Source organism: Micromonospora sp. WMMD1155 (assembly GCF_029581275.1).
Classification (GTDB): Bacteria; Actinomycetota; Actinomycetes; order Mycobacteriales; family Micromonosporaceae; genus Micromonospora.
This window is the reverse complement of the sequence record NZ_CP120742.1, coordinates 561,692-619,032: the sequence shown is the minus strand read 5'-3', so window position 1 is coordinate 619,032 and position 57,341 is coordinate 561,692. Positions and strand designations below refer to the sequence as shown.

General features: G+C 72.4%; 51 protein-coding genes, 1 pseudogene and 1 riboswitch (2 of these 53 running past the window's edge). Of the genes and pseudogenes, 24 read left to right on the top strand and 28 right to left on the bottom strand.

Features of this window, described 5'->3' with window-relative positions; translation table 11 throughout:
- Nucleotides 1-403, bottom strand: the 5' portion of a protein-coding gene (locus O7617_RS02545) for a hypothetical protein (RefSeq protein ID WP_282261225.1). It extends 227 nt beyond the left edge of the window; 403 of the gene's 630 nt are visible here — the first part of the coding sequence; it begins with the start codon at nt 401-403; the stop codon falls past the left edge of the window.
- A 197-nt stretch (nt 404-600) separates the two neighbouring features.
- On the opposite strand from O7617_RS02545, the gene O7617_RS02540 reads away from it, so the two are divergent.
- The gene (locus tag O7617_RS02540) at nt 601-771 is read left to right on the top strand and encodes a hypothetical protein (RefSeq protein ID WP_282261224.1); all 171 of its coding nucleotides are present in this window, start codon (nt 601-603) and stop codon (nt 769-771) included.
- Between the two features lie 28 nt (nt 772-799).
- Here the strand turns inward: O7617_RS02540 and O7617_RS02535 are convergent, their stop codons facing one another.
- From O7617_RS02535 to O7617_RS02525, 3 genes are all read right to left on the bottom strand, one after another.
- Entirely contained in the window at nt 800-1,663 is an 864-nt protein-coding gene (locus O7617_RS02535) for an alpha/beta fold hydrolase (RefSeq protein WP_282261223.1), read from the bottom strand.
- Between the two features lie 102 nt (nt 1,664-1,765).
- A complete protein-coding gene (locus tag O7617_RS02530) occupies nt 1,766-3,022 on the bottom strand; it encodes a hypothetical protein (RefSeq protein ID WP_282261222.1) in 1,257 nt (418 codons plus the stop codon).
- A gap of 169 nt (nt 3,023-3,191) precedes the next feature.
- Nucleotides 3,192-3,920, bottom strand: a complete 729-nt coding sequence (locus O7617_RS02525) for a hypothetical protein (protein ID WP_282261221.1) — start codon at nt 3,918-3,920, stop codon at nt 3,192-3,194.
- A gap of 252 nt (nt 3,921-4,172) precedes the next feature.
- Between O7617_RS02525 and O7617_RS02520 the strand changes: the two genes are divergently transcribed.
- The 3 genes from O7617_RS02520 to O7617_RS02510 all read left to right on the top strand — a co-directional run bounded on the left by O7617_RS02520 (nt 4,173) and on the right by O7617_RS02510 (nt 9,520).
- Nucleotides 4,173-6,230 (top strand): DNA topoisomerase IV subunit B, encoded by a 2,058-nt coding sequence (locus O7617_RS02520; RefSeq protein ID WP_282261220.1) that lies wholly within the window; start codon nt 4,173-4,175, stop codon nt 6,228-6,230.
- Nucleotides 6,231-6,262: 32 nt separating this feature from the next.
- Complete coding sequence (locus tag O7617_RS02515; RefSeq protein ID WP_282261219.1) at nt 6,263-8,746, top strand: DNA topoisomerase IV subunit A; 2,484 nt, start codon at nt 6,263-6,265, stop codon at nt 8,744-8,746.
- A 255-nt stretch (nt 8,747-9,001) separates the two neighbouring features.
- A complete protein-coding gene (locus O7617_RS02510; protein ID WP_282261218.1) occupies nt 9,002-9,520 on the top strand; it encodes a TrmH family RNA methyltransferase in 519 nt (172 codons plus the stop codon).
- A 25-nt stretch (nt 9,521-9,545) separates the two neighbouring features.
- On the opposite strand, the gene O7617_RS02505 is transcribed toward O7617_RS02510, so the two are convergent.
- From O7617_RS02505 to pseB, 7 genes are all read right to left on the bottom strand, one after another.
- Nucleotides 9,546-10,181 carry an alpha-ketoglutarate-dependent dioxygenase AlkB gene (locus O7617_RS02505; protein ID WP_282261217.1) on the bottom strand — a complete coding sequence of 212 codons (636 nt, stop codon included), beginning with the start codon at nt 10,179-10,181 and terminating at the stop codon, nt 9,546-9,548.
- Nucleotides 10,182-10,369: 188 nt separating this feature from the next.
- Nucleotides 10,370-11,431: a spore coat protein gene (locus O7617_RS02500; protein ID WP_282264615.1), complete on the bottom strand. Its 1,062-nt coding sequence runs from the start codon at nt 11,429-11,431 to the stop codon at nt 10,370-10,372.
- Entirely contained in the window at nt 11,428-12,195 is a 768-nt protein-coding gene (locus tag O7617_RS02495; protein WP_282261216.1) for a glycosyltransferase family protein, read from the bottom strand. Before O7617_RS02495 ends, O7617_RS02500 begins: the two co-directional genes overlap by 4 nt.
- A complete protein-coding gene (locus O7617_RS02490) occupies nt 12,192-14,015 on the bottom strand; it encodes a class I SAM-dependent methyltransferase (protein ID WP_282261215.1) in 1,824 nt (607 codons plus the stop codon). Before O7617_RS02490 ends, O7617_RS02495 begins: the two co-directional genes overlap by 4 nt.
- Nucleotides 14,005-14,853: a hypothetical protein gene (locus tag O7617_RS02485; RefSeq protein WP_282261214.1), complete on the bottom strand. Its 849-nt coding sequence runs from the start codon at nt 14,851-14,853 to the stop codon at nt 14,005-14,007. The genes O7617_RS02490 and O7617_RS02485 overlap by 11 nt, the downstream gene beginning before the upstream one ends.
- Before the next feature lie 10 nt (nt 14,854-14,863).
- On the bottom strand, nt 14,864-16,021 hold the full coding sequence (locus tag O7617_RS02480; RefSeq protein ID WP_282261211.1) for an aminotransferase class I/II-fold pyridoxal phosphate-dependent enzyme: 1,158 nt from the start codon (nt 16,019-16,021) through the stop codon (nt 14,864-14,866).
- A complete protein-coding gene (gene pseB / locus O7617_RS02475) occupies nt 16,018-17,001 on the bottom strand; it encodes a UDP-N-acetylglucosamine 4,6-dehydratase (inverting) (RefSeq protein ID WP_145784310.1) in 984 nt (327 codons plus the stop codon). Before pseB ends, O7617_RS02480 begins: the two co-directional genes overlap by 4 nt.
- 364 nt (nt 17,002-17,365) lie before the next feature.
- Here pseB and O7617_RS02470 point away from each other — a divergent pair, with 364 nt between their 5' ends.
- Nucleotides 17,366-19,102 carry a hypothetical protein gene (locus tag O7617_RS02470; RefSeq protein ID WP_282261209.1) on the top strand — a complete coding sequence of 579 codons (1,737 nt, stop codon included), beginning with the start codon at nt 17,366-17,368 and terminating at the stop codon, nt 19,100-19,102.
- Nucleotides 19,103-19,206: 104 nt separating this feature from the next.
- Here the strand turns inward: O7617_RS02470 and O7617_RS02465 are convergent, their stop codons facing one another.
- A complete protein-coding gene (locus tag O7617_RS02465; protein WP_282261208.1) occupies nt 19,207-19,743 on the bottom strand; it encodes a GNAT family N-acetyltransferase in 537 nt (178 codons plus the stop codon).
- Nucleotides 19,744-19,816: 73 nt separating this feature from the next.
- Between O7617_RS02465 and O7617_RS02460 the strand changes: the two genes are divergently transcribed.
- From O7617_RS02460 to O7617_RS02445, 4 genes are read left to right on the top strand one after another with little or no spacing between them, the layout of a single operon-like run.
- Nucleotides 19,817-20,068: an acyl carrier protein gene (locus tag O7617_RS02460; RefSeq protein WP_091401397.1), complete on the top strand. Its 252-nt coding sequence runs from the start codon at nt 19,817-19,819 to the stop codon at nt 20,066-20,068.
- Complete coding sequence (locus tag O7617_RS02455; RefSeq protein WP_282261207.1) at nt 20,065-21,330, top strand: AMP-binding protein; 1,266 nt, start codon at nt 20,065-20,067, stop codon at nt 21,328-21,330. The genes O7617_RS02460 and O7617_RS02455 overlap by 4 nt, the downstream gene beginning before the upstream one ends.
- Nucleotides 21,323-22,069, top strand: a complete 747-nt coding sequence (locus O7617_RS02450) for an SDR family NAD(P)-dependent oxidoreductase (RefSeq protein WP_282261205.1) — start codon at nt 21,323-21,325, stop codon at nt 22,067-22,069. Before O7617_RS02455 ends, O7617_RS02450 begins: the two co-directional genes overlap by 8 nt.
- Nucleotides 22,053-22,484 (top strand): hypothetical protein, encoded by a 432-nt coding sequence (locus O7617_RS02445; RefSeq protein ID WP_282261204.1) that lies wholly within the window; start codon nt 22,053-22,055, stop codon nt 22,482-22,484. Before O7617_RS02450 ends, O7617_RS02445 begins: the two co-directional genes overlap by 17 nt.
- Before the next feature lie 281 nt (nt 22,485-22,765).
- On the opposite strand, the gene pseI is transcribed toward O7617_RS02445, so the two are convergent.
- Both pseI and O7617_RS02435 read right to left on the bottom strand, forming a co-directional pair.
- A complete protein-coding gene (pseI, locus tag O7617_RS02440; RefSeq protein WP_282261203.1) occupies nt 22,766-23,818 on the bottom strand; it encodes a pseudaminic acid synthase in 1,053 nt (350 codons plus the stop codon).
- Nucleotides 23,819-23,951: 133 nt separating this feature from the next.
- Nucleotides 23,952-25,124, bottom strand: a complete 1,173-nt coding sequence (locus tag O7617_RS02435) for a glycosyltransferase (RefSeq protein WP_282261201.1) — start codon at nt 25,122-25,124, stop codon at nt 23,952-23,954.
- Between the two features lie 301 nt (nt 25,125-25,425).
- On the opposite strand from O7617_RS02435, the gene O7617_RS02430 reads away from it, so the two are divergent.
- From O7617_RS02430 to O7617_RS02410, 5 genes are all read left to right on the top strand, one after another.
- A complete protein-coding gene (locus O7617_RS02430; protein WP_282261199.1) occupies nt 25,426-26,607 on the top strand; it encodes an acyltransferase in 1,182 nt (393 codons plus the stop codon).
- Nucleotides 26,608-26,701: 94 nt separating this feature from the next.
- Entirely contained in the window at nt 26,702-27,088 is a 387-nt protein-coding gene (locus O7617_RS02425; RefSeq protein ID WP_282261197.1) for a hypothetical protein, read from the top strand.
- Between the two features lie 132 nt (nt 27,089-27,220).
- A complete protein-coding gene (locus O7617_RS02420) occupies nt 27,221-27,991 on the top strand; it encodes a hypothetical protein (protein ID WP_282261195.1) in 771 nt (256 codons plus the stop codon).
- 285 nt (nt 27,992-28,276) lie between these two features.
- Nucleotides 28,277-28,418, top strand: a riboswitch (cyclic di-AMP (ydaO/yuaA leader).
- A gap of 244 nt (nt 28,419-28,662) precedes the next feature.
- Nucleotides 28,663-29,499, top strand: coding sequence for a C39 family peptidase (locus O7617_RS02415; RefSeq protein WP_282261193.1), 837 nt, complete (start codon nt 28,663-28,665; stop codon nt 29,497-29,499).
- A gap of 134 nt (nt 29,500-29,633) precedes the next feature.
- On the top strand, nt 29,634-30,380 hold the full coding sequence (locus tag O7617_RS02410; protein WP_282261192.1) for an alpha/beta hydrolase: 747 nt from the start codon (nt 29,634-29,636) through the stop codon (nt 30,378-30,380).
- Between the two features lie 4 nt (nt 30,381-30,384).
- Here O7617_RS02410 and O7617_RS02405 read toward each other — a convergent pair whose 3' ends face one another.
- The 4 genes from O7617_RS02405 to O7617_RS02390 form a co-directional block, all read right to left on the bottom strand.
- Nucleotides 30,385-32,055, bottom strand: a complete 1,671-nt coding sequence (locus O7617_RS02405; protein ID WP_282261191.1) for a CDP-glycerol glycerophosphotransferase family protein — start codon at nt 32,053-32,055, stop codon at nt 30,385-30,387.
- Between the two features lie 33 nt (nt 32,056-32,088).
- Entirely contained in the window at nt 32,089-33,606 is a 1,518-nt protein-coding gene (locus tag O7617_RS02400; RefSeq protein ID WP_282261189.1) for a bifunctional cytidylyltransferase/SDR family oxidoreductase, read from the bottom strand.
- 135 nt (nt 33,607-33,741) lie between these two features.
- The gene (locus tag O7617_RS02395; RefSeq protein ID WP_282264614.1) at nt 33,742-34,518 is read right to left on the bottom strand and encodes an ABC transporter ATP-binding protein; all 777 of its coding nucleotides are present in this window, start codon (nt 34,516-34,518) and stop codon (nt 33,742-33,744) included.
- Between the two features lie 34 nt (nt 34,519-34,552).
- A complete protein-coding gene (locus O7617_RS02390; RefSeq protein ID WP_282261187.1) occupies nt 34,553-35,446 on the bottom strand; it encodes an ABC transporter permease in 894 nt (297 codons plus the stop codon).
- A gap of 178 nt (nt 35,447-35,624) precedes the next feature.
- Between O7617_RS02390 and O7617_RS02385 the strand changes: the two genes are divergently transcribed.
- The 3 genes from O7617_RS02385 (at nt 35,625) to O7617_RS02375 (ending at nt 40,506) form a co-directional block, all read left to right on the top strand.
- Complete coding sequence (locus tag O7617_RS02385; RefSeq protein ID WP_282261185.1) at nt 35,625-36,263, top strand: TetR/AcrR family transcriptional regulator; 639 nt, start codon at nt 35,625-35,627, stop codon at nt 36,261-36,263.
- 139 nt (nt 36,264-36,402) lie between these two features.
- Nucleotides 36,403-38,538 carry a DUF6077 domain-containing protein gene (locus O7617_RS02380; RefSeq protein ID WP_282261183.1) on the top strand — a complete coding sequence of 712 codons (2,136 nt, stop codon included), beginning with the start codon at nt 36,403-36,405 and terminating at the stop codon, nt 38,536-38,538.
- 210 nt (nt 38,539-38,748) lie between these two features.
- The gene (locus O7617_RS02375) at nt 38,749-40,506 is read left to right on the top strand and encodes a CDP-glycerol glycerophosphotransferase family protein (RefSeq protein ID WP_282261181.1); all 1,758 of its coding nucleotides are present in this window, start codon (nt 38,749-38,751) and stop codon (nt 40,504-40,506) included.
- A 57-nt stretch (nt 40,507-40,563) separates the two neighbouring features.
- On the opposite strand, the gene O7617_RS02370 is transcribed toward O7617_RS02375, so the two are convergent.
- Nucleotides 40,564-40,902: a DUF952 domain-containing protein gene (locus tag O7617_RS02370; RefSeq protein ID WP_282261179.1), complete on the bottom strand. Its 339-nt coding sequence runs from the start codon at nt 40,900-40,902 to the stop codon at nt 40,564-40,566.
- Nucleotides 40,903-41,014: 112 nt separating this feature from the next.
- Between O7617_RS02370 and O7617_RS02365 the strand changes: the two genes are divergently transcribed.
- The 3 genes from O7617_RS02365 (at nt 41,015) to O7617_RS02355 (ending at nt 43,513) form a co-directional block, all read left to right on the top strand.
- Entirely contained in the window at nt 41,015-41,326 is a 312-nt protein-coding gene (locus tag O7617_RS02365; protein ID WP_282261177.1) for a hypothetical protein, read from the top strand.
- Nucleotides 41,327-41,413: 87 nt separating this feature from the next.
- Entirely contained in the window at nt 41,414-42,070 is a 657-nt protein-coding gene (locus O7617_RS02360; RefSeq protein ID WP_282261176.1) for a response regulator transcription factor, read from the top strand.
- 9 nt (nt 42,071-42,079) lie between these two features.
- The gene (locus tag O7617_RS02355) at nt 42,080-43,513 is read left to right on the top strand and encodes a HAMP domain-containing sensor histidine kinase (RefSeq protein ID WP_282261174.1); all 1,434 of its coding nucleotides are present in this window, start codon (nt 42,080-42,082) and stop codon (nt 43,511-43,513) included.
- Between the two features lie 10 nt (nt 43,514-43,523).
- Here the strand turns inward: O7617_RS02355 and O7617_RS02350 are convergent, their stop codons facing one another.
- The 4 genes from O7617_RS02350 to O7617_RS02335 form a co-directional block, all read right to left on the bottom strand.
- Nucleotides 43,524-44,483 carry a TAXI family TRAP transporter solute-binding subunit gene (locus O7617_RS02350; RefSeq protein ID WP_282261173.1) on the bottom strand — a complete coding sequence of 320 codons (960 nt, stop codon included), beginning with the start codon at nt 44,481-44,483 and terminating at the stop codon, nt 43,524-43,526.
- A gap of 80 nt (nt 44,484-44,563) precedes the next feature.
- A complete protein-coding gene (locus O7617_RS02345; RefSeq protein WP_282261172.1) occupies nt 44,564-45,274 on the bottom strand; it encodes a hypothetical protein in 711 nt (236 codons plus the stop codon).
- 106 nt (nt 45,275-45,380) lie between these two features.
- The gene (gene yaaA, locus O7617_RS02340; protein ID WP_282261171.1) at nt 45,381-46,178 is read right to left on the bottom strand and encodes a peroxide stress protein YaaA; all 798 of its coding nucleotides are present in this window, start codon (nt 46,176-46,178) and stop codon (nt 45,381-45,383) included.
- A gap of 53 nt (nt 46,179-46,231) precedes the next feature.
- Nucleotides 46,232-47,848: a hypothetical protein gene (locus O7617_RS02335; protein ID WP_282261170.1), complete on the bottom strand. Its 1,617-nt coding sequence runs from the start codon at nt 47,846-47,848 to the stop codon at nt 46,232-46,234.
- Nucleotides 47,849-47,972: 124 nt separating this feature from the next.
- Here O7617_RS02335 and O7617_RS02330 point away from each other — a divergent pair, with 124 nt between their 5' ends.
- Entirely contained in the window at nt 47,973-49,013 is a 1,041-nt protein-coding gene (locus tag O7617_RS02330; RefSeq protein WP_282261169.1) for a phosphatase domain-containing protein, read from the top strand.
- 17 nt (nt 49,014-49,030) lie between these two features.
- Here the strand turns inward: O7617_RS02330 and O7617_RS02325 are convergent, their stop codons facing one another.
- The 4 genes from O7617_RS02325 to O7617_RS02310 form a co-directional block, all read right to left on the bottom strand.
- On the bottom strand, nt 49,031-49,477 hold the full coding sequence (locus tag O7617_RS02325) for a DUF6036 family nucleotidyltransferase (protein WP_348774166.1): 447 nt from the start codon (nt 49,475-49,477) through the stop codon (nt 49,031-49,033).
- Nucleotides 49,478-49,557: 80 nt separating this feature from the next.
- Nucleotides 49,558-49,950, bottom strand: a complete 393-nt coding sequence (locus tag O7617_RS02320; protein WP_282261167.1) for a hypothetical protein — start codon at nt 49,948-49,950, stop codon at nt 49,558-49,560.
- Between the two features lie 78 nt (nt 49,951-50,028).
- Nucleotides 50,029-52,131, bottom strand: a complete 2,103-nt coding sequence (gene glgB / locus O7617_RS02315; RefSeq protein WP_282261166.1) for a 1,4-alpha-glucan branching protein GlgB — start codon at nt 52,129-52,131, stop codon at nt 50,029-50,031.
- Nucleotides 52,119-54,314, bottom strand: a complete 2,196-nt coding sequence (locus O7617_RS02310) for an alpha-1,4-glucan--maltose-1-phosphate maltosyltransferase (protein ID WP_282261165.1) — start codon at nt 54,312-54,314, stop codon at nt 52,119-52,121. The genes glgB and O7617_RS02310 overlap by 13 nt, the downstream gene beginning before the upstream one ends.
- 269 nt (nt 54,315-54,583) lie before the next feature.
- Between O7617_RS02310 and O7617_RS02305 the strand changes: the two genes are divergently transcribed.
- From O7617_RS02305 to O7617_RS02295, 3 genes and pseudogenes are all read left to right on the top strand, one after another.
- Nucleotides 54,584-54,802 (top strand): AbrB/MazE/SpoVT family DNA-binding domain-containing protein, encoded by a 219-nt coding sequence (locus O7617_RS02305; RefSeq protein ID WP_282261164.1) that lies wholly within the window; start codon nt 54,584-54,586, stop codon nt 54,800-54,802.
- A 439-nt stretch (nt 54,803-55,241) separates the two neighbouring features.
- Nucleotides 55,242-55,439 carry a hypothetical protein gene (locus O7617_RS02300; protein ID WP_282261163.1) on the top strand — a complete coding sequence of 66 codons (198 nt, stop codon included), beginning with the start codon at nt 55,242-55,244 and terminating at the stop codon, nt 55,437-55,439.
- A gap of 70 nt (nt 55,440-55,509) precedes the next feature.
- Nucleotides 55,510-55,587, top strand: a pseudogene (locus O7617_RS02295) (helix-turn-helix transcriptional regulator); the annotation flags it as partial.
- Between the two features lie 1,033 nt (nt 55,588-56,620).
- Here O7617_RS02295 and glgA read toward each other — a convergent pair.
- On the bottom strand, nt 56,621-57,341 hold the 3' portion of the coding sequence (gene glgA, locus O7617_RS02290; protein WP_282261162.1) for a glycogen synthase. Its footprint extends 485 nt past the window's final position; only the last 721 of its 1,206 coding nucleotides appear in the window; its start codon lies beyond the right edge, outside the window; the stop codon is at nt 56,621-56,623.

The window sequence follows — 57,341 nt, the reverse complement described above, 5'->3', positions numbered from 1 at the left end:
CGGCCGGCGTCTGGTGGTTCGGCTCAGTGGCGCCGCTCACCGACGGGCCGCCGGCCTTCTCCAATCGCATGCCGACCAGTCGGCTGTAGCCGGTCACCGCCAGCGCGCCGATCGTCAACGCGGTCTTGATGGCGCTGGCGCGGCCGACGCCGGACTGTGCCGCCACCCGTGGGCTCTCCGTCACCAGTTCGCCGACCGCGCCGGCCAGGTGGGCGCCGATCGCCGCCGCGTTGACCGGGGTCCACTTGGACCATCCCGCCGACGCGACCGGGAGTCGCTGGGTCGAGTCGCTGATCTTCGCCGCTGCGCCGTTGACGCCGAAGGCACCCATGAGGGAGCCGCCGAACCAGGCCGCCAGGCCCAGATCGTGCATCGAACGCAGTGCGGTGTGCCGTTCGGACATGTGATCCCCTTCCGCCGTGTCGGGCGGTGCGGCTTACCCGCCGCTCGGGCGGCTAACCCCGCCCCGCACGGGCCGATCCGCTGCCGTACCGGCAGGTGGGGGACGTTGCGGGCGTCGTGGGTCGGGTCGCCCCCGGCAGGAGTCCTTCGCGCGATGGCGGGTACCTCCGCAAGCGACGCCGACGAGAGGGGAACGCGATGTCGCAGCCGGACGAGAGCCGGGAGAAGACCCCCAAAACAGACGCCGTGCTCATGCACCCCGACAACGACCCGCACCGGAACACGGCTGAGGTCGCGCCGCGCAGGGACCACGCCGCGATCCAGGTGGAACGCGACGACGAGCTGGTGCCGCTGGACCAGGACGAGTGAGCCGCCCGGCCGGATCGGCCGGTACGTCTCAGCGGGGCGGCAGGTCGTCGACGAACTCGGCGATCCGCCGCGCCAGCCGCGTGCTCGCCCGGACCCAGGTGAAGTGGTCCAGTGGCGCACCGGCCTGCTCCCGGGTGTAGCGCTCCCGGGTCACCGGGGCGCCGGTGAGCTTCGCGCAGAGATGGTCCATCGTCTCGTGCGGGGTGAACTGGTCGGCGTCCACGCTGACGGCGAGCACCGGGGTTCGCACCGCGCGTACCGCCGCTTCGGTGTCCGCGCCGTCGAGGCGCGGGAAACGGCCGGTCCGCGCGGTGTGGGCCCAGTCGCGGATGACGCCGCGCGCCTGCCGGCCGCCGAAGCCCCAGCCCGGCCAGACCCGCAGCAGCGCCGCGGTGGCGGCGATCCCCTGGGTGTACGGCAGCACGCCGAGGCCCCGCCGACCCGGATAGCTTCGCCAGTACGGGATGCCGACCGCGATCAGCGCCAGCCCGTCCACCTCGTCTTCGCCGCGCAGGGCGAGATGCAGCAGCGCGGCCTGCCCGCCGAGGGAGTGCCCGAGCAGGAGCCGGCGGCGTCCGTCGAGTCGGGGCTTGAGCGCCGCCAGGACGGCGCCGATGTCGCCGGCCAGCTCCGAGTAGCCGTACCGGTCGGCCCGGCTCGGCGCGGGGGTGCTCGTGCCGGTGCCACGGAGGTCGGCCACGACGACGGCCAGGCCGGCGGCGCGTAGTTCGGCGGCGAAGGGCCGGTAGTAGCGGGCGCGGACCCCCATGGCGGGCCAGATCACCACCACCGGGGCGTCCGTCGTGCCGGGCGGCTCCGGATAGACGTGCAGACCCAACCGGCCACCGTCGACGTCGACGAACTCCTGCGCGTACTCCGGCTCCCCGTTCATCGGCTCAGCTTACGACCCGACGTTACCGGCGGGTAGCCGCAGCCGGTGGGACGCGACGGAGGGCCCCGCCCGGCGGCGGAGCCCTCCGGCTGACGAGCCGGTTCAGGAGACGGAGATCGTTCCGTTGCCGGCGCGTACGCAGGCCACCGACCGGGCGCTGGTGGTGGCAGCGCCGCTCAGGCACGCACCGAGCACCTGGTGCCCGGTGGCGTTCGGGTGCCACGACTCCTGGCAGGTCTGGAAGTAGCTCACGCAGGTGTTGGCGATCCGCTGGATGGCGATCTTGTCCTTGCCGGCGAGGCTGGTGACGAAGGTGCCGGTCGCGCCGTCCTGAAGCCGGATCGGGGTCGCCAGCGCGCCCGACGGGCTGCTCGTCTGCTCACACAGCCGGGCGCCGTTGAAGGCCTGCTGCACGTTCAGGTACACCAGGTCGTCGGCCGGGAACTCGGCGGCCAGAGTGTCCCGGGTGGACTTCACGATGGTGCCCAGGCCCTGCGAGAAGCGGTGACCGGGGGCGAGGCTGGCCCGGTGGATCGGGCAGCCGCCCGCGTACCGCTCGGCGCCCAGGTCACGGAACTTGTCCCGGGTGTCGTCGCGGCCGTCCTCCTCGTGGAACTGTGGGTTCAGGTCCAGCGGCAGCGGGTTCGTGTAGTCCTGGAACACCACCCGGTGCTGCCCGTCCGCGTCCACCTGGTCCAGGGTGGTCAGGATCTGGCGTACCGCCGCGGTGGTCTCCGCGGTCGCGGCGCTGAGCTGCGCGGCGGTGGCCAGGTCGGCGTCGCTGCACGGCTTCTGCTCGACCGGGCCGCCCAGGTAGGCCCAGAACTCCCACCAGCCGGTCCACGCGTCGGCGATGAAGCGGTTGGCGCACTTCTCCGCGACGCTGCCGAAGGTGAACGAGCTGTTGTTGGACCCGAGGCCGATCAGCACCAGGTCGATGTCCTGGGTCTGCGCGACGGCGCGGAGCTGGTCGAGCTGCGCCGCCACGGTGCGACCGTTGGTGCGCGCCTGCGACGCGTTGGCGATGTCGTGTGGCTGGCCGCCGGAGCAGGCCAGGTTGAACCGGTTCTGGATGCCCGGCAGGTTGGCCTGGTGCAGCGAGGCGTTCGCCGAGCGGTGGCAGAAGAACGCGTTGTTGTTCGCCGCCGTCCAGCCGGGGAAGCCCTGCGTGACCCCGTTGGCGTCGACCACCGGGGTGTACGCCCCGGCGCCCTCGCCGCTGATGAAGCTGTCCCCGAGGGCCACCGCGGCGGTGGGTAGCGCGGCGGACGCGGGTGCGGGCAGCGCGACGGCTGTCGACAGCGCTGCCATGGCGATCGTCAGTCCCGCGGCGAGCGCGGTACGCCGGAACCTGGGCATGGGGCCCCCATCCATCGAAAGATGAAAGATTCTCTGAGAGCGAGATCACATCACCCCCGTGCAACGGGCGTCAATGGCCCGTAACAGATTCGTTCGATGAAGGACACGCACGCGAACGCGGGCCCGCCTCGCCGAGACGGACCCGTGTCAGCCGGGTGGAAACGCCGGGCTAGCCGCCGGCCGGGCCGCCGCGGCGCTTCAGCACCATCGCTCCGGCGATGTTCAGACCGACACCCCAGAGCAGCAGTACGCACAACCACTGCGCCCACCGCAGCAGGCTCATGTCCCCGGAGAGCAGGTTGCGCACGCTGCCGAACGGGGTCAGCCACGGCTGCGCGGCCTCCACGCCGCCCAGCAGCGCGAACAGGCCCAACGGCAGGACGATCGTGGCGAGGAACGCGACCACAGTCGACCGCAGCAGCAGACCCAGCCCGGTGCCGACCAAACCGGCGACGATCTGCACCAGCACGCTGCCCACCGCCACCGTCCCGGCGTGCCGCCACGGCTCGTCGGCGACGGCGGCCGGGGTGAGGGCCAGCGTCGCGGCGCAGATCAGCACTCCGGCGACGGCGACGGCGACGGCCGGCAACCCCACCGCGAGCACACTGGGCAGGACCCGGACCGGGCCGGGCTGGGCCGGCGACCCCGCTCGGCGGCCGAGGTCGGCCCGCGCCCCGCGCAGGTCGCGGACGAGCAGGATGCCGAAGAGCGGCGTCACGACCGACATCAGGCTCTGCACCGTCTCCGACAGTGCGGCGAACGTCCGGTCGGCGGGAGCCGCCGCCGCGACCAGCGCCACGGCGGCCAGCAGACCGGCGAGCACTGTGCCGGCGAGCAGCCAACGCCGGGCACGCGTGCCGAGGGAACGCCGCAGAGCCGCACGTGTCGTCTCGTCCACCCCGACCGCCTCCTGACTCGTGCACTCGATCGGCCGCGATCGTCGTGAGCGTACCGGCGACTGTCTCTCTGCGTGGTCCCGTGATCACCCGGAGGCTGTTTCCTGGCTCACGTCTGCGCACCGACGCGCGGCGGGTCGCGCGGGGCCTCCGACACTTGTCCTAGCCTCGGGCTAGGCTCGCTGCGGCGCGCCACGCCGGCTGATGTCGCCGGTGACCGGCTGCACACCGCCGAGACCGGGGAGTACGACCAGTTGACCGCAGAGCCTGACACCCTGTATGGGGCCGATGACCTCACCCACCTCGAGGGGCTGGACGCCGTCCGCAAGCGGCCCGGCATGTACATCGGTTCCACCGACAGCCGTGGCGTGGGTCACCTCGTCAACGAGATCCTCGACAACTCCACCGACGAGGGTGTCGCCGGTCACGCCAGCACGGTCGAGGTGATCCTGCACGCCGACGGCTCGGTGCAGGTCGACGACGACGGTCGGGGCATCCCCACCGACGTGCACGCCAAGTCCGGCATCTCCGGCGTCGAGCTGGTGCTCACCCGGCTGCACGCCGGCGGCAAGTTCGGCGGCTCCGGCTACAAGACCTCCGGCGGCCTGCACGGCGTGGGCGCCTCGGCGGTCAACGCGCTGTCGCGCCGGTTCGACGTGACCGTCCGCCGCGCCGGCAAGATCCACGCGATGTCCTTCCGGCACGGCGTGCCAGGGGTCTTCGACGGCGACGGGCCGGACGCGCCCTTCACCGCCGGCCCCGGGCTCCAGGTCGTCGGCGCGGTTAAGCGCGGGCAGCGCACCGGCACGTCGATCCGCTGGTGGCACGACGCCCGCTACTTCGAGACCGGCGCCGCACTCGACGTCGACGCGGTCCGGATGAAGCTGCGCAACACGGCGTTCCTGGTGCCCGGCGTGACGTACGTGCTGCGCGACCTGACCGGCGAGACGCCCGCCGAGGAGCGGTTCCACTACCCCAACGGGCTGAGCGACATGGTGGAGTTCCTCGCCCCGGCCGGCGACCGGCCGGTCTCCGGCACCCTGCTGGTCAACGGCGAGGGCACCTACCGGGAGAACGCCGCCGACGCCAACGGCGTCATGCAGTCCAACGTGCAGCGCCGCGCCGAGGTCGAGGTGGCGTTCCGCTGGGGCACCGGCTACGAGCGCACCGTCGAGTGCTTCACCAACACCATCCGCAACGCGCACGGCGGCACCCACCGCAAGGGCTTCGAGCGGGCCCTCGTCCGCTCCCTCGCCGACGCGGTCCGCAACACCCGCGGCCTGCTAAAGGCCAAGGAGGAGCCGCCCACCCTGGACGACGTCCTGGAGGGGATGACCGCCGTGGTGCACGTGCGGATCCCGGAGCCGCAGTTCACCTCGCAGACCAAGGACGAGCTGTCCACCACCGGCATCACCAAGGTCATCCAGAGTCTGGTCGACGCGCACGTCAAGGCGTGGCTGGAGGACCGGCGCACCAAGGCCGAGGCGCGCACCGTCCTGCAGAAGATCGTCGACGCGGCCCGGGTCCGGCTCACTCAGAAGCAACAGAAGGACGCCGCCCGGCGCAAGACCGCCCTGGAGGGCGCGTCCATGCCGCCGAAGCTCGTCGACTGTCGCGCGACGGGCATCGACCGCAGCGAGTTGTTCATCGTGGAGGGTGACAGCGCCCTCGGGACGAGCCGCATGGCGCGCTCGTCGGAATACCAGGCGCTGCTGCCCATCCGGGGCAAGATCCTCAACGTGCAGAAGGCCAACCTCCAGCAGGTGTTGGACAATGCCGAGTGCGCGGCCATCGTCCAGGTCCTCGGGGCCGGCTCGGGGCGCACGTTCGACCTCTCCGCGCTCCGCTACGGCCGCGTGCTGATCATGGCCGACGCCGATGTGGACGGCGCCCACATCCGTACGCTGCTGATCACGCTCTTCGCCCGCTACATGCGCCCGTTGATCGAGGCCGGTCGGCTCTACGCCGCGATGCCGCCCCTGCACAAGATCACCACCAAGGGGCGCAACCCGCAGACCGTCTACACCTACACCCAGGTCGAGATGGAGACGACGGTCCGCAAGCTGGAGAAGGCCGGCAAGCAGATCGTCACGCCCATCCCACGGTTCAAGGGTCTCGGTGAGATGGACGCCGACGAGTTGTGGGACACCACGATGAACCCGGCCACCCGCGCCGTCCGCCGGATCACCCTCGACGACGTCGACGCCGCCGAGCGGATCCTCGAACTCCTGATGGGCGAGAAGGTCGAGCCGCGCCGCAACTGGCTGATCGACTCCGCCGACCGGGTCGACCGGGAAGCGATCGACGCATGATCACCTGTTGTGTTCTGGGGGAGAGCTGAGTCATGGCACGCCGCAAGGAAAACAAGGTCGACCTCTCCTCGTTCGACCAGGCCGGCGCGCGGGTCTTCGACAATCCGCTGGTCACCGAGGTCTCCGACTCCTACCTGGAGTACGCGTTCTCGGTCATCCACTCCCGCGCCCTGCCCGACGCCCGCGACGGGCTCAAGCCCGTGCACCGGCGCATCCTCTGGTCGATGTACGAGCAGGGCTACCGCCCCGACCGAGGGCACGTGAAGTCTGCCCGAATTGTCGGGGATGCGATGGGAAAGTACCATCCGCACGGCGACACCGCGATCTACGACGCGATGGTCCGCCTCGCACAGGACTTCTCGCTCAACGTGCCCCTCATCGACGGGCACGGCAACTTCGGATCTCCAGACGACGGCCCGGCTGCCAGCCGATACACGGAAGCCCGGATGTCCCGCGAGGCCATGCTGCTCGTCGGTGAGCTGGGCGAGGACACCGTCGACGTCGAGCCCAACTACGACGGCTCGCTGACCCAGCCGACAGTGCTGCCGGCGGCCTTCCCCAACCTGCTGGTCAACGGTGCGTCCGGGATCGCGGTCGGGATGGCCACCAACATGATCCCGCACAACCTCGCCGAGGTCGTCCAGGCCGCCCGCTGGCTGATCAACCACCCGGACGCCACCCTGGACAAGCTGATGGAGTTCGTCCCCGGCCCCGACCTGCCCACCGGTGGCGTGCTGCTCGGCCTGGACGAGGTCCGCCGGGCGTACGAGACCGGGCGCGGCGTGGTGCGGATGCGCGGCAAGGTGGAGATCGGCCCGATCGAGGGCAGCCGGGGTCGCCAGGCGATCACCGTGGTCGAGCTGCCCTACGGCGTCGGCGCGGAGAAGGTCATCGCGGCGATCACCAACGAGGTCACGAAGACCAAGCGGCTGACCGGCATCGCCGACGTCAAGGACCTCACCGACCGGGAGAGCGGCACCCGCCTCGTGGTGGAGTGCAAGGTCGGCGTCAACCCGCAGGCGCTGCTCGCCGACCTCTACCGGCTGACCCCCTTGGAGCAGTCGTTCGGCGTCAACAACCTGGTCCTGGTCGACGGGCAGCCGCGCACCCTCGGGTTGAAGGCGCTGTTGGAGGTCTTCCTGGCCCACCGGTACGAGGTGGTCACCCGGCGCACGACGTACCGGCGGCGTAAGCGGCAGGAGCGGCTGCACCTGGTCGACGGTCTGCTGATCGCGCTGCTGGACATCGACGAGGTGGTCCGGCTGATCCGGGGCAGCGACGACGCGCAGGCCGCGAAGGACGGGCTGATGAGCCGGTTCGGTCTCTCCGACATCCAGGCCACCTACATCCTGGACACTCCGCTGCGCCGGCTGACGAAGTTCGACCGGATCGAGTTGGAGACCGAGCAGGAGCGGCTGCGCGCCGAGATCGCCGAGCTGAGCAGGATCCTCGACGACGAGCGGGTGCTGCGGAAGGTGGTCTCCGACGAGCTGGCGGCGGTGGTCAAGCAGTTCGGCACCGAACGGCGTACGACGCTTGTCGACGGCGACCTGAAGGAGGTGCTGGCCGCGTCCGCACCGGCCGGTCCGCTGGAGGTCGCCGACGACCCGTGCCAGGTCATCCTGTCCGCGACCGGGCTGGTCGCCCGGACGGCGGCGGAGTCGGAGGAGAGCGCCGAGGGGCGTCGACGCAACGGCCGGGTCAAGCACGACACGGTACGCGCGATCGTGCACTCCACCGCCCGTGGTCGGGTTCTGCTGCTGACCAGCGCGGGTCGGGCCTTCAAGGTCGACGTCCTGCCGCTGCCGGTGTTGCCGGAGCAGGCGGGCACCGTGTCGCTGCGCGGCGGCATGTCCGCGGCCGAGTTGGTGCCGTTGGAGGCGGGGGAGACCGTCGTCGGCCTGGCCCCGCTTGGCGGGCAGGCGGAGGGCTCACCCGGGCTGGCCCTGGGCACCCGGCTGGGCGTGGTGAAGATCTGCGCGCCGGAGTGGCCGGTACGCTCCGACGAGTTCGAGGTCATCGGTCTTCGCGACGGCGACGAGGTGATCGGGGCGACCTGGCTGACCGACGGCGACGAGACGCTGACGTTCGTCACCTCGGATGCGGCACTGCTGCGCTTCTCGGCCGGGCTGGTCCGTCCGCAGGGCCTCAAGGGCGGCGGGATGGCCGGCATCAACCTGCCGACCGGGGCGCGGGTGGTGTTCTTCGGGGCGGTGCGTACCGACGACCCCGGCCATGGCGAGCCGATGGTCGTCACCTCCACCGGGGCGACGGTCAAGGTGACACCGTTCAAGGCGTACCCGGCCAAGGGGCGGGCGACCGGTGGGGTGCGCGCGCACCGCTTCCTCAAGGGTGAGACGGACGTGGCGGTCGCCTGGGTCGGCCCGCGCCCGGTCGGTGCCACCGGCACGGGCGAGCCGGTGGAGCTGCCGGCGGCGGACCCTCGCCGCGACGGCTCCGGCTTCGCCGTGATGCTCGGCCCGACGGTGGTGGGTCACCTGATCGAGCGCGACTGACCCCACCCCGCACGCCCCGGCGTGCCCCCACCCCGCGCAGCCTCAAGATCCGCGCAACTTCGGTGTAGTTGCTGCCTCCGACGTGCGGCAGGCAGCACTTTCCCTGACGTTGCGCGGATCTTGACGTTTGGACCCACGGGCATGCGAGAGGTTTGCGCGTTAGGATGAGGGCTCTGTCGTCGATGATGGCCCGGGTGCGCCGCCAAGCACCTCTCACATGAACTCTCTTCTGTCCGGCGGAGTCGCCGACGCGGCGTGAGCGCCGCCATCCGGGTCCGGCCGCCGCGCGAGGTGCGTGCCGCCCGCCGACCCCGTCGACATCGCTGCTGGGGGCACCTGATCGCCGCCCCGCTGTGGCCGCTGCACGGTGCGAATCTGGGCACCCTCCTGCGTACCTGCGACGCGGTCGGCGCCTGCCTGGCCGTGCCGCCGTTCCGGTGGGTGGACGAGGCCCTGGCCCGCGGCAACACCCTGCGCCGGCCGGGCTGCGTCCACCGGGTCGGTAGTCCGCTGCGGTGGTTGGCCGCCGAACGGGCCGGTGGCGCCCGGATCCTCGGGGTGGAGTTGGCCGACGAGGCCGTCCGGCTCGGTGACCTGCCCGCCGCCCGGGGGCGCACCGTGGTGCTGCTGGGGCACGAGTCGAGCGGCATCCCACCCGAGGCCCTCGACCAGTTGGACGCGGCCGTGGAGATTCCGATGATCGGGCATGGTCAGAGCCTGAACGTCGCCGTCGCCGGTTCGCTGGTCCTCTACAAACTCGCCGGCATGCTCTGAGGGCGCGTGTCGAACGAGAGGGCACTCAGGCGACGTTGATCGGGCGGAACTGGACGCTGACCCGAGGGCCGACCGGGCGGGTGGTCTTCGGGATGGCGTGTTCCCAGGTGCGTTGGCAGGAGCCGCCCATGACGATCAGGTCACCGTGGCCCACCGGGAAGCGGAGGCTGTCACCGCCGCCGCGCGGGCGGAGCAGCAGGGGCCGGGGCGCGCCGAAGGAGACGATCGCAACGACGGTGTCGGTGTGCGCCGAGCGGCCGATGGTGTCGCCGTGCCACGCCACGCTGTCGCGCCCGGAGCGGTAGAGGCACATGCCGGCGGTGACGAATGGCTCCCCCAACTCGGGCGCGTAGTGCCTGGTCAGCGCCCTTCGTGCGGCGGTGAGCACGGGGTGGGGGAGTTGCCGGTCGGCGTCGTACCAGCAGAGCAGGCGGGGCACGTCGACCTCGTTGTCGAACATGGTGCGGCGTTCGGCCCGCCAGGGCACCTCGGTCAGCAGGGTGTCGAGGACCGTGTCGGAGCCGTGCACCCAGCCGGGGAGGTGGTCGACCCAGGCGCCCCGGCTGAGCTGGTGTCGGCGGAGCCCGCCGGGCAGCGGGCCCACTGTCGGCCCGGCGTCGGTCAGGTCGAGCATCGACGGCTGATAGGCGGCCTGCGTCATGCGGCCACCCTAGCAGCACTTTCGTACACCCGTGCTAGTCGGACGTCGCGGCGGTCCGCTCCCCGACGGGATGATTGACTCCACCTCGGCGAGGTGGTGGCATCCCGCTGCCCGGACACCCCCACATCGCCGACCTGGAGTCGATCACGGCGTGGAGGCGGCGGGAGCGGGTGGGCGGACGGCGTCGATCACGGCGTGGAGGCGGCGGGTGGGCGGACGGCTTCGAACACCGCGTCCACGACCCGTGCCCGGCCCCGCCCGTCGATCGTCGCCCAGGCCCGCGCGGCGAGGGTCGCGCGCCGCTGCGGTGAGCTGAGCAGCCCGTGCAGGGTCCGCGCCGCCGTCGCGCGGGTGGCCCGTCCAGCGACTCCGGTGGCGGTCAGCTCCGGCAGCTCCCCGAGACCGGCGGCGAGGCCGTGGCGCACCACGCGGGCGTACGACTCGCGTTGGTTGTCGACCACGCAGACCAGCGCGGCGGGTGCGCCGAGGCAGCACAGTTCCCAGGTGGACGTGCCGGCGGCGCTGACCACCAGGTCGGCCTCGGTGATCAGGGCCGGAAGCGAGGTGGTGGGCGGAACCGGTCGGATGACCTGTCCACGGCCGGGGGCGACGTCCTCCACCTCCGCCTCGATCTCCGGTCGGCCCACGATGACCGTCAGGTCCATCGGATGACCGGTGGCCACCAGGATCCGGGTCAGCAACGGGGCCGCGCCGACGGCGTCCGTCCCGCCGAAGAAGGCCAGCACCCGGGGGCGGCTGACCGCCGTGGGCGGCGGAGGGACCGGTGGTCGGGCGGCGATCACGGAGTCACGGAGCAGGGCGTAGTCGTTGCCGGCGAGCAGGCGTCCGGGCAGCTCCGGTAGTCGCGCGCCGAAGTTCTGGTCGAGGTAGAGGTCGGCGACCTGTCCTCGGCTGTCCCCGTCGATCACGGCGAGGGTGAACACTCCGGCGTCGCGCAGGGCGCCTGCCCCGGCCGGGTCCAGTTCGTAGGAGTCGAGGACCATCACGTCCAGCTCGTGTCGGCGAGCTGCCTCGACCAGCCCGTCCGGCGTGTCCGGGCCCGGGTGCCGGGGGATACCCCGCGCGGCCAGCTCGGCGGTGGCCCAGTCGAGCCGTTCGACGGTGCCGAACACGGCCACGTGGGCGCCTCGGGCGAGGAATTCCTCGGCGAGCGCCAGGCAGCGGACGAGGTGGCCGACGCCTCGTCGTGGCCCCGCGTCGCACCGTAACCCGACCCGCAAGGTGCTCAGGACTCCTCCAACCGCTTCTGCCGTACGTCGGCGTTGAGCGCGCGCAGGTGGGGCTGCCCGTCGAGCCAGTCGGTGAGCTTGGCCAGCGGCACGCTGACGTCGCCGAAGTGGTCGGTGATCGCGCTGACCAGCGCCCAGTCCTGCTCGGTGTCGAGGGTCAGCCGTAGCGCGGAGCGGTCCGGGGTGAGCGTCACGCCGAGGACCCGGAACAGCTCCGGATGGGTGTACGCGTACGAGGTCACGTGCACCCGGTGGTGGTCGGTGGCGAGCCGACCGACGGTACGCAACGTCTCCGCTCGGACGATCTCGACGTCCAGCCCGCGGGGCAGGGTGCGGGCGATCGACGTGCTGGCGTAGTCCAGCCCGGGGACCGCCCGGTACACCGACGCGACCAGGGTGATGATCTCCGGGTCGAGCAGCGGGCAGTCGGCGGTGAAGCGCATGACCGCGTCGCCGGGGTGCGCGGCGAGCGCACCCAGGAACCGGTCCAGCACGTCGTCGACCGGACCCCGGTGGTACGCCACGCCCAGCTGGTCGCACTCGGCCACCACGGCGTCGTCGATCGGGTCGGTGCTGGTCGCGACCACCAGGTCGGCCAGGACCCCGCTGTCGGAGGCGGCGCGGACCACCCGGCCGAGCACGGAACGACCGGCGAGCGGACGGAGCACCTTGCCGGGCAGTCGGGACGACCCCATTCGCGCCTGCACGATGCCGATGATCCGGGGCGCCGCGTCGACCCGGTCCGGCGCAGCCGTCCCGCTCACTGCTGCTCCTCCTGCTTCGGAGCGAGCACGGCGGTGGCCCGCCGCTTGGCGGCACGGGCGCCGCGTTTGGCCAGCCGGGCCGGAGTGATGGCGAGTCGGCCGACCCGGTAGCTGATCGAGCCGCTGAGCAGGCCGATCGTCGTCTCGGCGCGGCGTAGCGCCCGCTCCCGCGAGGTGAGCAGTTCCTCGGTCCACGCGGTCAGCGCGGCCAGTCGGGTGATCTCCTCGCGCTGGCGCAGCCACGCCTCGCGGAGCTGCTGGTAGCTGCGCGACCCGATCGGCGGGTCGGTCGGTGCGACGCTCTGCATCTCGGCGGCGAGGTCGACGGTGCCGTCGGGGTCCAACCCGTGCAGGGCGGCGGCGATGGCGGCCTCGGTCTGCACCGCCTCGCTGACCGTCGCGCGGTCGAGGTCGTGACCGGCGAGTCCGCCGAGCACCACGGTCAGACCCGCGACGTCGAGGGTGGACGACCACGGGTGGGCGTACCCGCCGGTGAGCAGACCCGCCGCGAACCGCCACAGCCCGCGGGCCAGCACCACGTCGGCCGGCAACGCGCCGGTGGCTCGCCAGCTCGGGTCGAGCACCGCGTACCGGTCGCCGTCGACCACCACGTTGTCGGTGCCGGCCAGCGCCGCCGCCCCGGCGATCCGGCCGTCGCCGTCGGCCTGGGCGGCGAGCCAGCCCGCGTACCCGTGCAGGAGCGTGCGGAGGGTCGCCAGGTCGCGGCGCAGCGCCGCGTCGAGCAGCAGGGTACGCAGCAGCCGGCCGGACGGCACCGGCCCGGACAGCGCGTCCGCGTCCCGGTACGCGGCCTCGCGGCTGGCGAACGGCGCGGCGGGCGGCGTCTGCCTGCCGGTGGTCGGGGTGAGCCCCCACCGCCGACCCGACGGGCCGTGCAGCACCTCCGACACGCCGATGCCGGGACGCCCGGTCTGGATCAGCGCCACCGGCAGGTCCTGGTCGGCGGCGGGCGGGCGCTCCCCGCCGTCGGCGGGCCGGTGGGCGAGCACCAGCCAGCCCGGCGCGAGGTCGGCGGCGCGTCCGGCGTGCAGCGCATCCACCGCCAGCCGGGCCGGGTCCTGGAGCACGGTGTCCCTCGTGGAACCGCCCGCGCACGCCCCGTGCAGCACGGCGTCGAAGAGACCGGAGCCGGCGTCCCGGTCGAGGTGGTCGGCGTCGAGCAGGGCGGTCGGGCTGCCGGCATCGGGGTACGCGGCCCAGCACGCGTCCGGCCGCAGCCCCGCCTCGGTGAGCCGTTCGCGGAGCTGGGCGCGGTTGGCCGGGTGGCCGCGGTCCAGCACCCCGCCGATCACCCAGGCGGAGTCGTCCCGGGCGGCGTACCAGGGGGTGGTGGAGACGAGTCGGTGCAGACCGAGCGGATTGTCCAGGCGCAGGAGCAGCGCGCCACCGGGTCGTACGGCGGCGACGAGTCTTGCCAGCACGGCGTCCCAGCCGAGCCGGGTGCCCTCCACCGACTCCACCGGGTCCAGACCGGCGGCGGCGATCACCACGTCGTACGTCTCGTCGGCGGGCAGCCCGCTCGGGCCACCCACCACCACGTGGGCGGCCCGGTTCGCGAGCGCGACCGCGTCCGGGTGGCTGCGCAGCAGGCAGGTCACCTCGGCGTGACCGAGCTGGTCGAGCAGGGCCGGGTCGTGCGGCCCGGCCACCAGGACCCGGGCGCCGGGAGGCACGAGCCGGGTGGCGAGCGCGGCGAGGGGCCCACCGTCGGCCAACCGCTTCTGCGGCAGGTCGGACCAGGCCAGCATCTCGCCGCCCGGCAGGGTGATGCGGCCGGCGGGTGCCGTCTCAGTCGTCACGGTCGTCCTCTTCCTCCTGGAGGTTCGCCCAACCGAGCAGCTCGCGCAGCTCGGCCGGCGTGCAGCGGTGGTCGGTGCCCAGTTCGGCGCGGGCGATCCGGACCGCGGTGGGCAGGTCGACAGCGGTGCCGTGCAGTTCCGGCCACTGGCGGCGGATGCGGGCGGTGCCGCCGAAGGTCGGGTCCTCGTTGGACAGGATCATCGGGTCGCCGTAGACCGCCGGTTCGCAACCCGCCGCGATGCCGTAGAAGATGGCGCTGGTCAGCCGGTTGGAGGCCACCCGCCGATGCCGACGCAGCTCGGTCAGTTGCCGGTCCAGGAACTCCGGGTCGGTGTCCTTCCACCAGTGCCCCCGGTAGCCGTGGCAGATCACCCGGAACCCGGCCCGCTCGTAGAGGCGGCGGACGCCGCGCATCCGGTACTCGTGCCAGTAGAGGCAGACCGTGACCGGGCCCGGTTCGGTGGCCTGGATGAGGGCGATCAGCGCGCGGTGGTCGCCCTTCACGTGCTGACCCTCCCAGCCGTGGAACGGGTACCAGATGGTGCCCTCCCGCTCCTGCGCCGGTGGGTCCTCCGGGCGCATGGCCAGCAGGTAGGTGAACGGCGCCCCGATGACGACCACGTTGCGCCGACCCACCGACCAGGCTCGCCGACGGGTCTGCTCCGACCAGAGCAGGCTGGGGGTGCGCTCGGCGTACGGGTGGCCGGGGGCCAGACCGTCGCCGATGTTCCAGCCGTGCTGCACGTACCCGTTGATCCGCGGCGGGTGCCGGTCGCCGAGGCCGGCGTAGCGGGCCAGCACGTGGGCGTGGCCGTAGAAGTGGTTGGCGTGGTGCATCAGGTTCCCATCAGGCGGCGGTACGCACCGAGCCGGCCCGCAGGGCCGAGGTCAGCGCGTCGATGACGCGATCCTGGTCGGTGTCGCTGAGCCCCGGGTAGAGCGGCAACGACAGCTGCTGCGAGTAGAACGACTCGGCCACCGGGCAGGACCCGCGCCGGTAGCCGAGGTCGGCGAAGACCGGGTGCCAGTGCACCGGGACGTAGTTGACCTGGACGCCGATGCCGGCGGCGCGCATCCGGTCGTACACCTCGCGGCGACGCCCGTCGAGCACCCGGATCGGGTAGAGGTGCCAGACCGGGTCGGCCCACGACTTGCGGTGCGGCGTCAGCACACCGTCCAGCTCGGCCAGTGCCTCGTCGTAGCGGGCGACCAGGGCGTCCCGGCGCGCCTTGAACTCGCCGAGGCGGCGCAGTTGGGTGCGGCCCAGCGCGCAGAGCACGTCGGGCAGGCGGTAGTTCAACCCGAACTCGGGCACCTCGTAGTACCAGCCGCCCTCGTCGGGGTGGCGGAGCTCGTGACTGTCGCGAACCACGCCGACGCCGCGGAAACGGCGGGCCCGCTTCAGGACCTCCGGGTCGAGCGCCGCGACGGCGCCGCCCTCGGCGGTGGTCAGGTTCTTGGTGGGGAAGAACGAGAACGTGGTCAGGTCGGCGAGGGAGCCCACCGGTCGACCGTGGTACGTGCCGCCGATCGAGTGCGCCGCGTCGCCGAGCAGCAGCGCGTCGGAGCCCAGCATGGACGTCCGCAACGCGTCGTAGTCGGCCGGGTGGCCGGCGTAGTCGACGGCGGCGACGACCCGGGTACGCGAGGTGACCGCGTCGGCTGCCGCGGCCGGGTCGAGGCAGAAGGTCTCGTCCTCCACGTCGGCGAACACGATCGTCGCGCCGAGGGCGGCGGCGCTGCTGGCCGTCGCCACGAACGTCATCGGCGAGACGACCACCTCGTCACCCGGCCCCACCCCGGCGGCCGCGTACGCGACGTGCAGCGCCGCCGTGCCGTTGGAGACGGTGGTGACGCCCACGCCGCCGGTCCACCGGGCGAGGTCGGCCTCGAAGGCGTCCACCTGCGGTCCGGTGGTGAGCCAGTCGCCGCGCAGCACGTCGGCGACGGCGGCGATGTCCTCCTCGGTGACCGACTGTCGGCCGTACGGGAGCATCCCCGTCATGCGGTGATGCCGAGCATGTCGCGCAGTTGCTCGACGGTGAGCCACTCGTCGTTGGTGTCCGACTGGTAGGCGAAGCCGTCCGGAACCGGGTCGCAGTCGACCGGCGGCTGGTAACCCCAGGTGGCGATGGTCGGCTGGACGATGAACCGGCCGTCGGCGCGCAGCGTCCGCCGGCTGTCGTCGGGAGCGATCATCTCCTCGTGCAGCTTCTCGCCCGGACGGATGCCGACCTCGTGGGTGGTGGCGTCCGGTGCCACGGCCTCGACCAGGTCGAGGATGCGCATGCTCGGGATACGCGGCACGAACAGCTCGCCGCCCTGCATCTGGTCGAACGAGTCCATGACGAACTGGACGGCCTGGTCCAGCGTGATCCAGAAGCGGGTCATCCGCTTGTCGGTGATCGGCAGACTCTTGCCCTCGGCGGCGAGCCGGCGGAACAGCGGGACGACCGAGCCGCGGCTGCCCACCACGTTGCCGTAGCGCACCACGGCGAACCGGGTGGGGTGCTGGGCGGCGTAGTGGTTGGCCGAGACGAACAGCTTGTCGCCGACCAGCTTCGTCGCGCCGTACAGGTTGATCGGGCTGGACGCCTTGTCGGTGGAGAGCGCGATGACCTTGCGGACACCGGCCTCGATCGCCGCGTCGACGACGTGCTGCGAGCCGGTGATGTTGGTGGCGATGTACTCGGAGGGGTTGTACTCCGCGGTGTCCACCTGCTTCAGGGCGGCGGCGTGCACCACGTGGTCGACGCCGTGCATGGCCCGGGTGAGGCGGTGCCGGTCGCGGATGTCGCCGATGAACCAGCGCAGCCGCGGGTCGTCGCCCAGTTGCTGACGCAGCTCGTACTGCTTGAGTTCGTCGCGGGAGAACACCACCACGCGGGCGGGGTCGGCCTCGGTGAGGATGTGCTGGAGGAAGGTCCTGCCGAAGGAACCCGTTCCCCCGGTGATCAGAATGGACGATCCATTCAACTCACTCAATTTGGTGCTCCCGTGTTCGTGGATGAACGAGCGGCCCTCGGCCGGCCGACCGGGGTGCGACGCTAACGACGGCGGGTTAACTCCTCGGCGCTCGCCGGTTAACCGCGACCCCTACCCCCGTGAATGCCGGGCACCGTGCGGGCGAACACTTCCCCGTAGCCCGCAACCGGCCTGACCAGTCCGGTCGAGGCCGTTACAGTGGCCGCGCGGGAGACTCGGCGGCCCTTCTCGCGGCCACCTCCCGCGTTCATCCGACACCCGAACCGCCCGGTGCGGGTGGTTCATCCCGAGCGTCACCGACGCGGGCCGACCTGCCCGCGGAGTCCGCGCGGGCCCGATCCGGCTGGCAACCCTGGAGGCGTTGATGGCATCCGGTAGCGACGTGATCGAACGGCCGGAGGTCGTCGCGGCGACACCGGACCCCGTGTCCACCCGGCGTTGGGTGGTGCCGGTGCTGTTGGTCGTCGGTTGGGTGCTCAGCGTCGCCTGGCGGATGTGGCTGTCCCGGCACATCGTGTTGCCGATCGCGCACACCGACGAGGACAGCTACCTGAACACCGCCCGTGCCCTGGCCGGCGGGCCGGGCGGTTTCAGCAGTGAGAACGACCTGCTGCGGCGGGTCGGCTACCCGATGCTGATCTCGCCGGCGTTCCTCGGGGACCGGGACTTCTCCGACAGCTACCGGATCGTCCAACTGATCAACGCAATGATCAACTCGACGCTGCTGCCGTTGGCGTACCTGCTCGGTCGCCGCCTGCTCCGGCTGCCCCGGTCGTATGCGCTGCTCGGAGCGGTCGCGGCGGCGACCCTGCCGGCCACCGCCTTCTACGCCGGCATCGCGATGATCGACACGGTGATGGCTCCGCTGGTGGTGGCCTGGTTGCTCGCCGTGCACCGCTGGATCGAGCGGCCCGGTCCGCTCGCCGCCGCCACCGTCGGTCTGCTGGTCGGCGGGTTCCACCTGCTGCACTCCCGGGGCCTGGTGATCGTGGCGGTGCACGCCGGGCTGGTCCTGCTGCTGTTCGTGCGCCGGCGGATCAGCCCACCCACGGTCCTCGCGGCGCTGCTGCCGGTGCTCGCCATGGCGCTGGTCAACGCGGCCGCCATCCGCTACCTCGGCGACAAGGTCTACCTGCTCGGCAGCACCCCCGGCGGTGGCACCGTCGAGGCGGTCGCCTCCGCGCAGGGGGTGGTCCGGGTCGGTGCCGCCGTCGCCACCCAACTCTGGTACCTCGTGGTGATCACATTCGGGTTGGCGGGAGTGGCCTGGGCCTCCGCCGTACGCGAGCTGTGGCGGCCACGGCAGGGCGACGCGACCCGCTGGACGATGGGCGTGGCGCTGGTGGTGACCGTCGGGGTGGCCGGTGGAGCCTCGGTGATCCTGGCCGGCATCACCGGCAAGCCGCTGGACGCGATCTACGGCCGTTACGTGCAGATGCTGGCGCCGTTCTGGCTGCTGGTGGGGCTCGGGGTGCTCCTCACCGCCGGTCGCCGGGTGGTTCTGCGCCGGGTGGCGGTCGCGGTGGCCCTGCTGGTCGCCGGTGGCGCGCTGATCGCCGTCCGGCTCGCGTACGTGGCCAGTCGTGGCCACCACCTGCGCTACGGCGGTTTCAGCGCACCGGACCTGGTGGCGTTGACCGGTGGGTGGCGGGAGATGCGGCCGGTGGTCGGGTCGCTGGTCGGCATCGCCGGCTGTCTGCTGCTGGTCGCCGCCGTCCTGGTTCCCCGACTACGGATGCCGATGCTCGGCGTGCTCGTCGTGGCCAACCTGGTGACCATGCAGGTCATCGATCACCGCATCGTGCGGCCCACCGTCGCGAGCACCGCGCCGACGCCCTCGGTGGCCGACGTCGGCGTACGCCCCGGCGAGCGGGTGTGGGCCTCGACCGGTGTGCACTACGTCCTGCGGTTCAACCTCAGTCACCAGGTGACCTGGACCGACGTCCGCTGGTTCGGCCTCGGACAGCCGCCGGCCGCCGCGCAGGTGGTGTTCGCCCGCTGGGCGCCCGGGCAGGCCGACGACTGGGACGGAACCGCGTACGGCTTCGTCCGGCTCGGCGGTAACCCGGCGCAGCACTGGGCTGCCTGGCGGCGCGCCTGACCCACCCCGCACCCCGGTGGACACCGCCGTTCGTGAACGGCTGATGTCCACCGGGGGCATTTTCGGTTAATGAATTCCGTCGGCAGCGGAAATATGCTCCGCAATCAGCGTTGGCGACGGTCGGCCCGGGCCAGGGAAATCGGGATGACCGTGATTTCCCGACCGTTGGACGACTCCTGGCGTGGGGTGCCCTCGACGAATCGGAAACGTCGGTTCATCTGCCGTACGACGGTATTGTGCGCGAGCACCTCCCCGTCCAGGCGGTCCAGGTGCAGCCCGTCGAAGGCATACTCCACGGCCTCCCGCATGACCCCCAGCCAGGCAGGCAGCGTCTCGCCCCTCCCGTCCAGCCCGTCGGCGTCCAGATAGAAGCCCCACGCTCCCGTCCGTGGGCCGTCCAACCGCAGGTCGAAGAAGGTGACCACCCCGCAGGGTCGGTCCTCTCGGACGTACATCAGAACCCGCCGGGACGGGTCGTCCCGGACCGCCGACCACCACCGGGCGTGCTCCTCGGCGGTGATCTCGTGACTGGTCTTGCTGACCTGGCGGTTGGTTTCCTGATTACGCCAGGACAACATCAGGTGAACGTCGTCCGCTGTCGCTTCGCGCAGCACGTGCGTCTCGCTTTCTTGGCTGTTCACGTCCGGTCCCGGCACCCTACCCGGGCCTACCGGCAAAGCAGATATGCATTCGTTGGGTTGTAGACTCCGGCGCATGAACGAATTGAGTCGCGCGCAGATCCGCGACCTCATGGCTCAGGTGCTGAAGAATCAGGACAAGGAGCTGCCCGCTGACGACGCCGCGCAGCTGCGCGAGATCGGCTTCCGGTCGCTGGACTTCTCCGAGCTGGCCCTGCGGGTGGAGGACGAGACGGGGGAGGAGCTCAACTTCGACGCACCCGGCCTGCGCCGTATCGCCACCGTCGGGGACGTCCTCGACTTCCTCGTCGAGCTACAGCACCAGTGACGGTCGCGACGACGGGCCACCGGCCACCGGCGGGCCCGGAGCCGGCTGGCGTCGACAACCGGCTCGTCGTCGGCGGCACCGCGCTGACCTGGCGGGCGCTGCCGCTGCCGACGCTCCCCGACCCGGGCGCGGTGCTCGCCCACTCCGCCGTGCACGCGCTCGCCGCCGCCCGGCAGCACGCCGTGCACGGCACCGAGCTGCTGCTCAGCACCGTGAGCCGGGTCGACGCGGCGATGCGTGCCGAACTGCTCGACGCCGGGTTCACCGTCGGCGTCCTCGACGGCGAGGGAGTGCACCCGAGCGTCCCGGCCCGGCCGCGAGCCGCCGAAGCCGGCCGGCTGTGGCTGCTGACCTCGGGCTCGACCGGGCGTCCCAAGCGGGTCGGGCACACCCTCGACACGCTGACCACAGTGCGTGCCGACCAGCCCGATCGGACGTGGCTCTGCCCGTACGCCCCCGGCACGTACGCCTGGTGGCAGGTCGTCACCCTGTCGTTGACCCAGCCCGGCCAGCACCTGGTGGTGGTCGAGCCGGACGAGTTGGACGACTGGCCCGCTGTCGCGGCCGCCCACGGCGTCGACGCCGCCTCCGGCACCCCCACCTTCTGGCGGCGCACCCTCTACCGCGACGCCGCCGCGTTGGCGCGGGTGCCGCTGCGCCAGATCACCCTCGGCGGCGAGCCGGTGGACCAGGCGATCCTGGACCAGCTCCGGGACGTCTTCCCCGCGGCCCGGATCTCCTGGATCTACGCGTCCTCCGAGGTGGGGGCGTCCATCGTGGTGCACGACGGGCGAGCCGGGTTCCCGGTCGACTGGCTGGACCGGGACACCCCGGGCCGGCCGACGCTCTCGGTGGTGGACGACGAGCTGGTCGTCACCTCCCCGTTCCACGGGGCCGGACTGGCCGGCCCGGTCCGCACCGGGGACCGGGTGCAGGTGCTCGACGGCCGGGTGCTGATCACCGGCCGACTGGACTCCGACGAGATCAACGTCGGCGGCAGCAAGGTCTCCGCCGGAGTGGTCCGCGGTGTGCTCACCGAGCATCCGGCGGTGGCCTGGGCCCGCGTCACCGGCCGCCGTGCGCCGGTGCTCGGCCGGATGGTGGTCGCCGAGGTGGTTCTCGCCCCCGCCGAGCACCTGGACGTCGACGAGGCCGCGCTGGTCCGCTGGTGCGCCGACCGGCTTCCCGAGCACGCGGTACCGCGTCGGATCCGTGTGCTGACCGAGATTCCCGTCAAGGAGACCCTGAAGAGCGATGTCTGACAACCAGCTCGTCCCACCCAGCTCCGTGGTCCTCGTCTCCGGTGGCTCCCGAGGGCTGGGCCTGGCCATCGTCACCGACCTGCTCGACGCCGGCGTACGGGTGGCCGCGTTCGCCCGTACCGTCACCCCGGAGCTGGAGAAGCTCGCCGCCGAGCACCCCGACCAGGTGCACGTCGGCTCGGTGGACGTCACCGACCTGCGCGCCGCGCAGAGCTTCGTCCGTGCCGCCGAACAGCACCTCGGCCCGATCGACGGCGTCGTGAACAACGCCGCGACGGGGCAGGACTCGCTGCACGCGCACACCGCCGACGACGACATCGCGCGGATCATCGAGACCAACCTGACCGCCCCGCTGCAACTGACCCGGCTGGTGATCCGCCGGATGCTCGCCAAGGGGCTACGCGGGCGGATCGTCAACATCACCTCGATCTGTGGGCAGCGCGGCTTCCCGGGCCTGGTCGCGTACTCGGCCACCAAGGGCGGCATGGACGCCGCCACGCGCTCGCTGGCTCGGGAGTTGGGCGGCCGGATGCTGGTGAACTCGGTCGCGCCCGGCTTCTTCGCCTCGGAGATGTCCGCCGTGCTCGGCCCGACCCAGCTCGACCAGATCGTGCGCCGCACGCCGACCGGGCACCTGACCGAGCCGGAGGAGGTCACGCCCGTGGTCCGGATGCTGCTGTGCGAGCACACGAACATCAACGGCCAGGTCATCGTGGTGGACGGTGCCGCCGCCATCTGACCTGCGGCCGGGTCTGCGTCCGGTGCCGGGCCTGTTGGCCGCCGCCGAGCGGCACCTGCGCATCGGGTCGCCGGCGGCCCTGGCCGACGCCCTGACCCGTAGTCACCTCGGCGACGGACGCTGTGTCGGCTGGTACGGCCCACCGGTCCCCGGGTGGCGGGTGGCGATCGACGCGGAGCGCGCCGACGCGCCGGTGCCGCCGGCGCTGGCCCGCCGGTTCGGCACCGGCGAGTTCTGGGCCCGGTGGACCCGGGCCGAGTGCTGCTGCAAGCTGGCCGACGTGCCGATCGCGACCTGGTGGCGTCGGCACGGGCTGGGCGTTCCGGCGCACGACGGCGCCCTCTGGCGAACCCTGCGGGTGGCCGACCTGGTGGTCACCGTCGGCTTCGCCCCCGCGACCCGCGCGCACGACTAGGTGCCGACCCGCCGCACGCGGGTTCGTTCCCCCGCGCCGCCCGGCCCCGCCCGGCCCTGCGCCGCGCCGCCCGGCCCCGCCCTGCGCCGCGCCGCGCCGCGCCGCGCCAAGATCCGAGCAACTTCCCTGATGGTGCTGCCTCCCACGTGGCGGAGGCACCAACATCCCTGATGTTGCGCGGATCTTGGGGACAACGGCCGTTCAGCGCCGTCGCGTCCGGCCGCTCAGCCCGGCCCCACGGCGCCGGGCTGCCGTTGCTCAGCCCGGCCCCGTGTCGATGCTCAGATCAGGTCCCAGCTCAGCGGGGTGCCGCGGGGGACGTCGGTGGTGAAGGTACGGCCCAGCACCCGGTCGATCTCCACCGGAGCCAGCCCACCGGCCGGTCGGATCGACCGCACATTGTGGACGGTGACCGGGTCACCGGCGCGTACGTCCTCGACCACGAACAGCGAACGGCGGAACCGAAGCCCCTCCCGCTCGGCCGGTGTCGGGCCGATCGCGGTGCCACCCAGCGCCGAGTACGCGCGGCCGGACTCGGCGACCAGGGCCGCCAGCTCCGCCGGGTTCAGGGAGAAGTCCGAGTCCACGCCGCCGTCGGCCCGGTCCAGCGTGACGTGCTTCTCGATGAAGCAGGCGCCGAGCGCCACCGAGGCGACCGCCACCCCGATGCCCGGCGTGTGGTCGGAGAGACCCACCGGCACGTCGAACGCGCCGGCCAGCACCGGCAGCCGGCGCAGGTTGCTGTCGGCCGGCGGCGCCGGGTAGGACGCGGTGCAGGCCAGCAGGACGATGCCCGCCGCGCCACCGTCCCGGGCGGTCCGCACCGCGGCGTCGATCTCGGCGACCGTCGCCATGCCCGTGGAGATGACCATCGGCTTGCCCGTGCCGGCCACGAGCCGGATCAGCGGCAGGTCGACCAACTCCGAAGAAGCGATCTTGTACGCGGGCGCGTCCAACGACTCCAGCAGCTCCACGGCTGTCGCGTCGAACGGTGACGAGAACACGGTCAGACCGCGCTCGCGGGCCCGTTCGAAGATCGGGGCGTGCCACTCGTACGGGGTGTGCGCCCGCTCGTAGAGGCGGTACAGGTTCTCGCCGCCCCACAACTCGTGCCCGTTGGAGATCCGGAACGCCGGGGTGTCGACGTCGATCGTGATGGTGTCCGGGCGGTACGTCTGGAGCTTCAGCGCGTGCGCCCCGCTCTCGGCCACCGCGTCCACGATGGCCAGTGCCCGGTTCAGGTCACCGTTGTGGTTGCCGGACATCTCGGCGACCACGAACGGTCGCTCCCCGGCACCGACCGCGTGCGGTCCGATCTTGATTGTCGCCGTCATTCCGACCTCTGCTCGGGTACGCCCGCACCGGGGTGCGGTGGTGCTGTCGTCGTCCGCCCGGCGGGTGGACGACCTGGAGAACCAGGGCGCCGGGAGCCGACCCGGCCCCCGGCGTGTGGTGCGGTGGGGACGGTCACGGCAGGCGGCTCCCGGCCAGCGCGTCGCGCCGCTGGGTCGCGACGGCCTCGCCGTCATCCGTCGTCGCGGTGTCCGCCACTCGGCCCGGGTCGTCGTCGGCGGTGACCGAGCCGGTGCCGGTGTCGACGCCGCCGGCCGGGCCGGGACGACGCAGGCGACCGGCGACGCGGTGCGCCTGCCGCAGAGCCGAGTACGCCAGCCAGTCGCCGCGCCCGACGAGGCGGTGCTTGAGCCCGGCCACGCCCGACGGCAGCGGATGACCGCCGGTGGGCAGGTACCGGCGGTAGTGCTCGGCGGCCCGGTGGAAGAAGTCCCGCCGCAGGTGCGGGTGCAGCCGCCCGTCGTTACCCACCACCACCAGATAGTGGTTGATCATCAGCTGGAACAGCTCGGCCTGCAGCCGCTCGTCCGGGTGCTTGCGGGCGACCCACTCGAACAGTCGCTCGTACTGGGCGAACGCGTCGAAGTGCCGGCCGCTGCGGGTGGACGTGATCGCGCCCTGCCGACCCTGCCGGTACAGGTAGCAGACCCGGTCCAGCACGGAGATCTTCTCGGCGCCGATCAGCAGGGGGTGGCTGAACGGGATGTCCTCGTACCAGCCGGGGAAGAAGCGCAGCTCCAGGTGGTCCAGGAAGTCCCGCCGGACCACCTTGTTCCAGGCGGTGTGCTGCACCCGCAGCAGCTGCGGCTGGTCGTCCAGGCGGGTGACGCCGGTGATGCCGCGCAGCAGGTGACTGCTCGCGTCGACCTCTCGCCGACCGTCCTCGTGCACCCGCAGGTGGTCGAGCATCAGCACGTCGGGCTGGTGTTGGCGCAGCCGGTCCAGCACCGCCGCGATCGTGCCCGGTGGCAACCAGTCGTCGCTGTCGACGAACCAGACGTAGCGGCCGGTGGCCACGTCCAGCCCGGCGTTGCGGGCCAGGCCGAGGCCCACGTTCTTGCTCAGGTGTACGACACGGACCCCGTCCCGGCCGGTGGCGTAGGAGCGGAGCATGTCGCCGCAACCGTCCGGGGAGGCGTCGTCGACGGCGACCATCTCGACCGCGTCCGACTCGCCCGCCGGGATGTCGGCCCGAATCGACTCCAGGCACTGGTACAGGTACGCCTCGACGCCGTAAACGGGCACGACGATGCTCAGCAGCGGTGCGTGCGTCGGCTCATTGACCACGTCCGCCACCTTTGACGACCCGGGTGGCCGGGCCCGGAACCCGACGTGACCGCCGATGGTGGAGTCCCTGAACTCCCGCCGAGCGGAAGGTTAACGGCGGCTGGTCCGCAGGTCACCGGTCCGGCGTGCCGGTAGCGGGGCAGGCGGTGCGGGACGCGTCCGGTTCACCCGAGAGTGACCCGGTAGGGTGCCTCGGTGCGGCCCTGCCGGGCCGTCGCGGGCGTCGCCGTCGCGTCGTCCGACGCCCCGCCGAGGAGGATACGGACGTGCTGGTGACAGTGCCGAGCTTCGGGATCCCGGCATGACCAGCGCCGCCGCGGTGTCGACCGCCGCCGTGCCCGCCCGGCTGCCCTCGCTGACCGGCCTGCGGTGGATCGCCGCGTTGCTGGTCTTCGGCTTCCACGCCGGCACCATGCGGATCATCGCCGAGCCGGACTACCAGGCGGTTGTGGACGCGCTGTTCACCCTCGGCCTGTCCGGGGTGCAGTTCTTCTTCATCCTCAGCGGTTTCGTGCTGGTCTGGTCGGCCCGCGTCGGCGACTCCCGGCGCACCTTCTGGCGGCGTCGAGTCGCCAAGATCTACCCGAACCATCTGGTGCTGTGGGGTGCGGCCCTGCTGGTCGCCTGGTGGTTCGCCGACCCGGTCCTGCCGGCGGTGGCGTTGGAGAACCTGCTGCTGTTGCAGGCGTGGGATCCCCGGATGGGCTGGTTCTACAGCGTCAACACGGTGAGCTGGTCGCTCTCCTGCGAGTTCTTCTTCTATCTGTGCCTGCCGCTGGCGCTGCCGCTGCTGCGCCGGGCCGGCCCGAAGCTGCTCTGGGTGCTGATCGTCGCGCTGCCGCTGCTGATCCTCGCGCTCTGGCCGGCCCAGCAGTTGGTGCCGGAGGTGAGCCGGTGGTGGTTCACCCAGATCTTCCCGCCGGTACGGTCGCTGGAGTTCTGGTTGGGCGCGGTCGCGGCCGAGTTGATGCGCCGGGGTCTCTGGCGCGGCCCGGGGCTGACCGTCGCCAGCCTGGTCTTCGTGGCCACCTGGGTGGCGGCCGCCCAGTGGATCCGCGCGGAGTTGTGGACCACGCTGCTCGCTGTCGCGTACCTGTTGGTGATCACCGCCGCCGCGGACGCCGACGTGCGGGACAAGCGGTCGCCGTGGCGGTCCCGGCCGCTGGTCTGGCTCGGGGAGGTCTCCTTCGCCTTCTACCTGGTGCACGTCCTGGTGATGACGAGCGTGCTGCGGTTGAGCGGCGACTGGGGGACCGGGTTCACGGGCTGGCGCGGTCCGGTCGTGGTGCTCGGCTTCCTGGTGGTGAACCTGGTTCTCGCCGGGCTGCTGCACCGCTTCGTCGAGACGCCGATGATGCGTCGACTCGCACCGCGCCGCCCGGCCCGTCCGACGACCGTCCCCCGACAACGCGCGGGCGGCCCCGACGCCGCCGCCGGCGGCGAGCAGACCAACGACCGATCACCGTACGTCGACTCGCGCTGACACCGTCCACCCTGCTCAGCGGGGGTTCGGCGCGGCGCTGGACGACACGCCCGTGGTCGGTGCGCCGAGGCCGGTACGGCGGTAGCGTGGGCTCGTGCTTCCGGTCGCGCTCACCTGTCCGCTGTGGTGGGTGGCGCGCTGGGCGACGCGGGTGCTGACCAGCCTCGCCGTCGTCGCGGCTCTGGCGCTCGGCGCGGGCCCGGCCTCGGCCGCCGTGCCACAGTCGTTCGCCCCCGGCACGCTCCCGGCGACCTGCTCGTCCACCTCCACGCAGGAGGGCGTGCACGAGGCGCGGGCGGTGACCGAGCAGCCCGTCGAGGACACCTCCTCGGCGTGGTCGGTCGACCCGCAACCAGCGCCGCCCGCTGAGCAGGTCGCTGTCACGACCGGCCCGCTGCCGGTGGGCGTGGCCGGGTCCGACCGGCTGCCCCTCGGCCACGCCCCGAGCAGCCGGGCACCCCGAGCCCCGCCCGGGCGCTGAGTCACCGGGACGAGCGTCCCGCCGCCGCGCCTGTCGATCCACCAGCTCCGCGCCCCACCGGCCCGTGCTCCGCCGTGGCCCGGTGGCCGGTGCGGCTCCCCATCGCATCGCTCTCTGCCCGAGGTGCCGACCATGGAGACCGCTGTCTTCTACCAGTTCGTGACCGAGGTGCCGCAGGCCGCCGCCATCTGGTCGACGCTGTTCCTGCTGGCCCTCGGCGTACTCGCCCTGCTGGTGGCCCGCCCCGACCGGGACCGGCCCGCGGACGATCCGCCCTCGACCGCCCCCACCGCTCGGGAGGTGGCCGCCGCCGAGGCCGCCGACCGGCGTCGGTACGCCGAGGAGGTGGCGGTCGCCGCGGCCGGCGCGGCCAGGACCGCGCAGCGGCGGCGTGCCGCCTGGCTGACCGCTCAGGAGGAGATGGAGCGGTCCTGGGCCGCCTACGACGAGGCGGACACCGCCGCCCGTCGCTTCGCGGGTGCCGGGGCGCTGCCCACCCCGCACACCCCCCATACCCCGGCCGAGTACGCCGCCCGGGAGCGCTACCTGCATCGCGCGGCGATGGCGGCGTACTGGCGGGGCGACCTGACCATGGCGCAGCTCGGCGACGTGTTCGCGCATCGGCGCGGCTGGGATCCCCGGCGGCACCCGGTCGAGCAGGAGGTGCTGCTCAGCCGGACGATCCGGGACGCGAGGCTGGCCGACTACCAGGCCGCCTCGGCCCGGGAACGGGCCGCCTGGCGGGACGCCGAACTGGCTGCCGACTCGGCACGGGTCCTCGCCACGGAGGCCGGGGCGGCGGCGGTCCGGCTGCGAACCGACCCGCTACCCGCGCGGCGGGCGGTGACCGGCGCGTTCCGACCCGCGGTCGTGGCACGCTGGCGGCCGGCCCGGGCGAGTTGAGCCCGATCCGTGACGTGAGCCGGCTCACGCCGACCGGGAATCGGGCGTCCGGCGCGATCGGCGCGATTCTTCCGGCGAATCCGGTCGCATAGTTGGCGGCCTGTCCGGTTGTCGCCCCCAGGCGTCACCGCAACCGCTTGTCCCATCGAGTCACGTCATCGGCAATACGCGCAGAAATTGCCTCGCCATTTCGGGTTTACGCAGGTGAAGCTGGCTTGGCAGGGGTGCGGACGGGCCAGTACTGTCGTCCCGTCCGGTGCGGTAACCGATCGCAGAAGGCGACGCCGCGCCGACCCGCTCAATCGTGATCAACGAACCGGGGACCCATCAGTAAGTCCGGGGTGAATCCGCGAGCAATGGCCCGCGGTAGGGCGATCTTCCCGCCCGAATCCGTCAGCTAACCCGGTAGGCGGTGTCGGAAGGAGTTCCATCCTCGTGCAGCACCTTTCCACCCCTTGGTTGTTCCCTCGCCTCCACGGCGCAGCGGTGCCCCCGCTCATCCGTCCAGTGACGGTGAGCTGACCCCCGGGTCATCGCCCAACCGCCCGGCCGCGCCGGGCGTTCCCCTGAGCGGTTCACCATCCGCGGACCACGGTCCGCGCGTCGACGCCTGCCCGGACACCGGTTCGGGCGCCGGTGTGCCGCTCTCCCCCCGATCCGTGGAGGACCCCGTGAAGCACACCCTGCAGCGTCAGCTCCGCCGTTTCGCCACCGAGCGCCCGTACCAGATCGTCGCCGCCTCCGCTGCGGCCCTGGCCATCGCCACCACCACCGGCGCCCTGCTCACCACCGCCGACGACGCCCCCGCCGGCCGGCGCACCGCGACCACCGTCGCCGAGATGCGCAGCGACGTCGCCGCCTCCCGTGGTGAGGTGCGCGCGGAATCCCCGTCGGCCGGCGCCGCGCCGACCACCGCCGCCCCGGCCACCAGCGCCGCGTCGCCGGCGGCCAAGGCCAAGAGCAACCCCGACCTCACCCGTAAGCCGACGCCGCCGAAGCCGCCCGCGACCAAGGTGCTGGACTACGACTACGAGGCGCAGAACACGTACTACAACTGCGGTCCGGCGGCCACCCGTAACGCCCTCAGCGCCGCCGGGATCGACCGCACCCAGGAGGAGCTCGGCGCGGAGTTGGGCACCACCGAGATGGGCACCAACTCGGCTGAGGACACCACCCGGGTGCTCAACGCCGAGGTGAAGGGTTCCCCGTACCGGACCCGGATGTTCGCCGGGGCCCCCAGCCCGGCCCAGATGGACCGGCTCCAGGCCGACGTCGTCGAGGCCATCACCGACGGCCGCGGCGTGGTCGCGAACGTCGTCGGCGACGCCGTCGACACCGACGGCGGCTGGCACTCCTACGGCGGCGGGCACTACATCGCCGTCGTGGGTTACCAGGACAACGGCCGTACCGTGCGGATCGCCGACTCGGCCAACGCCGCCGACCCGTCGTACTGGATCACCACGATCGACCTGGCCAACTGGATCGCCAGCCGGGGCTACTCCGCCTGACCCGGGCACGCTGACCGCCGCGGGCGTCGTCCCCCACAAGGGGCCGACGCCCGCGGCGTTCTCGTCGGTGCCGTCGGTGTCCGGCGGAGGCGACGACTCTCGTACCCGGCCGAGAACCGTGGGAGACTGCGGCCGTGGTGGATGAATGGGGTGGTCAAGCCGGTCGTGGGCGGGTCCTGCTGCTCCTGCACGGGATGGGCACGACCGGGGACGTCTGGTTGCCGTGGGCGCCGTTGCTGGAGCAGCGCTGGGCGGGACGGTGGCTGGCACCGGATCTGGCCGGTCACGGTTGGGCGGAGCCGCTGCCGTCGTACACCTTCGCGGGGTTCGCCGACCGGGTGGCGCGCGGCCTGGCGCCCGGCGACCGGCTCGTGGTGCTCGGACACTCGCTGGGCGGGGTGGTCGGCCTCGCGTTGGCCGCCCGCGCCGCCGGGGCACCGGTGGACGCGGTGGTGGGCCTGGGCATCAAGGCCGTCTGGTCACCCGACGAGCTGACCCGCGCGGCCGACCTCGCCGCGCGGCCGGTGAGCTGGTTCGCCACCCGCGCCGAGGCGGCACGCCGCTACCTGCGGGTGTCCGGCCTGGCCGGTCTGGTCCCGCCGGACGATCCGGTGGTGGACGCCGGGCTGCGTCAGGTCGACGGTCGGTGGCGCCTCGCCATGGACCCGACCGCGTTCGCCGTGGGAGAGCCCGACCTGACCGCGCTGCTGGCGGCGACCGACGTGCCGGTCGTGCTGGCGCGCGGCGAGCACGACCCGATGGTCACCGACGAACAGCTCAAGGAGTACGGGGTGCCGGTCGCCACGCTGCCCGGTCTCGGCCACAACGCGCACGTGCAGGACCCGGCGGCCGTGCTGGCGCTGCTGGACCCGTACCGCTGAGGAGCTACACCGGTGTGGGCGCGGCCAGTTCCGGCGTCGGTGCCAGCTCCCGGCGGGCGGCGGTCAGGAACGCCTCGGCGTACGACTCGGCGGGGAAGTCGCCCAGGTAGCGGCGGCGGGTGGCCCAGCGGGCCTCGGCCAGCGGGTCGGTGTCCAGCAGGTCGGTCAGCACACCGTCCAGGTTGGACATGTCTCCGCGCAGCACGTAACCCGAACCGGCCAGCGGGAAGCGTTCCACGAACCGGTCGCCCGCGCCGCCCATGTCGGTCACCGCGTACGGCTTGCCGGAGTAGAGGTAGTCGGAGATCACCCCGGACACGTCGGAGACCAGGGCGTCGGAGGAGTTGACGCACTCGGTGAGGCTCAGCTCCCGGGCCGCCGCGCCGAACACGTGCTGCCGGCCGGTGCGGGCCCGGTCGGCGGCCAGCAGCTCGGTCAGCCGGCCCAACTGGCGTGCCGACGACGGGTTCTGCGTCGTGTACGGGTGCGCCCGCAGGATCACCGTCGCGCCGCGTTCCAGCAGCGAACGCAGCAACCGCTCGGCCACCGGCAGGGAGCAGTAGTCGGCGTCGGCGTGGTGCCCGGTCCAGGTGGGGGTGTAGAGCACGGTGGGGTGGGCCAGACCCCGCGCGGGCTCCGGGCGTACCTGGATCGACTCGACCTGCGGGCGGCCGACCACCACGAACTTCTCGGCGGGGATCCGCACCCCGGCGCGGGCGTATCTGTCGATCGCGGCCGGACCGGCCACGAAGATCCGGTCGAAGATCCCGGACACCGGGTTGGCGCTCGGCGCCTTGTCGCTGTCGCCGTGGTGCAACTGGACGTGGGTGAGCTGGGTGAAACGGATGCAGTGGCTGTTCTTCGCCCCGTGGTTGACGTAGAACGCCGCCCGCACGCTCGGCACCAGCGCCTCGTCCATGGCCCGCAGGGTCGGGCAGTAGACCACCGGGGCGTCGGTGGCCGCGGCGACCGGGGCGAGGAACTCCGGCTCGCGCAGCATGACCAGGAACGGGCGGCCGATCCGCTGCAGGTACGGCAGCCACATGGTGACCTGGTATTCCGAACCGGGCGGGGCCGAGAAGTAGAGCACGAACTCCGGCTGGTGCCGACGCAGCGCGCGGCCCACCGCCCCACCGCCGGCGCCCGGCCGGAACCGCCGCCGGGCCAGGTCCAGCCCGACCGCCCCGGCACCCGCACCGACCAGCAGGCTGGCGAGCAGTGGCACCACGGCCGGCACTGTCAGCGCGGCGGCGACGGCCACCACGGCGAGCAGCCCGAGCAGCGCGGTGCCGAGCTGGTCGGCGACCACCGGCGTCCAGGCGCGAACCGGCAGGTTCGCCGCCCGGATCTCCAGGTTGCCGGCGGTCCGCAGGGGCCCCACCAGCAGCACCAGCCCCAGCAGGACCAGTGCGGTGGCGACCAGCGCCACGTCGAACCCGTCGTCCAGCCGCCGCCAGTAACCCACCAGGACGGCGGCGGCGATCAGCGTCGTCTCCGCGACGAGGTCGGCGCCGGGCCGGACGCGCTGCTCCGCGGCCGCCGCGACCACTGCCGCGACGGCCACCGCCAGGCCCCAGCCGGTGGCGTCGGTGAGCGCCAGCACGACGAAGGCCAGCACGGCCAAGCCGGTGCTCAGGCAGCGGGCAGCCAACTTTCGGACCAGGTCGCCGCGCATGTCGCTCCGTTCGTGGTTCCGCAGGCGTGGGCGTCAGTTGGCCGACGCCGCGTCGGCCGCCGTCTCGACCTGACCCGGCCCGCCCTGCGTCGGCACGCTCGGCGTGCCCGCGTCACCGGGCGCCCGGCGTACGTCGATCACCTGGCCGGTCAGGTCGGAGATCAGCACGTCCAGGGACGACTGGGCGACGGCCTCCGCGGCGAGCAGCGTGTGCTCCGGCTCCTCGCCGAAGGCCCGCGTCCGCATCGGGGTGGCGGTCCGCTCCGGGTTGATGCAGTTGACGCGTACGCCGACGTCGGCCCACTCGTCGGCGAGCGCCTGGGTCAGGTTGACCAGGGCGGCCTTGGTGGCCGAGTAGAGCGCGTAGCGGGCCCGCCCACGGGTGTAGGAGCTGGAGGTGTACAGCAGCAGTTGGCCCTTGGTCTGCTGCAGATAGGGCAGCGCCTGGCGGGCGATGGTCACCGGGCCGACGAAGTTGACCTGGAGCACCCGGTCCATGGTCTCCTCGTCCATCTCGGCGAGTTCGCCCCGCTCCAGGATCCCGGCGGTGACCACCACGTGGTCGATCCGGCCGGTGGCCTCGAACGCGGTCGTCAGCGCGGCCTCGACGTCCTCGGCCCGCTCCACGTGGGTGCCGGTGCTGGAACGGCTGAACGGGAAGACCTGAGCGCCGAAGCGTCGGGCCAGCCCGGTCAACTCGTGGCCGATGCCGTAGCTGCCGCCGAACACCACGATGGTGCGGCCGGTCAGCTCCTCGCTGTAGCTGCGGTGGTCGGTCAGCCGGGGTGCCTGTGCCGCCGCGAGCTGGAAGAGCTTGTCGGCCAGGTGCACGTCGACCGGGTGGGTGACCTTGATGTTCTCGTCCGAACCGTCGATCACCTTGATCGGGGTGCCGGGCAGGTAGCGCAGCACCACGCCGCAGTCGTCGGTGGCGGCGAAGTTCGGGTCGCCCTCGGCGATCCGGTACGCCGCACGGATGGTGGGGGAGCGGAACGCCTGCGGGGTCTGGCCCCGGCGCAGCCGGGACCGCACCGGGATGTCGGTGATGCAGTCGTTGTCGTCCACCTGGATGATCGTGTCCGCGGACGGGATGGCCACGTCCACGGCGTCGTAGGTCCAGAGGGCGTTGACGCACTCGCGCACGATCCGGCCGCTGAGCAGCGGGCGCACCGCGTCGTGGAAGAGGATGTTGCAGTCTTCCGGGCCGACCGCGTCCAGCGCGATCCGGGTGGTGGCGTTGCGGGTGTCACCGCCCTCGATCACCTTGGTGACCTTGCGCAGGCCGGCCTTCTCGACGATCTGCTGGGCGTCGTCCACGTGACCGGACGCCATCAGCACGATGATCTCGTCGATCTCGGGCGCGGCCTCGAAGACCGCCAGGGTGTGCTCGATGATCGGCTTGCCGGCGATCTTCAGCAGCTGCTTCGGGATGCCCAGGCCCAACCGCGTTCCGGTGCCGCCGGCCAGAACCACGGCCACCGTCCGCGAGGGCCGCCATGGCGTCGGGGTCTCCGCTGCGGCGTCCGGGCCAGTGGTCTGGTCCTGCGTCATTGCCGGATCCTCACTCTCAGGGATGCGTTAACGGAAAGTTCCGCCCGAGCGGCGACGGGATGAACCTTAACGCGCGGACCGCGCCGCCCCAACGCGGGCGACGCGGTCCGTGGCGTCGTGTCGATGCCGGAGGTGTTACTTGCTGTTCGCGTACGCCTCGTAGGCCCGGACGACCTCGTCGGTGGGGCCATCCATCCGCAGGACGCCCGATTCCAGCCAGATCGTCCGCTCGCAGGTGTCCCGTACTGACGAGAGCTGGTGGCTGACCAGGAACACCGTGCCCGCGTCCGCGCGCAACTCCCGCACCCGCTGCTCGCTGCGCTTGCGGAAGCCCTTGTCACCGGTGGCGAGCGCCTCGTCGATGAGCAACACGTCGTGCTTCTTGGCCGCGGCGATGGAGAACCGCAGCCGGGCCGCCATGCCGGACGAGTACGTCCGCATCGGCAGGCTGGCGAAGTCGCCCCGCTCGTTGATCCCGGAGAACTCGATGATCCCCTCGGCCTGCCGGGCGACGTCGTCCGGATGCATGCCCATGGCCAGGCAGCCGAGGGTGACGTTGCGTTCGCCGGAGAGGTCGTTGAGCAGGGCGGCGTTCACGCCCAGCAGGGACGGCTGCCCCTGGGTGTAGATCGCGCCCCGGTTGACCGGCAGCAGGCCGGCGATGGCCCGCAGGATGGTGGACTTGCCGGAGCCGTTGGTGCCGATCAGCCCGATCGCCTCGCCCCGGTACGCCGTGAAGGAGATCCCCTTGACCGCGTGCACCTCCCGGATGTTCGGCGCGGAGGTGCGCTTGACCAGCCGACGTAGCGCGGCCACCGGCGTGGTGCCACCGCCGGCGCCCTGGTGGACCCGGTAGATGATGTGCGCGTCGTCCACGACGACGGTCGGGATGCGCTCCTGCGTCGGGGTCATCGTCGCGGTCGCCTCGATGGGCGTGTCGAAGTGCTCAACCACGGCCGTACTCCTGTTCGCCGCGCCAGAAGTAGATGAAACCGCCGATCCCGGCGACCAGCGCCCACCCGGCGCCGACCAGCCAGAGCTGCGTCAACGAGTCGTTGAGCAGCGGCGCCTCCTCGAGCAGCGTGTACCGCGCCAGCTCGATGTAGACCAGCATCGGGTTGTACTGCACGAGGGTCGTCGCCCAGGCGGGCAGCCGCTCGAAGAGGCTGACGCTGTAGAGGACGCCGGAGCCGTACATCCAGGTGCGCAGGACGAACGGCATGACCTGCTTGAGGTCGCTCGCCTTGGAGCCCATCCGGGCCACCAGCAGCACCACACCGGCGTTGAACACCGCCTGCAGGAACAGGGCCGGCACCAGCAGCAACCACTCCAGCGTGATCGGCTCGCCGGTGACCAGCACGATGCCGATCAGCACCACCATCGAGGCCAGCAGTTGCTGGAACTGCGTCAACGTGGTGGACAGCGGCAGGCTGGCCCGGGGGAAGTGCAGCGCCCGGATCAGCCCCAGGTTGCTGCTGATCGACTGGGTGCCGGCCAGGACCGCGCTCTGGGTGAAGTTGAAGATGAACAGCCCGGTGGTCAGGTAGGCGATGTAGTTCGGGATCTCGGCCTGTGCCAGCACCACCCCGAAGATCAGGTAGTAGACCGCCGCGTTGGTGAGCGGTGTGAGCACCTGCCAGAGCTGACCCAGCTTGGCATTGCTGTACGAGGCGACCAGCTTGGCGTTGGCGTACGAGGCGATGAAGTGCCGGTACGCCCATAGTCGGCGGCTGTACTCGACGATGCTGGGGCGCTCACCGGCGACCCGTAGCCCGTGTCGAGCGGCCAGCTGCGCCTGGGTCAGGCCCGTGTCGGGGTCGACCAGCGCGGTGGTGGCCATGGAAATGGCGCTCCGATCTCTGTGCAGACGGGGTGGCTCGCGACGATGGGATCCTAGTGGGAGATGTGCGCGGGGCGCCGCCTCGTCGCTGCGTGGACAGTAGTCCGAAACACGTCGGGACGCAACCGTATCGTCGTTGCGTTACGCTGGTCCGCGTGACCTGCGATAAGAGCCCTGGATGACGACCGAGAAGAGGCGGGCCCCGGCCGGAGCGGCGGTGCTGCGCGACGAGATCACCGCGGCGATCCGGCGCGCGCTGATGCAGGAGCTCGCGGCCGTCGGCTACGGCCGGCTCTCCATCGAGGCGGTGGCCCGGCGGGCCGGCGTCAGCAAGACGGCGATCTACCGGCGGTGGAGTTCGAAGCTCGACCTGGTGCTGGAGATCGTCGCCGCGGCGGCCCACGGCAAGTTGCCGGCGCTGGACACCGGCACCCTGCGCGGTGACCTCGCCCTGCTGTTCCAGGCGGTGGCGCACGCGCTGCGGCACCCGCTGGCGTCGCAGATCATCCCGGACCTGCTGGCCGAGGCCGCGCGCAACCCGAGCATCGACGAGACCCTGCGTCGGGTGCTGCACGCACGCCAACAGGAGATCGGCGGGCGGCTGGTCACCCGTGCGGTGCAGCGCGGCGAACTGCCCGCCGACACCGACCCGGACGCGGCGGTCGACCTGATCGTCGGCCCGCTCTACTGGCGGCTCGCCATCGCCCGACTCCCGCTCACCGACAGGTACCTCGACGACCTGGTCGAAGCCGTGGCCGCCGGGCTCGGCGCCGACAGCGCCCTGCCGCGCCCCCGGTCGGCCCCGATCCCGGGTTGACCAGGTCTCCGACACTCGGTCGCCCGCAGGATCGGTCCGCCTGTCCGATTCCGCTAGGCTGCCCCCTTGGCACCCGGCTGTCATCGATCAGACATCCGCTTTTCGCCCTCATTTCGCCGCCGGACGACAAGGACGCCCCGTGACGCAAGTCGAAGACGCTGTTGCGACGCCAGCGCCAGCCGACCAGAGGAACCCCGGTGCCCGACCCGGCGGTGGCAGCCGGCGTGGTCTGATCGGGCGGGTCAACGCCGCGGTGGCGGGGTCGCCCGTCGTGTTCACCGACGCGGCGGTGGTCAGCTTCGCCATCTGGACGCTGCTGTACCACCTCAACCTCGGCCTCAACCTGCGTCCGTCGGTCATCTTCCTGGTCTGGGTCGTCCTGCAACCGGTCGCGGCGTACGTGGCCTGGCGGCTCCGTCGTCGCGACGTGTCCCCACCGTCGTCCGACGACGAGACGGTGACCGCTCCGGCCGAGGCCCCCGCCGACCGCGCGTCGCTGCTGCGTCGGTACGCGGTGCCGGTGGCCGCCGCCGTCGGAGCCGCGGTCTTCGCCGCCTTCGGCAAGGGGTCGTTGAGCTGGTGGCTGGCTGCCGTGCTCGGCCTGGTCTCGGTGGTCTCCGCCTGGCTGGTGCTGTCCCGGGCCGGCAGGCCGACCGGCGCGGTCACCGCCGAGCCCGTCCGGGCGACGACCCCGCTGCAGGGGTACGTGGTCCTCGTCGTCGCCCTGGCCGCCGCGTACTTCGGCACGCTGCTCAACCGGGTGTCCCTCGACGACGTCTTCTACGTCGGCAAGTCGGTGTGGGTGGCCGAGCGGGACACCATCCCGTTCAAGGACTTCCTGTTCACCGAGGGTGTGTTGCCGGGTGGTTCGGCGAACCCGCCGCTGCCGTCGTTCGAGGTGTTCGTCGGAGCGCTGGCCCGGGCGCTGCACGTGCACGCCGCGTCGGTGCTCTGGTACCTCCTGCTGCCGGTGCTGGCCGTCTTCGCGGTCCTCGCCCTGTGGCGTCTCGCGCAGCGCTGGGCCCCGCGTCGCCCGCTCGTCGTGTTCCTCGTGGCGGCGGCCTACATCCTGCTCGTGGCGTACTACGCCGACGCCCTGAACACCTACCACCTGCCCCGGCTCAGCCAGGGCAAGAGCGTCTTCCTGCACGCGCTGATCCCCCTCGCCTGGGTCTACCTCACCGACTACCTGGAGCACCGCTCCCGGCGAGCGCTGGTCCTGCTCACGTTGCTCTCCGTCGCCGGCGTCGGCTACACCACCACCGCCGTGTTCCTCCTGCCGCTGCTCGCCGGGGCGGCCGGGGTGGCGCTGCTGGCCACCCGGCGGGTGCGGGAAGCCGTCGTGTGCTTCCTGGCCGCCTCGGCCTATCCGCTGCTGTCCGGCGTGCTCGTCCAGGTGCTGCGCGGTGGCGTGGAGGAGGCCGCGGCGACGTACGCGCCGCTGCTGCCGCTGCGGACCATCTACGAGCTGACCCTGTGGCTCGGCCTCCTCGGTCTCATCGGTGGGCTGGCCGTCTGGTTGTCCCCCCTCCTGCTCCGCCGTGGCGTGCCACAGCAGCTCGCCGTCGGCGCCGCGCTGGCGGTGACGGTCCTGATGGTGCCCGGCGTGTTGAAACTCGGTGGTGACCTGAGCGGTCTGACGGCGGTGCTCTGGCGGGTGCCGTGGATCCTGCCGGTCCCCGCGTTGGTCGGCCTCCTCGCGGTCATCCGCCTGCCCGTGCCGGCCCGGGCGAACGGGGTCCTCGCCGTCGTCCTGCCGCTGCTGCTGGTGTTCGCCTTCTACACCGAGGGCAAGCCGATGTGGTACGGCGGTAAGGCGGTCGAGACCAGCCCGACCTGGCGGATGCCGCCCAACCGCAAGGCCGCCTCCTTCTGGATCAAGAAACTGGACCGCCCCGCTGGCCTGGTGCTCGCCCCGTCCTCGGTCATGCGGTCGCTCCCGGAGGTCACCACGGAGGTCCGGGTGGTGCTGCCGCGCGACCTGTACCTCACCGACTACGGCCCGCAGACGCAGTTCGCCACCGACCGGCTGCTGCTCGCGACGTTCGCCGACGGGCAGACCGTGACCCCTGACGGGCAGCCGGTGTCCATTCCCGACGTCGCCGCGGCGATGGACCGGGTGGGCGTGGGCATGGTGTGCGCGTGGAAGGGCAACCCCGCCGTCGCCGCCGCCGCCCCCGCCCTCGGGCTGGAGGAGTTCGCGTCGCGCAAGGCGCCGGGTGCCATGGTCTGCTACCGCGTCGGCGCCCCCGGCGCGGCGACCGGCGGATCCTGAGGACGGGCGCGGTGCAGGGGTTTGACCGGAATGCTGCTCGGATACCCGCTCGATACCACCGCGCCCGTTCGCGTTAAGGTCGCAGTCACGTCCGTCGGCCCCGCGCCGGCGTGACGTGACGAGCGCCCACCAGGCGCCTCAGTCTCGGCTCCCGGTGCGCGCGACGGCCCGAGCCCAGCCCGATACGAAGATCGTAGGGAGCGAACTCGCTTGTTCGGCACGTTGTCAGGTCGGATCGGAGTGGCCGCCAGCGCGGCGCTGCTGGTGCTGGCCTACCTGGTCATGCTCGTCGGCGGCGCACTGGGCTGGGTCGCGCTGTTCGCGGTCGCCGGGCTGGCCGCAGTCTTCGGCGACTTCTTCCTCGCCCGCTGGTCTCCGGCATCGCACGTGCTGCTGGAGAAGGCGGGTCTGCACTGGTCGTACCGGCAGCTGACCCGGGATCTCGCGGCCGTGTTGCTCGTCGTCGCCGAGGTGCGGCTCAGCGGCGGTGAGCTGACCCTGCTGTTGGTGCTGCCGGCCGTGGTGTGGGTCGCATCCGTCTTCGCCGGCGCGCTCTCCGTCCTGATCGAGCGCCGTAACCCGATGTCCGCCCTGGTGCGCAACATCGAGTTGGGACCGCTGCGCTCGGCCCCCCGACCGCCGGCCTGGGCGACGGCGGTCACCGGCGAACGGATGCCCCTGCTCAACCTGTTGCTGGTGCCGGCCGCCGTGGCCGCCGCGGTGCAGCACGACGCCACCCCGTTCTTCTCCGCCGGCACGGTGGGGGTCGTCGCGACCGGTGCGGTGGCCGCCACCGTCGCGCTGACCTGGCTGCGGGGCCGAGGTGCGCCGCAGGCGCCGCTCCTGCCCGCCGTCCAGCGTTGGATGGACACCTACCGACCCGAGGTCGCGCTCTACTTCGCCGGACCCGCCAAGGACGTCTACCAGGCCAACATGTGGCTCGCCCCGGTCGAGGCGCTCCAGCAGCGCGCGGTGGTGCTGATGCGCAGCCGGGAGGCGTTCCAGGAGTTGGCCGACACCCGGCTGCCGGTGATCTGCGTACCGGCGGGGGTCGACTTCATGAACCTCGACCTCACCGGCATCCGCGCGGCGCTCTACGCCGCGAACGTCGGCGCGAACATCCACATGCTGCGCGAGCCCACCACGAAGCACGTCTTCGTCGGGCACGGTGACAGCGACAAGCAGGCCAGCGTCAACCCTTACAGCAAGGTGTACGACGAGGTCTGGGTGGCCGGCCTGGCCGGCCGGGAGCGGTACGCCCGGGCCGGTGTGGGGGTGCTCGACTCGGACATCGTGGAGATCGGCCGCCCGCAGCTCGCCGGGGTGCACACCTTCGGCGCCGAGTCGGTGGACCGGCCGTTCACCGTGCTCTACGCCCCCACCTGGGAGGGTTGGCTCGACGACGACCCGTACCACACCTCGCTGGTGCTGATGGGTGAGCGGATCGTCAAGGGCCTGCTGGCCACGAGCCCCCGACTGCGGCTGATCTACAAGCCGCACCCGCTCACCGGCTCGCGGTCGACCGCGGCCCGGGCCGTGCACGAGCGGGTCGTGGCGGCCATCCGCGCCGCCGGCGGCGACGCGGACGCGTCCACCCTGGACGGCACCGCGCACCTGGTGGTCACCGGTCGTACGCCCGCACTGTTCGACTGCTTCAACCAGACCGACCTGCTGATCAGCGACGTGTCCAGTGTGGTCTCCGACTTCGTGCAGAGCCAGCGCCCGTACGTGGTGGCCAACCCGGCCGGGCTGTCCGAGGACGAGTTCCGCCGGGAGTACCCGACGGCGCGTGCCGCGTACCTGCTCTCCAAGGACTGCGGCGAGTTGGAGAAGATCGTCTCGGTGACCCGGGCCGGTGACGACCCGATGACCGAGGCCCGCCGGGACCTGAAGACCTACCTGCTCGGCCCCGCCGAAGCGAACCCGATGGACCGGTTCCAGGAGGAGATCAGCCGCCTCTGCCGCTGACCGGCACGAATGGCACCGCGCGCCCGGCCCGACACTCTCGGGCCGGGCGCGGCCGGGTCAGCCCAGCAGGGCGGCCACCGCCTCGGCGACCGGGGTGTCCGCCGGCAACGCCTGCGCCGCCACCACCGCGGCGACCGGCAGCGGACCGTACAGGTGCGGGAAGAGGTCCCCGCCGCGGGACGGCTCCCACCGCAGGGTGTCGCCCAACCGGTCCTCCGCGACGCTCAGCAGGGTCAACCCGGTCACGCCGGCGAAGTGCCGGCGCGCCGTCTCCACCACCTGGTCGCCGCCGGAGAGGTGGATGAAACCGTCCTGCCGGTCCACCGCGGAGCCGGTGAAGGCCCCGGCGGCCAGGGCGTCGTCCCATTCGGTGCTGGACAGCAGTTTGTAGATCACCTCGGCAGCCTACGGCGCTGTCCCGGGCGCACCGCGCCGGTTTCGTCGGTACCGCCGCGCTCGTCGCCCCCCGCCGGGCATGCTCAGGTCAAGGCCGCGGAGGGGATGGGCGATGCAGAGCTACGACGACGACTGGACCGACAGCCAGCGCGCGCTGTACGACGAGTGCTACCGGGCCGGTGGCGAGTGGGCCGAGGATCCGGACACTCCGTCCGACGACGTCCAGCACGTGATCAACCTGGCCGAGGCGGACGACGACGCCTTCGAGGACGCCGAGATCGACTTTCCGCCCCTGGTCGACGCGGTCACCCAGGCCGGCGGCGTCACCGTCACGAGTGTGCCGGCCAGCCACGAGGATCCGGGCTTCCGCGGCTTCACCGACGGCGTCCGGGACGCCACCGCCGACGACGTCTTCGGCCTCTAGCCGTAACACCCGAGGTAGGCGGCCTCCCGCTTCGCGCACGCTTCTGCCACCATTCGCAGAACGGCGTTGCGACGGACGGAGGCACGGGTGCGGATCCTGCTGGTGGAGGACGACCGCCGGGTCGCCGGTGCGCTCTCCTCCGCCCTGACCCGCCGTGGGTACGAGGTCGAGCACGCGGCCACCGTCGCGGCCGCGCTCTCCGCAGCACCGTGCGACCTGGTGCTGCTCGATCTGACCCTGCCCGACGGGGACGGCACCGACCTGTGCCGGGAGCTGCGCCGCCGCAGCAGCCAGCTCGGCATCATCGCGGTGACCGCGCGGGGCGAGGAACGGGATCGGGTGCTGGGTCTGCGCCTGGGCGCGGACGACTACGTCGTCAAGCCGTTCTCGATGGTGGAGTTGCAGGCCCGGATCGAGGCGGTGCTGCGTCGGGCCGCGAACGCCGCGCCGGAGCGGCACCTCATCGAGGCCGGGCCGGTACGCATCGACGTGGCCGCCCGGACGGTGACCGTGGACGGCCGCGCCGTCACGTTGACCCGCAAGGAGTTCGACGTGCTGCTCTCGCTGGCCCGCCAGCCCGGGGTGGCGGTGCCCCGCGATCGGATCCTGCTCGACGCGTGGGGCACCACCTGGGCCGACCGGCACACCGTCGAGGTGCACGTCGGGTCGCTGCGCGGCAAGCTCGGCGACGCGCGCCTGGTGGAGACCGTCCGCGGCGTCGGCTACCGCCTGCGTGACGCGTGAGGGGCTGACGTGCGCCGCCGACTGGTGATCAGCTACCTGCTGCTGATGGTGCTCGTCCTCATCGCGTTGGAGACACCGCTGGCCGCCACCATGGCCAGCCGGGAGACCGAACGGGTCCGTGCCGACCGGCTCGCCGACGCCACCCGGTTCGCCTCGCTGGCCGGGCCGGCGTTACGCGACGGTGGGCCGGGCCCGATCGAGTCCGAGCTGACCAGCTACGACGACCTGTACGCGATCGGCGTCGCGGTCGTCGACCGGGACCGGAGCACCCCCGTCGCGTCGCCGAGGTGGCAACCCGACCCGGGGACGGCGGCGGTTCTGGACGTCGCGCTGTCCGGGCAGCAGACCAGCGCGCCCGAGTCGGTGTGGCCCTGGACGACCGGCCCGGTGGTGGTGGCCGCGCCGATCAACGACGGCGGTGAGGTGCTCGGCGCGGTGGTGATCGTGACGCCGTCCGACCCGATCCGCCGGGCTGTCGCCGCGTGGTGGCTGCTGCTCACCCTGGCCGGTCTGCTCGCCGTGCTGGCCTGCGTGCTCACCGCGTTCGGGTTGGCCGGCTGGGTGCTGCGCCCGGTCACCGAGCTGGACGCGGTGACCCACGAGATCGCCGAGGGCGACCGGGGCGCCCGGGTCCAGCACCGCCTTGGCCCGCCGGAGCTACGCCGCCTGGCGACCAGTTTCAACCACATGGCCGACGTGGTCTCCGACGTGATGGACCGGCAGCGCGCCTTCGTCGCGCACGCCAGCCACCAACTGCGCAACCCGCTCACCGCGCTCCGGCTGCGGGTGGAGGAGCTGGGACCCAGCCTCACCGACCCGGACGGCCGGTCCGAGCACCGGCTGGCCCTGGAGGAGACCGACCGGTTGGCGTTGGTGCTCGACGCCCTGCTCACCCTCGCCCGGGCCGAACGGGAGGAGAACGAGCGGGTCACCGTGGACGCCGCCGCCGTGGCCGCGTCCCGGGTGGCCGCGTGGGCGCCGCTGGCCCGGCACCGTTCGGTCGCGTTGCGGTTGGCCACGACCGATGCCCCGGCGTACGCCCAGACCGTGCCCACCGCCGTCGACCAGGCGCTGGACGCGTTGATCGACAACGCGGTGAAGTTCAGCGGGGCCGGCGGGGCGGTGACGGTGACGGTGGCCCGCCGCGACGACGGGGTGGCGCTGGAGGTGCGGGACTCCGGGCCGGGCATGACCGAGAGTCAGCTCGGCCAGGCGACCGAACGGTTCTGGCGAGCGCCGGACGCCCAGAACGTCGACGGCGCGGGGTTGGGGCTCACCATCGCCGCCGTGCTGGTGGACGCCTCCGACGGGCGGCTCACCATGCGCCCGGGGGAGTCGCGAGGGCTGGTCGCCGCCCTGTGGTTCCCGGCTGCGGAGCCCGACCCGTCGGTGGAGCCCCTGGACGCCGAGTCGACCGCCGACCTGCGGCCCACCCCGGCGTGACGGCGGGCCGTCAGGGTTTGGCCGCGCGGTACCAGTCGGCGGCCCCGGGGTGCAGCGACAGCGGCGCGGTGACGATCGCCGAGCGGGGGCTCATCCGACCCGCCGCCGGATGCGCGGCGGCCAGTTCGGCCCGGCGTTCCATCAACAACCTGGTCACCTCCCGGACCAACCGTTCGGGCAGGTCGGCCCGGACGATGAGGTAGTTCGGGTCGGCGACGGTGGTCACCGCGTCCACCCCGTACACCGAGCGGGGGATGTCCCGGGAGACGTAGACCTGGCCGTAGCGGTCGCGCAGCGGCTCGGTCCACTCGCTGAGGTCCACGATCCGGGTGGCGCTGCGCCAGGCCAACTCCTCGATACCCCGTACCGGCAACCCGCCGGAGAAGAAGAACGCGTCGATCCGCCCGGAACGAAGCGCCGCCACCGAGTCGTCCAGCCCGAGCCGTTCCCGACGCACCTCGTCGCCGCCGAGGCGGGCCACCTCCAGCAGCCGGGTCGCGGTGATCTCGGTGCCCGACCCGGGTGCGCCGACGGAGACGCGACGGCCCCGCAGGTCGTCGACGGTGCGTACCGGACCGCCGCCCGTGGTGACCAGGTGCAGCTGATCGTCGTACACCCGGGCGATGGCCGCGACGGAGGGATTCCCCGCCGTGGTCGTGGGCAGCACGTCGGCCTGGGTGAAGCCCAGCTCGGCCGCCCCCGAGCCGACCAGCTGCACGTTCTCCGCCGAGGCGGCGGTGATCACCACGCTGGCCCGTACGTCGCCGAGTTCCCGGTTGAGGATGGCCGCCAGGGACTGACCGAACGCGTAGTAGACGGCGGTGGGGCTGCCGGTGGCGATCCGGATCGTCGTCGTCTCGGTCGGGGCGTCCCGGCAGCCGGTCGCGAGCGTCGCGGTCAGCAGCACCGTCAACAGGGCCGCCGACCGCGCGCGGTGGCGACCGGGCCGGCTGGACGAGGTACGACTCACCCGCTGCACTGTGCGCCGTCGCACCGGTACGCGCAAGCCCCTTGGCGGGCCGTGCCGGCCCAGTGTGGCCGGCGCCTCGATCAGGAGGCCGGACGACGTGCCGGCGGCGCCACGGTGCCCGCCGCCATCGCGGGACCGCGCGCCGGCTCCAGCGCCGCGCTGCTCAGGATCCGTGCCCGGTCCGGGCCGTCGGCCACGCTGACCAGGAAGCAGCCGGTGCCGGGGCGGAGCCGGGCCGGGACGTCAAGCACCGCGGCACCGCGGATCAGCACCGCGGCCAGCTCGCGGTCGGTGAGCCGCACGCCGAGGATGTGCCGGCGGACGTGCCGCCCGGCGGCCAGCAGCGCCGAACGCCAGGCCGCCGCCGCGAGCCGGTTCACCAACCGTCGGCGCGCCGGCGAGGCCCCGGGCAGCGGCCCGCCGAGCAGCTCACGCCGCCCCTGCCACCAGCCCGCGTCCAACACCCGGGTGTACGCGTCCTGGTGCTCCTGCGGAACCCAGAGTCGGTGCAGCTCGTAACGGCGGCGCAGACCGCCGACGGCGACCTCGTGGGTGACCGGGACGTCCAGCCGGGCGAGCAGTTGCCGCATCCGTTGCGCCGCGTCCTCCCGGTTGAACTCCACCCCCGGGGTGTGCGCCGGCCGGGCCGTGGTCGGCCGGGCGGCGGTCGGGGGTGGCGTGCAGCGCAGCAGGCAGGCGGCCTCGAACGCGTCGCCCAGGGTCAGCCAGTCCAACGGAGACGGCGGCGCCGGAGGGCGGGGCCGGTCGAGCACTGCGGGTTCGGGGGTCAACGGAGGCTCCCTCGTCGGAGTCTGGGTGCCCCTACCGTGGCCCCTGCGCCCCCGTTACGGAACTGCTCCGGCCCAGCCTTGAGCAAATCTTGCGGCTGCCGACCGGTCAGAGGTCGGTGACCACCAGGTCCACCTGCCGTACGTGACCCGGCGCGGTGGCCTGCTCCACGACTGTGTGCTTCAACTCGCCGAGCGTGCCGATCAGCTCGTCGGCGGTGCGCGGGCGGACGCCGGCGACGAGCAGGTCGCGGACGAGACGCCCCTTGGTCGCCTTGTTGAAGTGGCTGACCACCGAGCGGACCGGCACCCCGTCGACCTCACGCTCGTGCAGCACGCGCACGGTGACGGTTCGCTCGGCCAGCTTCCCGCGCGGCGTCCAGGTGGCCGCGTACGCCCCGGAGCGCAGGTCCAGCACCGGGCCGTTGCCGGCGGCGGCGTCCAGCACCGGCGTCAGCTCCCTGCGCCAGTACGTCGACAACGCCCCCACGTCCGGCAGGCGGGCGCCGATCGGGCAGCGGTACGGGGGGAGCCGGTCGGCCAGCCGCACCACGCCCCACAACCCGGAACTGATCATGATCGACCGGCGGGCCGCCCGCTGCGCCGCGGCCGGCAGCGAGGCCAGGTCCAACGCCTCGTAGAGCACACCGGTGTAGAGCCGTTCGGCCGGGGCGGTGGCCGCCTCCCGCAGTCGGGCGTTGCGGCGCAGCTCACCCCGCTGGCCCTCGCTGAGCCCGAGCGCCGACCGCGCGGCTTCGGCGTCCGGCCCGGCGCAGAGTGTCACCAGCGCGTCCAGCACCCGCTCCCGGGCCGGGTTCAGCTCGGGCAGCGACACCCGGTCCGGGGACCAGCGCCGTCCGGTGCCGGCGTCGGCCTTCCCCTCGGAGGGCGGCAGCAGGATGAGCATGGGTCTCCTCGACGGGTGCAACGGCGACGGCCCGGCCAGCGTACGACCCGCCACTACCGCCAGGGTCGCACCGGGGTGTCGGGGTGGTACACGCGATAGCCACCGATCTCGCGTACCGGCGCGGCGTCGGCCCGGTCGGCGAGAAGTCGACGCAGCCGCCGATCCATCGGCGAGTCGACTTCCGTCACGTAGCCCGGCCGTTCGGCCCGCCCGACCAGCCGCCAGTACGGCAGGTAGCGGTTCTGCCCGGGGGACAGGTCGCCGTCGAGCACCCCGCAGACCACCGCCTCGTCGGTGTTGAAGATCAACCGGTTGCAGGTCCAGTAGTCCCCGTACACCTGGTGGGGGCCGTCGGCGCGCAACGCGGCGGCCAACTCCCGGGCCTGGGCCTCCTCGGTCCGGGACGCCGCGGTGCCGGTGGCCGCGAAGAGCACGGTGACCAGCAGCGCGATCGCGGTCAGGGCGGCCAACACGGCGGTGGACAGCGCCCCGGTGAGCCGCCCGAGCGCGCCGGCGGTGCCCCGCCAGCAGGCCACCGCCACCACCCAGAGCGGCCAGAGCACCGCCGGCAGCGACAGCTGCAGCACCGACAGGTAACGGGCGTTGTCCAGCGGGCTGGTCGCGGCGAGCGGGCTGCGTACGTACGACAGCAGTGTCAACGCGGCACCGACGACGAGCGCGAGCTGCACGACCGGCCCGACCCGCTGCCCGCGCGGTCGGGCCGCCCGGCGGTACGCGAGCACCGCGAACACCGCGCCGACCACCAGCAGCACCGGGTACAGCACCCCGAACCACTGTTGCCACCGACCGCAGCCGTCCACCGGGCAGAGCCCGTGCGCCAGCGGCACCCCCTCCAGCAGGCCGCCGCGAATCCGGTCGGACCAGGGCGGCAGCGGACCGGTCTTGGTGCTGATCTCCCGGAACACCGACAGCGAGTCGTCACCGGGCCCGGCCCGCAGGTTGTCCACGATCATCGGCGCCACGCCGACGGCGACCCCCGCCACCAGCAGCAGACCGGACCAGCCGAGCAGTTCCCGCCGCACCGCCCACACCAGGGTCAGCCCGGCCACCGCCAGGTACGGCAGGATCAGCCAGTCCGACCAGAGGGCCACCCCGACGAGCAGACCGAACGCCGCGACCGCGAGCCGTCGGCGGTGGATCGTGCCGGCGGCCAACCCCACCGTGATCAGCAGCATCACCAGCACCGCCGGCTTAACCTCGGGCCGGCCGCCGACCACGGTGAGCTGGTCGCGCACCACCCGCTCGCCGCCGAGCACGAGCAGACCCACCACGAAGGTGGCGAACCAGGGTGCGCAGATCCGGCGGGTCAACCGGTGGATCAGATAGAGGAACAGCGCGTACAGCGCGAGCATCGGCAGCCGCAGCACCGGCCAGCTCGGCCCGGCCAGCGCCACCAGGGGAGCGGCCAGGTACGACTCCACCATTCCCATGTAGTGCTGGCCGTAGAGGAACACCGGGCGTTCCCGGCCCTGCCCGATGTGTAGCGCGGCCAGGCCGAACGTCGCCTCGTCGCTGTTCGACACCGGCACCGTGAACAGCGTCAGGACCAGCCGGTAGAGCACACCGGCCAGCCCGAACAGCAGCGCGACGAGCGCCGGCCGGTCGAGTCGCGGGCGCCGTCGCCCACGGTGTTGCTCTGCTTGCGACACGACCAACGCCCCCGTCGTCGTCCCGACCGGAGTGTTTCACGTTCGGCCGGGCCGCCGCGGTGGATCGGCGCAGTCGGAGGTCACTCGCGTGGCCGTGGCTGTCGCCGTGTGGCAGGGTTGGCGCGTGCCACCCACTCCCGCCGGCCAGCTGGCCGTTCCGAACCTGCACCGGGCTGCGCGGATCGAGGACGCCGTTCACCAGCTCGTCGAGCGTCGGCTGCGGCGCACCGGCTGGCGGGTCAACATCGTCGCGTACACCGGCTACGGCGCTCCGGGCTGGGTGCGGGTGATGTGCCGGGTGCTGCTGGGGCGTCCGGACACCCGCCAGCGGGGTCGGCTGGACAAGGTCCGCGGCTGGCGCAGCTTCACCACGCTGCCCAACAAGCACGTCACGGTGACCATCGAGGCCGGCGGGGTGCGGCACGAGACCCAGGCCGACCGCAGCGGCTTCGTCGACACACTCGTCGAGGCCGACCTGCCACCCGGCTGGGGCACCGTCCGACTCAGCGTCCCGGACGCCGAACCCGTCGACGCGCCGGTGCGCATCCTCGACCCGGACGTCAAGTTCGGCATCCTCTCCGACATCGACGACACGGTGATGGTCACCGCGCTGCCCCGGCCGCTGCTCGCCGCCTGGAACACGTTCGTGCTCGACGAACACGCCCGAGCCGCCGTGCCCGGCATGGCGGTGCTCTACGAGCGGCTGGTCACCGCGCATCCCGGCGCGCCGGTCTTCTACCTCTCCACCGGCGCGTGGAACGTGGCACCCACCCTGACCCGCTTCCTGTCCCGGCACCTCTACCCGGCCGGGCCGCTGCTGCTCACCGACTGGGGCCCGACCGCCGACCGGTGGTTCCGCAGCGGCATGGAACACAAGCGGTCCACCCTGGCCCGGCTGGCCAAGGAGTTCCCCGACGTGCGCTGGCTGCTCGTCGGCGACGACGGCCAGCACGACCAGGAGATCTACCGGGAGTTCGCCGCCGCCCATCCGGAGAACGTCGCCGGGGTGGCGATCCGCCGCCTCTCCCCGACGCAGTCGGTGCTGGCCGGCACCCTGCCCGCCCCGGCCGGACGCCCGTCGTCCGGGCCGGTGGGGCAGAAGTGGCTCTCCGCCCCGGACGGCGCCGGCCTCTGGCAGTTGCTGCGCGACGCCGGCCTGGTCTGAGTCCGACTACCGCCGACCTAGCGGCCTTCGAACACGTCCTCAAGAACAAGTCTCGCCCGGCCCGGAACCTCTTCCTCGGGGAAGATCTCGGCACAGAGCCCGAGGACTTCCTCCGGGCTGTTCAGGCCCAGGTGTTCCACCAGGAATCGGATGTCCTCGGCATCCCGACGTCGTGCGGCGAGAACCTTCATGGCGAGCAGATGCTCCGGGGACGCGGCCGAGACCCGCAGTCCCGGATGATCGAAGACTCGCGGTGCCTCCGGGTCCCCACCGGCGGCGACGTACACGCTTGCCTGCTCGTTCAGCCACCACTGTGGCAGCCCGAGGTCGTCCGCGACTGCCCGCGCCTCGTCGAGCACTATGCCGTGCGGCTGAAACACGGCGTCGATGTCCCGGGTTGCCCGACGGGCGTCGTAGGCCATCGCCATGGCAGCCCCACCGAAGATGTACAGGTCCGCGATCACGCCCCGCTTGGCCAGACGGTCACCGAGCCTGCGGAAGGCGTCCTCTATGGCAGTACGGTCCAGCAGTGGATCATCGGCACTCACGCGACCTTCAATTCCTCTGGAGAGATGAACACCCCACGTCGCCGGAACGCCGCGGGCGCGTGTACCACGGCGTCGACTCGAGCCGCCCGGGTGTTGAAGGGAAACCAGAACCGCCGTAGCGACCGCGTCTCAACCCAGGCGGGTGCGCCGCGCCCGTCCCTGGCGGCGAGATGCTCCGTCAGTGCCGCGAGGAAGACGTCCCACTGATCATCACCTGTCGACGCAGGTTCCTGGATCAGCAGGTCAGCACGATGCTCGGACGCTTCCCAGCCGTACTCCTCCAGAAACTCCGCTACCAGACGCCACCGTCTGGTGTCGTCGGCGCCGACGAGCAGGAGACCCAGGTGCGCCATGGTCATCGGCTCGTACTTCGAAGGGCGATTGCTCACGGCATCAACGTAGTACAGGACCACACCGATACGTCGTAAGGTCCTTCCCGTCGAGGGCGCGGAGCCAGACGACAATGGTCAGCCCTGGCGGAGCCAGACGGCACCCAACGGCGGCACCTGGAGAGCCGCCGACGCCACCATCCCGTGCCACGGCACGTCCTCGGCCCGTACCTCGCCCAGGTTGCCCACCCCGGACCCGCCGTAGTGGTGGGCGTCGGTGTTGAGCACCTCCTGCCACGTCCCGCCGGCCGGTAGGCCGATCCGGTAGTCGTGCAGGGGCTGGGCGGAGAAGTTCGCGACGCAGACCAGGGTCGAGCCGTCGGGGGCGATCCGGACGAACGACACCGTGTTGTTGGCGACGTCGTCGCCGGCGATCCAGCGGAACCCGGCCGGGTCGGTGTCCTGCGCCCAGAGCGCGGGGGTGTCCCGGTAGACCCGGTTGAGGTCGCCGACGAGCCGCTGCACACCGGCGCGGGCCGGGTCGTGGAGGAGGTACCAGTCGAGGCCGCGCTCCTCGCTCCACTCCCGGTCGTCGGCCAGCTCGGAGCCCATGAAGAGCAACTGCTTGCCCGGGTGCGCCCACATGTACGCCAGCAGCGCGCGGACGTTCGCCAACCGCTGCCAGGTGTCGCCGGGCATCTTGCCGGCCAGCGAGCCCTTGCCGTGCACGACCTCGTCGTGGCTGATCGGCAGCACGTAGTTCTCGCTCCAGGCGTACGCCAGGGAGAAGGTGAGCTGGTGGTGGTGGTGCTGGCGGTAGATCGGGTCCTTCGAGGTGTAGAGCAGGGTGTCGTGCATCCAGCCCATGTTCCACTTGAACCCGAAGCCCAGCCCGCCGTCGGCGGTGGAGCGGGTGACGCCCGGCCAGGCGGTGGACTCCTCGGCGATCATGACGACACCGGCGTGGTGCTTGTAGACGGTCGCGTTCACCTCCTGCATGAGCGCGATGGCCTCCAGGTTCTCCCGACCGCCGTACTGGTTGGGCGCCCACTCGCCGTGGTTGCGGGAGTAGTCCAGGTAGAGCATCGAGGCGACGGCGTCCACCCGCAGCCCGTCGACGTGGAACTCCTCGCACCAGTAGAGCGCGTTGGCGACCAGGAAGTTGCGCACCTCGCTGCGGCCGAAGTCGAAGACGTACGTACCCCAGTCGGGGTGCTCGCCACGGCGCGGGTCGGGGTGTTCGTAGAGCGGGGTGCCGTCGAAGCGGCCCAGGGCCCACTCGTCCTTGGGGAAGTGCGCGGGCACCCAGTCGAGGATCACGCCGATGCCGGCGGCGTGCAGCCGGTCGACCAGGTAGCGGAAGTCGTCCGGGTCGCCGAAGCGGGACGTCGGGGCGTAGTAGCCGGTGACCTGGTAACCCCAGGAACCGCCGAACGGGTGCTCCATCACCGGCAGGAACTCGACGTGCGTGAAGCCCAGCCCGGTGACGTACTCGGTGAGTTGTTCGGCCAGCTCGCGGTAGCCCAGCCCGGGCCGCCACGACCCGAGGTGCACCTCGTAGACGCTCATCGGCTCCTGGTGCGGCTGCCGTCCGGCCCGGCGGGCCAGCCAGTCCGCGTCGTTCCACCGGTACGTCGAGTGGTGCACCACGGACGCGGTGGCCGGCGGCACCTCCGCGTACGCGGCCAGCGGGTCGGCCTTGTCCCGCCACTGCCCGTCGGCGCCGAGGATCCGGTACTTGTAGCGGGCCCCGACGCGGGCGTTGGGCACGAACAGTTCCCACACGCCGGTGGAGCCGAGCGACCGCATCGGCCAGCCGTCGTCGGGCGCCCAGCCGGTGAAGTCGCCGATCACCCGGACGCCCCGGGCGTTGGGCGCCCACACGCTGAACGCGACGCCCTCGTCGAAGACCCGGGCGCCCAGCGCGTCCCACAGCCGCTCGTGCCGGCCCTCGCCGATCAGGTGCAGGTCCAGCTCACCGAGGGTCGGCGGGTAGCGGTACGGGTCGTCGTGCGCGGCCCCGTCGACCTCCACCCGGTAGTCGAGCACGGTGCCGTCGACGGTCGCCTCGAAGACGCCCACGTCGTGCACCCGCTTCATCGGGTACCGCTCGTCGCCGACGAGCAGCACCACGTCCCCGGCGCCCCGGCGCAGCGTGCGGATCGTCGTCGAGGAGTCGGCGGGGTGTGCGCCGAGCACCGCGTGCGGGTCGTGTGTCGCGCCGGAGATCAGCTGGTCCATCGGGCGTCCTTCGGTGCGGCGTCGGTCGGTGCCGGGGCGGACCGGCGGGCGGTCGACCGGCGCGGAGGGGTCGGAACGGGGCCGGACCGCCGGGGCGGGGTCGGCACCGGGGTCGTCGGTGCGGTGGCCGTCGGCGCCGGAGCCGTCGGTGCGGTGCCGCCGGAGAGGTCGTCGGGCACGTCGGCGACGGTGAGGTCCGCCGGTTCGGTGCCCGCCGGTTCCGGCGCGGCCGGCGGGGCCGGGCGGCGCACCGTCAACACGTGCGCGGGTTGCAGGTACGGGTCGAGCCGTACCGCGTTGCGTTGACCCCAGTCGTAGCTGGTGCCGGTCAACTCGTCGTGCACCGTGAACCGCTCGTGCCAGTCGAAGCCCAGCGCCGGCATGTCCAGCGTCGTGTTGCCCCACTGCACCTCGCGCGAGTCGAACGAGCAGACCACGATGACCGTGTTGCCGGTCTCCGGGTCGTGCTTCGACCAGCACAGCAACGCCGGGTTGTCGATCTCGTGGAACCGCAGGTTGCGCAGCTGGTGCAGCGCCGGGTTGTCCCGGCGTACCCGGTTGAGGGTGGTCAGGAACGGGGCCAGCGACCGACCCTGCGCCTCGGCGGCGGCCCAGTCCCGGGGGCGCAGCTCGTACTTCTCGTTGTCCAGGTACTCCTCGGCACCCGGGCGGGCCACGTGCTCGAACAGCTCGAAACCGGCGTACATGCCCCAGGAGGGGGAGAGCAGCGCGGCCAGCACCGCCCGGATCTTGAACATCGGCGGGCCACCGTGCTGCAACGACTCGTGCAGGATGTCCGGCGTGTTGGGCCAGAAGTTCGGCCGCATGTAGTCGGCCGACTCGACCAGCTCCTCGCAGTACTCCCGCATCTGCGCGGCCGTCGTGCGCCAGGTGAAATAGGTGTACGACTGGGTGAAGCCGATCTTGCCGAGACCGTGCATGATCGCCGGGCGGGTGAACGCCTCGGCCAGGAACAGCACGTCCGGGTCGACCGCCTTGACCTCGGCGATCAGCCAGTGCCAGAAGTCGAACGGCTTGGTGTGCGGGTTGTCCACCCGGAAGATCCGGATGCCCTCGCCGACCCAGTGCAGCACCACCCGCAACACCTCGGCCCGGATGCCCTCCGGGTCGTTGTCGAAGTTGACCGGGTAGATGTCCTGGTACTTCTTCGGCGGATTCTCCGCGTACGCGATGCTGCCGTCGGCCCGGGTGGTGAACCACTCCGGGTGCTCCGTCACCCAGGGGTGGTCCGGCGCGCACTGCAACGCCAGGTCCATCGCCACCTCCAGGCCCTGCGCCGCAGCCGCCTGGACGAAGGCCCGGAAGTCCGCCGGCGTACCCAGGTCGGGGTGGATGGTGTCGTGGCCGCCCTCGGCGGCGCCGATCGCCCACGGCGAGCCCACGTCGGTCGGCCCGGCGGTGAGCGCGTTGTTGCGGCCCTTGCGGTTGACCCGGCCGATCGGGTGGATCGGCGGCAGGTAGAGCACGTCGAAGCCCATCGCGGCCACCCCCGGCAGCCGGTCGGTGGCCGTCGCGAACGTGCCGGACCGGCCGCCCACGGCCCCCTCCGAGCGGGGGAAGAACTCGTACCAGGCGGAGAAGAGCGCCCGCTTGCGGTCGACCCAGATCGAGTACGTCTCACCGGCGGTCACCAACTCTCGCACCGGGTGCTCCCAGAGCAGGTCGGCCAGGGCGAGCGCCGGGCCGACCCGCTGCGGCAGCGGCAGGTCGGTCTCGACGAGCGCGGTGAGCGCGTCGGCGACCCGGGGTCGGTCGGCGGCCGGCACCAGGTCCCGGGCGGCGGCGAGCACCCGCGCGCCCTCGGCCAGGTCGTTGGCCAGGTCGGCCGCGCCCTGCCCGGCGGCGATCTTCTTGGTCACCGCGTTCTGCCAGGTCAGGTACGGGTCCTGGAACGCCTCGACGGAGAACGTCCACTCGCCGACGGCGTCCGGCGTGATGGTGGCGTGCCAGCGGTCCTGGCCCGGCTCGCCGGGGCGCATCCGGGTGAACGGCCGGACCGTGCCGTCCGGGCCGGTCCACACCACGGTGCAGCCGAGCGCGTCGTGCCCCTCCCGGTAGGCGCGTGCCGACACCGGAACCGGCTCGTCGACCACCGCCTTGGCCGGGTACCGCCCGCACGAGACGACGGGGGAGACGTCTTCGATCGGGAACCGTCCAGTCACCCCGCCAACCTACTGCGCGAGATCCGTTCGCGCGCGGCCAAGCCCGCCGGTCCGCCCCGCCCTCTGGGGATGCGCGCCACGATCCGCGCACTTTCGGTGAAACTGCTGCCTCAGCGAGCTTTGAGGCAGCAGTTTCGGTGACGTTGTGCGGATCTTCACGGGGAACGGGCGGATCACGGCCGCGTTCGCGGATGGTGGCGGGCCGGCACGGAGGTCCCGCACCGAAACATGTCACGTATCGCTGGTATTACGTGACGGAGGTCCAGAGCATGCGATTGAACAGCAAGGGCCAGGTGACCATCCCGGCAGCTCTTCGGGCGCGATACAACCTGCACGAGGGCGACGAGGTCGATGTGGTCGAGGACGGTGGGGCCCTCCGCATCGTGCGCGTGCACGGTGCCGACACCCGTGGGGAGCGGCTCGTCCGACACATGCGCGGTCGGGTTAGTGGCATCTGGCCGCCCCCTGACCGGCCGCTCTCGCCTTGATCCACTCGCGTTACAGGAAACCGCGGCATCACTGCGCGTTCGATGCCGCGGTTTCCTCTAAGTCGAGTGGATCAAGCCGTCGGGCATCACGCGGACGGGCCAGGTGGGCAGTTCCCGGAGCACGGCCCTGTGGTGGCATTCGGGCGGCCGATGATCGTTGGCGCCTCAGCAGCACCGCGCCCGGCGTGTCGCACTGCTCAGCCGCCAACGATCAAGACAGCGAAGTTGTGCTCGGGCTCAGGCGGGCGGGTTCGGCGCCACGAACGACCCCTTGCCCTGCCGGGTGACGATCCAGCCCCGCTCCTCCAGAATCCGCAAGTGCGACAGGGATCCTCTTCGTCAGCAGCGGAGCGTCCCGAGCGGCCGGGCGGAGGAAACGCAACGGCTCCCCGCCCGACCTGCATCTCCCACCACTTCGTCGCGCCGCGAGGAGGCACAGTTGGACGAGCGTCTGCCGGATGGGCCGCTGCCGCCCGTGTACCCGATTGTGGGGGCGCGGCCTCCGCAACCGGACGGGGATCGGGTGCTCGGTCCGGCTCGGCCGACGCGGGCGCCGCTCACCCGGCACCAGTACGCCTACGGCATCGTGATCGCTGTGGTCGTACTCCTGCTGGTTGTGGTGGGGGTCGCGCGGTGAGCGCGACGGGCCGGCGGTGAACGAGCTGCCGGTCGGTCGCCGGGTCGCGCAGTGGCGGGTCCGGCGGAACATGACGCAGCAGCAGTTCGCCGACCGGCTCGGCAAGTCGAAGAGTTGGGTGGACAAGGTCGAGCGTGGGGTACGCCGTCTGGAGCGGGTGTCCAACCTTCGGGAGATCGCCGAGACCCTCCGCATCGACGTGGAGGTCCTGCTGGCCACGCGGCCCGTGCGGCCGACTCCGGCGGTCGCCGGGGTGGAGGGGGTCCGCGCGGTGCTGGCCCGCTACCACCCGCCGGACGCGACCCGAGCGCCGACGGCCGAGGATCTGCGAGGCCGGTTGGCGCACGCCGAGCAACGCTATCGGCATGCCCGGTACCCGGCCTTGCTGGCTCTGCTGCCCGACCTGCACGACGCCGTCCGCGAAGCGCACGCCGCTCGCCCCGGCGGGACGGGTGCGCTGCTGGTGTCGGTGTATTCGCTCATCGCCCCGGTGCTGGTGAAGGTCGACCAGGGGGAGTTGGCCTGGCTGGCCGCCGACCGGGGGATGTCCGTCGCTGAAGGCGATCCCCGGCTGGCCGCCGTTGCCACCGTGGCGCTGTGTCAGGCGCTGCGCTCCCGCGGTCGACGGCGGTCGGCTCTGGATGCCGCGCTCGTCGCCGCTGACCGCTTCGGCGCGCCCGGTGGCACGTCGGCCGGCTCGTCGCTGCGCGGAACGCTGCTCCTCCAGGCCGCCCTCGCGGCGGCCGGCCTGGGAGACGAACGGGTCGCCCGTCAGTCCCTCGACCGCGCCGCTGACATCGCCCGGGAGGTCGTGCCGGAGAGGGGCCGCGAACTCGGCGTCGCGGCGGTTGACGCGGCCCGGGTGGTCGCCGAGGCGGCGCTGGGCGACGTCACCACGGCGACCGCCCGGCACGAGCGGCTGGTAGCCGGCGACGGGTGGCGGTTGCTGCCGCCCGAGCACCGGGCCGCGTACCTCCTCGACGTGGCCCGCGCCCACGCCCGGGCTGGTGACCTTCCCCGGGCGGGACGGACGCTGCTCGCCGCAGAACGCGCCGCCCCGAGTGAGGTGCGCCACCGACCGGCGGTACGGAACCTGGTCGCCGTCGTGTCGCGGAATGCGACGCGCCGGCTGAACTGGCCCAGCTCGCCGCTGCCCTGCACGTCGCCTGACGCTGTCTCCCTCAGCCCGCGCCGACTGCCCGGTACACCTCCAGGGTCTGCCGCGCGATGCTGTCCCAGGAGAAGTGCTCGACCGCGCGCCGGCGACCGGCCAGGCCGAACCGTTCGGTACGCGCCGGGTCGGCGAGCAGCGTGTTGATCGCCGCCGCCAGGTCGGCCACGAACCTCTCCGGGGCCAGGGGGGTGCCGGACCCGTCGGTGGCCTGCTCGATGGGCACCAGCAGGCCCGTCTCGTCGCCGGCCACGACCTCCGGGATGCCGCCGGTGGCGGTGGCCACCACCGCCGTCTCGCAGGCCATCGCCTCCAGGTTGACGATGCCCATCGGCTCGTACACTGACGGGCAGACGAAGACCGTCGCGTGGGTGAGCACCTGGATCACCTCGGGCTTGGGCAGCATCTCGGCCACCCAGACCACACCGGAACGGTTGGCCCGCAACTCCGCGACCAGATCCTCCACCTCGGCGGCGATCTCCGCCGTGTCCGGCGCCCCGGCGAGCAGCACGAGCTGCGTGTCCGCCGGCAACTCCCGGGCGGCCCGCAGCAGGTACGGCAGCCCCTTCTGTCGGGTGATCCTTCCCACATAGACCACGCTGGGACGGGACGGGTCGATGCCGAGTCGGTCGAGCACGTCGGTGTCGTGGTCCGGGGCGTACTGCACGGTGTCGATGCCGTTGTAGACCACCCGGACCCTCGACGGATCGATCTGCGGGTAGGCCGTCAGC

Excerpts from the sequence above, each read along its gene's own strand:
- O7617_RS02540 (WP_282261224.1), top strand. The coding sequence starts at position 601 with ATGTCGCAGCCGGACGAGAGCCGGGAGAAGACCCCCAAAACAGACGCC.
- O7617_RS02535 (WP_282261223.1), bottom strand. The coding sequence starts at position 1,663 with ATGAACGGGGAGCCGGAGTACGCGCAGGAGTTCGTCGACGTCGACGGT.
- O7617_RS02530 (WP_282261222.1), bottom strand. The coding sequence starts at position 3,022 with ATGCCCAGGTTCCGGCGTACCGCGCTCGCCGCGGGACTGACGATCGCC.
- O7617_RS02515 (WP_282261219.1), top strand. The coding sequence starts at position 6,263 with ATGGCACGCCGCAAGGAAAACAAGGTCGACCTCTCCTCGTTCGACCAG.
- O7617_RS02505 (WP_282261217.1), bottom strand. The coding sequence starts at position 10,181 with ATGACGCAGGCCGCCTATCAGCCGTCGATGCTCGACCTGACCGACGCC.
- O7617_RS02485 (WP_282261214.1), bottom strand. The coding sequence starts at position 14,853 with ATGCACCACGCCAACCACTTCTACGGCCACGCCCACGTGCTGGCCCGC.
- O7617_RS02480 (WP_282261211.1), bottom strand. The coding sequence starts at position 16,021 with ATGACGGGGATGCTCCCGTACGGCCGACAGTCGGTCACCGAGGAGGAC.
- O7617_RS02470 (WP_282261209.1), top strand. The coding sequence starts at position 17,366 with ATGGCATCCGGTAGCGACGTGATCGAACGGCCGGAGGTCGTCGCGGCG.
- O7617_RS02460 (WP_091401397.1), top strand. The coding sequence starts at position 19,817 with ATGAACGAATTGAGTCGCGCGCAGATCCGCGACCTCATGGCTCAGGTG.
- O7617_RS02450 (WP_282261205.1), top strand. The coding sequence starts at position 21,323 with ATGTCTGACAACCAGCTCGTCCCACCCAGCTCCGTGGTCCTCGTCTCC.
- pseI (WP_282261203.1), bottom strand. The coding sequence starts at position 23,818 with ATGACGGCGACAATCAAGATCGGACCGCACGCGGTCGGTGCCGGGGAG.
- O7617_RS02430 (WP_282261199.1), top strand. The coding sequence starts at position 25,426 with ATGACCAGCGCCGCCGCGGTGTCGACCGCCGCCGTGCCCGCCCGGCTG.
- O7617_RS02420 (WP_282261195.1), top strand. The coding sequence starts at position 27,221 with ATGGAGACCGCTGTCTTCTACCAGTTCGTGACCGAGGTGCCGCAGGCC.
- O7617_RS02405 (WP_282261191.1), bottom strand. The coding sequence starts at position 32,055 with ATGCGCGGCGACCTGGTCCGAAAGTTGGCTGCCCGCTGCCTGAGCACC.
- O7617_RS02400 (WP_282261189.1), bottom strand. The coding sequence starts at position 33,606 with ATGACGCAGGACCAGACCACTGGCCCGGACGCCGCAGCGGAGACCCCG.
- O7617_RS02395 (WP_282264614.1), bottom strand. The coding sequence starts at position 34,518 with ATGACCCCGACGCAGGAGCGCATCCCGACCGTCGTCGTGGACGACGCG.
- O7617_RS02390 (WP_282261187.1), bottom strand. The coding sequence starts at position 35,446 with ATGGCCACCACCGCGCTGGTCGACCCCGACACGGGCCTGACCCAGGCG.
- O7617_RS02385 (WP_282261185.1), top strand. The coding sequence starts at position 35,625 with ATGACGACCGAGAAGAGGCGGGCCCCGGCCGGAGCGGCGGTGCTGCGC.
- O7617_RS02365 (WP_282261177.1), top strand. The coding sequence starts at position 41,015 with ATGCAGAGCTACGACGACGACTGGACCGACAGCCAGCGCGCGCTGTAC.
- yaaA (WP_282261171.1), bottom strand. The coding sequence starts at position 46,178 with ATGCTCATCCTGCTGCCGCCCTCCGAGGGGAAGGCCGACGCCGGCACC.
- glgB (WP_282261166.1), bottom strand. The coding sequence starts at position 52,131 with ATGGACCAGCTGATCTCCGGCGCGACACACGACCCGCACGCGGTGCTC.
- O7617_RS02305 (WP_282261164.1), top strand. The coding sequence starts at position 54,584 with ATGCGATTGAACAGCAAGGGCCAGGTGACCATCCCGGCAGCTCTTCGG.